The sequence below is a fragment of the Corynebacterium sp. HMSC29G08 genome (assembly GCF_001806875.1).
GTDB lineage: Bacteria > Actinomycetota > Actinomycetes > Mycobacteriales > Mycobacteriaceae > Corynebacterium.
The window spans coordinates 303-54,097 of record NZ_KV786267.1 but is presented as its reverse complement, the minus strand read 5'-3'; the positions used below and the strand labels follow the sequence as shown (position 1 = coordinate 54,097).

The 53,795-nt window shown below is 59.7% G+C and carries 59 protein-coding genes and 1 tRNA gene (1 of these 60 only partly in view); 35 read left to right on the top strand and 25 right to left on the bottom strand.

The window, feature by feature from the left end; all coding sequences use genetic code 11:
• Positions 1-1,119 carry the 5' portion of a glucose-6-phosphate isomerase gene (pgi, locus tag HMPREF3101_RS09400; protein ID WP_070464779.1) on the bottom strand. Its footprint begins 519 nt before the window's first position, so 1,119 of the gene's 1,638 nt are visible here — the first part of the coding sequence; it begins with the start codon at positions 1,117-1,119; its stop codon lies beyond the left edge, outside the window.
• A 39-nt stretch (positions 1,120-1,158) separates the two neighbouring features.
• Here pgi and HMPREF3101_RS09395 point away from each other — a divergent pair, with 39 nt between their 5' ends.
• Positions 1,159-1,491 carry an antibiotic biosynthesis monooxygenase family protein gene (locus HMPREF3101_RS09395; protein ID WP_070464815.1) on the top strand — a complete coding sequence of 111 codons (333 nt, stop codon included), beginning with the start codon at positions 1,159-1,161 and terminating at the stop codon, positions 1,489-1,491.
• 20 nt (positions 1,492-1,511) lie between these two features.
• Here the strand turns inward: HMPREF3101_RS09395 and HMPREF3101_RS09390 are convergent, their stop codons facing one another.
• Complete coding sequence (locus HMPREF3101_RS09390; RefSeq protein ID WP_070464776.1) at positions 1,512-1,805, bottom strand: chorismate mutase; 294 nt, start codon at positions 1,803-1,805, stop codon at positions 1,512-1,514.
• A gap of 70 nt (positions 1,806-1,875) precedes the next feature.
• On the opposite strand from HMPREF3101_RS09390, the gene pcrA reads away from it, so the two are divergent.
• On the top strand, positions 1,876-4,206 hold the full coding sequence (pcrA, locus tag HMPREF3101_RS09385; protein WP_070464773.1) for a DNA helicase PcrA: 2,331 nt from the start codon (positions 1,876-1,878) through the stop codon (positions 4,204-4,206).
• Positions 4,207-4,211: 5 nt separating this feature from the next.
• Here pcrA and HMPREF3101_RS09380 read toward each other — a convergent pair whose 3' ends face one another.
• Both HMPREF3101_RS09380 and HMPREF3101_RS09375 read right to left on the bottom strand, forming a co-directional pair.
• Positions 4,212-4,883 carry a M23 family metallopeptidase gene (locus HMPREF3101_RS09380; protein ID WP_246816721.1) on the bottom strand — a complete coding sequence of 224 codons (672 nt, stop codon included), beginning with the start codon at positions 4,881-4,883 and terminating at the stop codon, positions 4,212-4,214.
• A gap of 357 nt (positions 4,884-5,240) precedes the next feature.
• A complete protein-coding gene (locus HMPREF3101_RS09375) occupies positions 5,241-5,969 on the bottom strand; it encodes a M23 family metallopeptidase (RefSeq protein ID WP_070464767.1) in 729 nt (242 codons plus the stop codon).
• A gap of 280 nt (positions 5,970-6,249) precedes the next feature.
• On the opposite strand from HMPREF3101_RS09375, the gene HMPREF3101_RS09370 reads away from it, so the two are divergent.
• The 6 genes from HMPREF3101_RS09370 to HMPREF3101_RS09345 are packed head-to-tail and all read left to right on the top strand — an operon-like array spanning position 6,250 to position 11,996.
• Positions 6,250-7,443 carry a cell division protein PerM gene (locus tag HMPREF3101_RS09370; RefSeq protein ID WP_141737423.1) on the top strand — a complete coding sequence of 398 codons (1,194 nt, stop codon included), beginning with the start codon at positions 6,250-6,252 and terminating at the stop codon, positions 7,441-7,443.
• An 11-nt stretch (positions 7,444-7,454) separates the two neighbouring features.
• Positions 7,455-8,030 (top strand): phosphoribosylglycinamide formyltransferase, encoded by a 576-nt coding sequence (gene purN / locus HMPREF3101_RS09365; RefSeq protein ID WP_070464762.1) that lies wholly within the window; start codon positions 7,455-7,457, stop codon positions 8,028-8,030.
• Between the two features lie 2 nt (positions 8,031-8,032).
• Positions 8,033-9,565, top strand: a complete 1,533-nt coding sequence (purH, locus tag HMPREF3101_RS09360; RefSeq protein ID WP_070464760.1) for a bifunctional phosphoribosylaminoimidazolecarboxamide formyltransferase/IMP cyclohydrolase — start codon at positions 8,033-8,035, stop codon at positions 9,563-9,565.
• Between the two features lie 21 nt (positions 9,566-9,586).
• The gene (locus HMPREF3101_RS09355) at positions 9,587-10,465 is read left to right on the top strand and encodes a serine hydrolase (protein ID WP_141737422.1); all 879 of its coding nucleotides are present in this window, start codon (positions 9,587-9,589) and stop codon (positions 10,463-10,465) included.
• An 11-nt stretch (positions 10,466-10,476) separates the two neighbouring features.
• Complete coding sequence (locus HMPREF3101_RS09350; RefSeq protein ID WP_246816720.1) at positions 10,477-11,322, top strand: class A beta-lactamase-related serine hydrolase; 846 nt, start codon at positions 10,477-10,479, stop codon at positions 11,320-11,322.
• A 20-nt stretch (positions 11,323-11,342) separates the two neighbouring features.
• Positions 11,343-11,996, top strand: a complete 654-nt coding sequence (locus HMPREF3101_RS09345) for a hypothetical protein (protein WP_070464757.1) — start codon at positions 11,343-11,345, stop codon at positions 11,994-11,996.
• Positions 11,997-12,154: 158 nt separating this feature from the next.
• Here the strand turns inward: HMPREF3101_RS09345 and rpsR are convergent, their stop codons facing one another.
• The 5 genes from rpsR to mscL form a co-directional block, all read right to left on the bottom strand.
• Positions 12,155-12,403 carry a 30S ribosomal protein S18 gene (rpsR, locus tag HMPREF3101_RS09340; protein ID WP_052205042.1) on the bottom strand — a complete coding sequence of 83 codons (249 nt, stop codon included), beginning with the start codon at positions 12,401-12,403 and terminating at the stop codon, positions 12,155-12,157.
• A gap of 14 nt (positions 12,404-12,417) precedes the next feature.
• Positions 12,418-12,723 carry a 30S ribosomal protein S14 gene (rpsN, locus tag HMPREF3101_RS09335; RefSeq protein WP_052205041.1) on the bottom strand — a complete coding sequence of 102 codons (306 nt, stop codon included), beginning with the start codon at positions 12,721-12,723 and terminating at the stop codon, positions 12,418-12,420.
• Between the two features lie 3 nt (positions 12,724-12,726).
• The gene (rpmG, locus tag HMPREF3101_RS09330; RefSeq protein WP_052205040.1) at positions 12,727-12,891 is read right to left on the bottom strand and encodes a 50S ribosomal protein L33; all 165 of its coding nucleotides are present in this window, start codon (positions 12,889-12,891) and stop codon (positions 12,727-12,729) included.
• Positions 12,891-13,127 (bottom strand): 50S ribosomal protein L28, encoded by a 237-nt coding sequence (gene rpmB / locus HMPREF3101_RS09325; RefSeq protein WP_070464754.1) that lies wholly within the window; start codon positions 13,125-13,127, stop codon positions 12,891-12,893. The genes rpmG and rpmB overlap by 1 nt, the downstream gene beginning before the upstream one ends.
• A 181-nt stretch (positions 13,128-13,308) precedes the next feature.
• Positions 13,309-13,725, bottom strand: coding sequence for a large-conductance mechanosensitive channel protein MscL (gene mscL / locus HMPREF3101_RS09320; protein ID WP_070464751.1), 417 nt, complete (start codon positions 13,723-13,725; stop codon positions 13,309-13,311).
• A 253-nt stretch (positions 13,726-13,978) separates the two neighbouring features.
• Between mscL and HMPREF3101_RS09315 the strand changes: the two genes are divergently transcribed.
• The 7 genes from HMPREF3101_RS09315 (at position 13,979) to HMPREF3101_RS09285 (ending at position 18,833) form a co-directional block, all read left to right on the top strand.
• A complete protein-coding gene (locus HMPREF3101_RS09315; protein ID WP_052205037.1) occupies positions 13,979-14,251 on the top strand; it encodes a type B 50S ribosomal protein L31 in 273 nt (90 codons plus the stop codon).
• Positions 14,252-14,269: 18 nt separating this feature from the next.
• The gene (gene rpmF / locus HMPREF3101_RS09310; RefSeq protein ID WP_070464749.1) at positions 14,270-14,443 is read left to right on the top strand and encodes a 50S ribosomal protein L32; all 174 of its coding nucleotides are present in this window, start codon (positions 14,270-14,272) and stop codon (positions 14,441-14,443) included.
• Between the two features lie 128 nt (positions 14,444-14,571).
• Positions 14,572-15,270 carry a response regulator transcription factor gene (locus HMPREF3101_RS09305; protein WP_070464746.1) on the top strand — a complete coding sequence of 233 codons (699 nt, stop codon included), beginning with the start codon at positions 14,572-14,574 and terminating at the stop codon, positions 15,268-15,270.
• The gene (locus HMPREF3101_RS09300) at positions 15,267-16,730 is read left to right on the top strand and encodes a HAMP domain-containing sensor histidine kinase (protein WP_070464743.1); all 1,464 of its coding nucleotides are present in this window, start codon (positions 15,267-15,269) and stop codon (positions 16,728-16,730) included. Before HMPREF3101_RS09305 ends, HMPREF3101_RS09300 begins: the two co-directional genes overlap by 4 nt.
• A 105-nt stretch (positions 16,731-16,835) precedes the next feature.
• The gene (locus HMPREF3101_RS09295) at positions 16,836-18,023 is read left to right on the top strand and encodes a S1C family serine protease (protein WP_070464806.1); all 1,188 of its coding nucleotides are present in this window, start codon (positions 16,836-16,838) and stop codon (positions 18,021-18,023) included.
• A 53-nt stretch (positions 18,024-18,076) separates the two neighbouring features.
• On the top strand, positions 18,077-18,643 hold the full coding sequence (locus HMPREF3101_RS09290; RefSeq protein ID WP_070464740.1) for a MogA/MoaB family molybdenum cofactor biosynthesis protein: 567 nt from the start codon (positions 18,077-18,079) through the stop codon (positions 18,641-18,643).
• Positions 18,636-18,833: a hypothetical protein gene (locus HMPREF3101_RS09285; protein WP_070464737.1), complete on the top strand. Its 198-nt coding sequence runs from the start codon at positions 18,636-18,638 to the stop codon at positions 18,831-18,833. Before HMPREF3101_RS09290 ends, HMPREF3101_RS09285 begins: the two co-directional genes overlap by 8 nt.
• Before the next feature lie 17 nt (positions 18,834-18,850).
• Here HMPREF3101_RS09285 and HMPREF3101_RS09280 read toward each other — a convergent pair whose 3' ends face one another.
• Both HMPREF3101_RS09280 and HMPREF3101_RS09275 read right to left on the bottom strand, forming a co-directional pair.
• The gene (locus tag HMPREF3101_RS09280; RefSeq protein WP_070464803.1) at positions 18,851-19,444 is read right to left on the bottom strand and encodes an SAF domain-containing protein; all 594 of its coding nucleotides are present in this window, start codon (positions 19,442-19,444) and stop codon (positions 18,851-18,853) included.
• 43 nt (positions 19,445-19,487) lie between these two features.
• Complete coding sequence (locus tag HMPREF3101_RS09275; protein ID WP_070464734.1) at positions 19,488-20,036, bottom strand: 5-formyltetrahydrofolate cyclo-ligase; 549 nt, start codon at positions 20,034-20,036, stop codon at positions 19,488-19,490.
• Positions 20,037-20,102: 66 nt separating this feature from the next.
• Between HMPREF3101_RS09275 and HMPREF3101_RS09270 the strand changes: the two genes are divergently transcribed.
• The 5 genes from HMPREF3101_RS09270 to HMPREF3101_RS09250 all read left to right on the top strand — a co-directional run bounded on the left by HMPREF3101_RS09270 (position 20,103) and on the right by HMPREF3101_RS09250 (position 24,356).
• Entirely contained in the window at positions 20,103-21,083 is a 981-nt protein-coding gene (locus HMPREF3101_RS09270) for a UTP--glucose-1-phosphate uridylyltransferase (protein ID WP_070464732.1), read from the top strand.
• Positions 21,084-21,095: 12 nt separating this feature from the next.
• The gene (gene glp, locus HMPREF3101_RS09265; protein ID WP_070464729.1) at positions 21,096-22,388 is read left to right on the top strand and encodes a molybdotransferase-like divisome protein Glp; all 1,293 of its coding nucleotides are present in this window, start codon (positions 21,096-21,098) and stop codon (positions 22,386-22,388) included.
• Positions 22,388-23,041 carry a GNAT family N-acetyltransferase gene (locus tag HMPREF3101_RS09260; protein ID WP_070464726.1) on the top strand — a complete coding sequence of 218 codons (654 nt, stop codon included), beginning with the start codon at positions 22,388-22,390 and terminating at the stop codon, positions 23,039-23,041. Before glp ends, HMPREF3101_RS09260 begins: the two co-directional genes overlap by 1 nt.
• A gap of 117 nt (positions 23,042-23,158) precedes the next feature.
• Positions 23,159-24,187, top strand: coding sequence for a divisome protein SepX/GlpR (gene glpR / locus HMPREF3101_RS12170; RefSeq protein WP_070464720.1), 1,029 nt, complete (start codon positions 23,159-23,161; stop codon positions 24,185-24,187).
• Between the two features lie 96 nt (positions 24,188-24,283).
• Positions 24,284-24,356: transfer RNA gene (locus HMPREF3101_RS09250), tRNA-Ala, on the top strand.
• 18 nt (positions 24,357-24,374) lie between these two features.
• Here HMPREF3101_RS09250 and HMPREF3101_RS09245 read toward each other — a convergent pair.
• On the bottom strand, positions 24,375-24,971 hold the full coding sequence (locus tag HMPREF3101_RS09245; RefSeq protein ID WP_070464714.1) for a DNA-3-methyladenine glycosylase I: 597 nt from the start codon (positions 24,969-24,971) through the stop codon (positions 24,375-24,377).
• Positions 24,972-25,023: 52 nt separating this feature from the next.
• Between HMPREF3101_RS09245 and HMPREF3101_RS09240 the strand changes: the two genes are divergently transcribed.
• Both HMPREF3101_RS09240 and HMPREF3101_RS09235 read left to right on the top strand, forming a co-directional pair.
• Positions 25,024-25,434, top strand: a complete 411-nt coding sequence (locus tag HMPREF3101_RS09240) for a DoxX family protein (RefSeq protein WP_070464713.1) — start codon at positions 25,024-25,026, stop codon at positions 25,432-25,434.
• Positions 25,427-26,062 carry a zf-HC2 domain-containing protein gene (locus HMPREF3101_RS09235; RefSeq protein WP_070464710.1) on the top strand — a complete coding sequence of 212 codons (636 nt, stop codon included), beginning with the start codon at positions 25,427-25,429 and terminating at the stop codon, positions 26,060-26,062. The genes HMPREF3101_RS09240 and HMPREF3101_RS09235 overlap by 8 nt, the downstream gene beginning before the upstream one ends.
• Before the next feature lie 10 nt (positions 26,063-26,072).
• Here HMPREF3101_RS09235 and HMPREF3101_RS09230 read toward each other — a convergent pair whose 3' ends face one another.
• Positions 26,073-27,656 (bottom strand): dolichyl-phosphate-mannose--protein mannosyltransferase, encoded by a 1,584-nt coding sequence (locus tag HMPREF3101_RS09230; protein ID WP_246816719.1) that lies wholly within the window; start codon positions 27,654-27,656, stop codon positions 26,073-26,075.
• Positions 27,657-27,708: 52 nt separating this feature from the next.
• Between HMPREF3101_RS09230 and rsmI the strand changes: the two genes are divergently transcribed.
• The 3 genes from rsmI (at position 27,709) to metG (ending at position 32,265) form a co-directional block, all read left to right on the top strand.
• Positions 27,709-28,581, top strand: a complete 873-nt coding sequence (gene rsmI, locus HMPREF3101_RS09225) for a 16S rRNA (cytidine(1402)-2'-O)-methyltransferase (protein WP_070464706.1) — start codon at positions 27,709-27,711, stop codon at positions 28,579-28,581.
• Between the two features lie 61 nt (positions 28,582-28,642).
• Complete coding sequence (locus HMPREF3101_RS09220; RefSeq protein ID WP_070464703.1) at positions 28,643-30,397, top strand: BCCT family transporter; 1,755 nt, start codon at positions 28,643-28,645, stop codon at positions 30,395-30,397.
• 23 nt (positions 30,398-30,420) lie between these two features.
• Positions 30,421-32,265, top strand: a complete 1,845-nt coding sequence (metG, locus tag HMPREF3101_RS09215; protein WP_070464700.1) for a methionine--tRNA ligase — start codon at positions 30,421-30,423, stop codon at positions 32,263-32,265.
• 10 nt (positions 32,266-32,275) lie between these two features.
• Here the strand turns inward: metG and HMPREF3101_RS09210 are convergent, their stop codons facing one another.
• Positions 32,276-32,656 carry a DUF3806 domain-containing protein gene (locus HMPREF3101_RS09210; RefSeq protein ID WP_070464698.1) on the bottom strand — a complete coding sequence of 127 codons (381 nt, stop codon included), beginning with the start codon at positions 32,654-32,656 and terminating at the stop codon, positions 32,276-32,278.
• Between the two features lie 13 nt (positions 32,657-32,669).
• Here HMPREF3101_RS09210 and HMPREF3101_RS09205 point away from each other — a divergent pair, with 13 nt between their 5' ends.
• From HMPREF3101_RS09205 to ppk2, 7 genes are read left to right on the top strand one after another with little or no spacing between them, the layout of a single operon-like run.
• The gene (locus HMPREF3101_RS09205; protein ID WP_083280193.1) at positions 32,670-33,491 is read left to right on the top strand and encodes a TatD family hydrolase; all 822 of its coding nucleotides are present in this window, start codon (positions 32,670-32,672) and stop codon (positions 33,489-33,491) included.
• Positions 33,492-33,532: 41 nt separating this feature from the next.
• The gene (locus tag HMPREF3101_RS09200; protein WP_070464692.1) at positions 33,533-34,669 is read left to right on the top strand and encodes a resuscitation-promoting factor; all 1,137 of its coding nucleotides are present in this window, start codon (positions 33,533-33,535) and stop codon (positions 34,667-34,669) included.
• A 9-nt stretch (positions 34,670-34,678) separates the two neighbouring features.
• Complete coding sequence (gene rsmA, locus HMPREF3101_RS09195; RefSeq protein WP_070464687.1) at positions 34,679-35,542, top strand: 16S rRNA (adenine(1518)-N(6)/adenine(1519)-N(6))-dimethyltransferase RsmA; 864 nt, start codon at positions 34,679-34,681, stop codon at positions 35,540-35,542.
• Positions 35,535-36,536: a GHMP family kinase ATP-binding protein gene (locus tag HMPREF3101_RS09190; protein ID WP_083280192.1), complete on the top strand. Its 1,002-nt coding sequence runs from the start codon at positions 35,535-35,537 to the stop codon at positions 36,534-36,536. The genes rsmA and HMPREF3101_RS09190 overlap by 8 nt, the downstream gene beginning before the upstream one ends.
• Before the next feature lie 24 nt (positions 36,537-36,560).
• The gene (locus HMPREF3101_RS09185; protein WP_070464683.1) at positions 36,561-38,351 is read left to right on the top strand and encodes an ABC-F family ATP-binding cassette domain-containing protein; all 1,791 of its coding nucleotides are present in this window, start codon (positions 36,561-36,563) and stop codon (positions 38,349-38,351) included.
• Positions 38,352-38,372: 21 nt separating this feature from the next.
• Positions 38,373-38,951 carry a hypothetical protein gene (locus HMPREF3101_RS09180; RefSeq protein ID WP_070464796.1) on the top strand — a complete coding sequence of 193 codons (579 nt, stop codon included), beginning with the start codon at positions 38,373-38,375 and terminating at the stop codon, positions 38,949-38,951.
• Positions 38,952-38,973: 22 nt separating this feature from the next.
• Positions 38,974-39,846: a polyphosphate kinase 2 gene (gene ppk2 / locus HMPREF3101_RS09175; protein ID WP_070464681.1), complete on the top strand. Its 873-nt coding sequence runs from the start codon at positions 38,974-38,976 to the stop codon at positions 39,844-39,846.
• On the opposite strand, the gene HMPREF3101_RS09170 is transcribed toward ppk2, so the two are convergent.
• The 8 genes from HMPREF3101_RS09170 to HMPREF3101_RS09140 form a co-directional block, all read right to left on the bottom strand.
• The gene (locus tag HMPREF3101_RS09170) at positions 39,843-40,418 is read right to left on the bottom strand and encodes a DNA-3-methyladenine glycosylase (RefSeq protein ID WP_070464678.1); all 576 of its coding nucleotides are present in this window, start codon (positions 40,416-40,418) and stop codon (positions 39,843-39,845) included. The genes ppk2 and HMPREF3101_RS09170 overlap by 4 nt on opposite strands.
• A 52-nt stretch (positions 40,419-40,470) precedes the next feature.
• Positions 40,471-41,262: an HtaA domain-containing protein gene (locus tag HMPREF3101_RS09165; protein ID WP_070464675.1), complete on the bottom strand. Its 792-nt coding sequence runs from the start codon at positions 41,260-41,262 to the stop codon at positions 40,471-40,473.
• A 100-nt stretch (positions 41,263-41,362) separates the two neighbouring features.
• On the bottom strand, positions 41,363-41,638 hold the full coding sequence (locus HMPREF3101_RS12165; protein ID WP_168160181.1) for a hypothetical protein: 276 nt from the start codon (positions 41,636-41,638) through the stop codon (positions 41,363-41,365).
• Positions 41,638-42,435: an HtaA domain-containing protein gene (locus tag HMPREF3101_RS09160; RefSeq protein ID WP_070464671.1), complete on the bottom strand. Its 798-nt coding sequence runs from the start codon at positions 42,433-42,435 to the stop codon at positions 41,638-41,640. The genes HMPREF3101_RS12165 and HMPREF3101_RS09160 overlap by 1 nt, the downstream gene beginning before the upstream one ends.
• Before the next feature lie 111 nt (positions 42,436-42,546).
• The gene (locus tag HMPREF3101_RS09155; protein ID WP_070464668.1) at positions 42,547-43,320 is read right to left on the bottom strand and encodes a heme ABC transporter ATP-binding protein; all 774 of its coding nucleotides are present in this window, start codon (positions 43,318-43,320) and stop codon (positions 42,547-42,549) included.
• Positions 43,317-44,360, bottom strand: coding sequence for a FecCD family ABC transporter permease (locus HMPREF3101_RS09150; RefSeq protein WP_070464660.1), 1,044 nt, complete (start codon positions 44,358-44,360; stop codon positions 43,317-43,319). The genes HMPREF3101_RS09155 and HMPREF3101_RS09150 overlap by 4 nt, the downstream gene beginning before the upstream one ends.
• Positions 44,357-45,430 (bottom strand): heme/hemin ABC transporter substrate-binding protein, encoded by a 1,074-nt coding sequence (locus tag HMPREF3101_RS09145; protein WP_070464657.1) that lies wholly within the window; start codon positions 45,428-45,430, stop codon positions 44,357-44,359. Before HMPREF3101_RS09145 ends, HMPREF3101_RS09150 begins: the two co-directional genes overlap by 4 nt.
• A gap of 10 nt (positions 45,431-45,440) precedes the next feature.
• Positions 45,441-47,411, bottom strand: a complete 1,971-nt coding sequence (locus tag HMPREF3101_RS09140; RefSeq protein ID WP_070464654.1) for an HtaA domain-containing protein — start codon at positions 47,409-47,411, stop codon at positions 45,441-45,443.
• A 90-nt stretch (positions 47,412-47,501) separates the two neighbouring features.
• Here HMPREF3101_RS09140 and HMPREF3101_RS09135 point away from each other — a divergent pair, with 90 nt between their 5' ends.
• Positions 47,502-47,951 (top strand): hypothetical protein, encoded by a 450-nt coding sequence (locus tag HMPREF3101_RS09135; RefSeq protein ID WP_070464651.1) that lies wholly within the window; start codon positions 47,502-47,504, stop codon positions 47,949-47,951.
• Here HMPREF3101_RS09135 and HMPREF3101_RS09130 read toward each other — a convergent pair.
• On the bottom strand, positions 47,939-48,598 hold the full coding sequence (locus HMPREF3101_RS09130) for a biliverdin-producing heme oxygenase (RefSeq protein WP_070464648.1): 660 nt from the start codon (positions 48,596-48,598) through the stop codon (positions 47,939-47,941). The two genes, HMPREF3101_RS09135 and HMPREF3101_RS09130, sit on opposite strands and share 13 nt — an antisense overlap.
• A gap of 125 nt (positions 48,599-48,723) precedes the next feature.
• Here HMPREF3101_RS09130 and HMPREF3101_RS09125 point away from each other — a divergent pair, with 125 nt between their 5' ends.
• A complete protein-coding gene (locus HMPREF3101_RS09125; protein WP_246816718.1) occupies positions 48,724-49,728 on the top strand; it encodes a 3-hydroxyisobutyryl-CoA hydrolase in 1,005 nt (334 codons plus the stop codon).
• Between the two features lie 77 nt (positions 49,729-49,805).
• Positions 49,806-51,254 carry a glyceraldehyde-3-phosphate dehydrogenase gene (locus HMPREF3101_RS09120; protein ID WP_070464645.1) on the top strand — a complete coding sequence of 483 codons (1,449 nt, stop codon included), beginning with the start codon at positions 49,806-49,808 and terminating at the stop codon, positions 51,252-51,254.
• On the opposite strand, the gene HMPREF3101_RS09115 is transcribed toward HMPREF3101_RS09120, so the two are convergent.
• Both HMPREF3101_RS09115 and HMPREF3101_RS09110 read right to left on the bottom strand, forming a co-directional pair.
• Positions 51,251-52,375 (bottom strand): glycosyltransferase family 4 protein, encoded by a 1,125-nt coding sequence (locus HMPREF3101_RS09115; protein ID WP_070464642.1) that lies wholly within the window; start codon positions 52,373-52,375, stop codon positions 51,251-51,253. The two genes, HMPREF3101_RS09120 and HMPREF3101_RS09115, sit on opposite strands and share 4 nt — an antisense overlap.
• The gene (locus HMPREF3101_RS09110) at positions 52,375-53,571 is read right to left on the bottom strand and encodes an NAD-dependent epimerase/dehydratase family protein (protein WP_070464638.1); all 1,197 of its coding nucleotides are present in this window, start codon (positions 53,569-53,571) and stop codon (positions 52,375-52,377) included. The genes HMPREF3101_RS09115 and HMPREF3101_RS09110 overlap by 1 nt, the downstream gene beginning before the upstream one ends.
• Positions 53,572-53,795: the final 224 nt, after the last annotated feature.

The following is a 53,795-nucleotide window of genomic DNA, read 5'->3' as shown; positions in this document are numbered from 1 at the left end:
CTCGCCCGTGTCATAGGTAACGTGCGTGCCGTCCTTGGTTACGGACTTACCGTTGGACTCCATCGTCAGCTGCTGCAGATACGCCGGAAAGCGCGACAGATCCTCCGAGTACGGCAACACAGCATGTGTCTGCGCACCGTAGAAGTTGCGGTACCAAACGTTGAGCAGGCCCATGAGCACCGGCACGTTGCGCTCAAACGGGGTGGTGCGGAAGTGCTGGTCCATAGCGTGGAAGCCCTCAAGCATGCGCATGAAGTCCATCGGGCCAATAACCGCCATCAGGCTCAAGCCAATTGCGGAATCCATAGAGTAGCGTCCGCCGACCCAATCCCAGAACCCGAACATGTTCTTGGTGTCAATCCCAAACTCCGCAACCTTCTCAGCGTTGGTCGACACCGCCACGAAGTGCTTCGCAATTGCAGACGTATCGCCATCGAACTGCGCCAGCAGCCAACGCTTCGCAGCATGGGCGTTGGTCAGCGTCTCCTGCGTGGTAAACGTCTTGGACGCGATAATAAACAGCGTCTCCTCCGCGTTGCAGCGCTCCAACACCGCAGCAATGTCGGCGGGGTCCACGTTGGAAACAAACTCTGCACTAATGCCGGCCGTGGCGTAAGCACGCAGCGCCTTGGTTGCCATTGCTGGGCCCAGATCAGAGCCGCCGATGCCAATGTTGACAATCTTCTTAATCGTACGGCCGGTATGCCCAAGCCACGCGCCGGAGCGAAGCGCGGAAGCAAAATCACGCATTCGGCCCAACACGTCGTGCACATCAGCCGCGACATCTTGGCCATCAACCTTCAGATCCTGGTCGGCGGGCATACGCAGCGCGGTGTGCAGCACTGCGCGGTTCTCAGTGGAGTTGAGGTGGGCGCCGGTAAACATGGCGTCGATAAGCAGGGGAAGCTCCGCATCATGTGCCAAATTACGCAGCTGCTCCATAACCTGCGCATCAACCAAGTTCTTCGAAAGATCAACCCGCAGACCTGCAGCGTCAAACGTCAGCTCGCGAGCGCGATTCGGGTTCTCAGCGAACAGCTCACGCAACGTGAGGTTGGACTTTGCAGCGTGCAGGGATTCAAGGGCATTCCAGCTTGGGGTGGTGGTGATATCAGCCATACCTTCCAAGGTAGAGAATTCCCACGCATAATGGGTGCCATGAGCATTGTGAAAATTAACGCGATTTCTCTACCCGACAATGTGCCAGGTGCCGGCGAAGAGCTAGAGCGCCGTTTCGCCGCCCGCAAACACGCCATTGACACTCAGCCCGGGTTCGAAGGATTCCAGCTGCTTCGCCCAGTAAAAGGGGAGGACCGCTACTTTGTGGTCACCCGTTGGGCAGACGAAGAATCCTACAAGGCCTGGTGGGCGGGCCAAGGACGCGCATCGCACGGCGCAAGCAACAACGAGCAGGGCCAGGAGCGCAAGCCTGTGTCACAGAAGGCGGAGCTGTTGGAGTTCGAGGTAGTGCTCGACTCGCTAGAGCCTTAACCGAGCTCGTAACCGAGCCTTTAACCGAGCTTGCCGCGGCCCAGACGCAATAGGACCTGGGCCAACACGGGGCCTTCTTCACCCAGCTCATCGCGGAACTGGTTGATGATGGCAACCTCGCGGGTGTGCACAAGCTTCGTGCCACCCGAACCCATACGGGTTTTCCCGATCGCCTTGGAGATCTCGGAGCGACGCTTCACCGCGTCCAGAATTACTCGGTCTAGACGGTCGATTTCCTTGCGGTACTGCTGGATCTCCGCGTCTGACAACGGGTCATCTGTACCGGAAGGCATACGGATCTCAAGTTCGCTCATGCTGGCTCATTATACGGCTGTTCGAACGGTGCGAAAGCGGGTGTGGAATCGATGAGTAGGGTGTAAACCCATGACCAACCAGACCGATCTCACACTTGGCCTGAACCCGCAACAACAGGCAGCTGTCGTGCACCAAGGATCCCCGCTGCTCATCGTTGCTGGCGCAGGCTCCGGCAAGACCGCAGTGCTGACGCGGCGTATCGCTCACTTGTTGCAAAACCGGTCTGTAACACCGTGGCAGATTCTGGCCATCACGTTTACCAATAAGGCCGCGGCGGAGATGCGTGAGCGCGTTGCTGCACTCGTTGGTTCTGAAGCGGAGCGGATGTGGGTAGCCACCTTCCACTCCGTGTGCGTACGCATCCTGCGTCAGCAGGCACAGCTAGTCCCGGGGCTCAACACCAACTTCACCATCTATGACTCCGATGATTCGCGCCGCCTGCTTGGCATGATTGCCAAAGACTTCAACCTGGATTTGAAGAAGTTCACCCCACGCACGCTGGCTAACGCGATTTCAAATCTGAAAAATGAGCTGATTGACCCGGATACCGCACAGGCCAACGCTGCACAGACACGCAACCCGTTTGAGGCCACCGTGGCGCAGGTATACGTGGAATACCAGCGCCGCCTGCGCCAATCCAACGCGCTTGATTTTGATGACCTGATTGGTGAGGTGGTGCGGATCTTCAAACAGCACCCAGAGGTCACCGAGTACTACCGCCGCCGCTTCCGTCACGTCCTGGTGGATGAGTACCAGGACACCAACCATGCGCAGTACGTACTGGTCCACACGCTGGTGGGTGATGGGCCAGATGCGTCTGAGTTGGCCGTAGTGGGTGACTCGGACCAGTCCATTTACGCGTTCCGTGGTGCCACGATCCGCAACATTGAGGAGTTTGAGCGCGACTACCCAAACGCCACCACCATTGTGCTGGAGCAAAACTACCGCTCTACGCAGAACATTCTCAACGCTGCCAACGCGGTGATCGCCCAGAATCTAGATCGCAGGCCGAAGAAGCTGTGGACCTCGCAAGGGGACGGGGAGAAGATTGTCGGCTACGTGGCCGATAATGAGCACGACGAGGCACGCTTTATCGCCTCGGAAATTGACACGCTGACAGATGCGGGCGTGCGCTACTCCGATATAGCGATTATGTACCGCACCAACAACGCCTCCCGTGCGCTGGAAGATATCTTCATCCGCTCCGGCATCCCATACAAAGTGGTCGGCGGCACGAGGTTTTATGAGCGTCGTGAGATCCGCGACATCGTGGCGTACCTCAAAGTGCTGGAAAACCCGGATGACACGGTAAGCCTGCGCCGAATCGTGAACGTACCTAAGCGTGCCATCGGTGACAAAACCCAGGCTATGGTGGCGCTGCACGCGGAGAACAATAATGTCAGCTTCGGCGCGGCACTTCGGGACGCCGCAAACGGGGAAGTAGACATGCTGGCGTCTCGTTCCGTCAACGCCATCAGGGGTTTCGTGGAACTGATGGATGGCATTCGTAGCCGCATGCCAGAGATGCGCAATGACGTCACCGGCATGCCAGATCTCGGCCAGCTTGTGACCGCGGTGTTGGAGGACACTGGCTACAAGGCAGAGCTGGAAGCCTCCAACGATCCGCAGGATGCTGCGCGCCTAGACAACCTCAATGAGTTGGTTTCCGTGGCGCGCGAGTTCTCCTCCGAAGCAGCGAACCAAATGGCGTACATGTCCCAGGACGAGCTGGATGACGTCATGTCAGAGGGCGAGCCTGTGCCGGGCTCACTGCAGGCATTCTTGGAGAAGGTTTCGCTGGTAGCGGACGCGGATCAGATTCCAGAAAATGACCAAGGCGTGGTCACACTGATGACGCTGCACACGGCGAAAGGCCTGGAGTTCCCAGTGGTGTTTGTCACCGGCTGGGAAGACGGACAGTTCCCGCATCTGCGCTCTTTGGGGGATCCCGCAGAGCTGGCGGAGGAACGCCGCCTTGCCTACGTAGGCATTACGCGTGCCCGAGAGCGGCTCTACCTTACGCGCGCTATCCTGCGCTCCTCATGGGGGTCGCCGGTGACCAACCCGGCCAGCCGCTTCCTCGCAGAGGTCCCAGAGGACCTCATCGACTGGCGCCGGCTTGCACCGGAACCCGAATACCACTCCAGTAGCGCGTGGGGCAGCCCTGCCCCAGTGCCTTCGCGGACCAAGCGTGCGCGCCGCAGCCTTGCCGGTGAGGTGAAGGTGAACAAAAACCTGGACCTCGCGCCGGGGGATCGCGTGAATCACGCCAAGTATGGGCTTGGCAAGGTACTCACCGTTGAAGGCAGCGGTGTGCGCGAAACCGTCACGGTGGATTTTGGTTCCGCCGGCACTGTGCGCCTCATGCTCATCGGTGGAGTGCCAATGGAGAAGCTTTAGGCCTTCTAGATTGTGATGCCCTGCTGCTTGAACCAAACCACCGGATCGGTGGGGTTCACGCCGTCAGGCTTGATTTCAAAGTGCAGGTGTGGGCCGGTGGAATGGCCCTCATTGCCAATCTTGGCAATCTGCTCGCCTGCGCGTACTTGCTGTCCAACGCTGACGTTGTAATCGCGCATGTGCCCGTAGACGGACACCTCACCGCCCGCGTGCTTGATAACAACCCAGTTGCCAAAGCCCTGGGCGGGGCCTGCGTTGATAACCGTGCCGTCCATGACTGCGTAGATCGGGGTGCCAATGTTGTTGGCAATGTCAATACCGTTGTGCATATGCCCCCAACGCGGGCCGAAGCCGGAAGTAAACGTACCAACCGTCGGTGTGACCACGGTACGGCCGTCCGCAGTACGGCCAGTCTGGTAGCGAACAGCGTTGTCGCCACTAGGAGCAAAGGCTTCGCTCAGCTCCTTGCCAAGCGAGCGCGGGTCATACACCACGCTGTAGCCCGCGTAGCTAAACGTTGCACCGGTATCCACAACCGCGCCAACTGCACCAGCAACGGCGCGCAACGCCTGACCACCGTCGGTTACGGGAGCGCCGTTGACGTTGAACGTGACGGCATTTGCCGGAATCGCGGTCGCTGGATTCAAAACAAGCGCAGCAGCAACTGTTACAGTCACTACAGCGGAAACTGGGCGGCGGGAAAACTTCATGAAAGCGGTGCCTTTTCGTCTGGGAAGAGTAAACGGTTCAGGTTTTATGCTCTGACGGTGCAGAGTTGTCCGCCGTAGAATCTAGCCACCCAAAAATACTTTGGCAACGGGATGACATGCAGTTTCATCGAATGGCTGTTTTATTTTCAGGCTAAAATTGCAGGTCAAGAGTATGTGACTGGAGTTAAAAAAGAAATTTCTAGTGGCTGGTGTGACTGGTGTGATTTCGGGGGTGGTGCACGCCTTGTTAAACAACGCCAAAACCCGCCACCGGAAAGTCTCGAAGAGTTCGGTGGCGGGTTTGCCTGGAGGGTTTGTGCGGTACTAGATAATCACGCCACGCTCGGCCAACCACGGAATCGGGTCAGCTGGGTTCGTGCCGTCAGGGTGGATCTCAAAATGCAGGTGCGTACCGGTGGAGAAGCCGAGGTTGCCCATGCCGGCAATCTGCTGGCCTGCGGTGACGTGCTGTCCTACGGAAACGTCAATGCTCTGCATATGGCCGTACAGGGATACTGCGCCGTCCTCGTGCTGGATGCGTACCCACAGGCCAAAGCCCTGGGCCGGACCAGCGTCAATAACAACGCCGTCCTGGATGGCAACAATCGGGGTGCCATTGGCGTTGGCAATGTCGATGCCGTTGTGCATCGTGCCCCAGCGCGGGCCAAAACCCGAGGTAAACGCACCTTCTGCTGGGCGAACGGTTGCCGGCATGCGTGCAGCGCGGTCGGCTGCGGCAACTTCTTCAGAGTGCTCCACGGCCTTAGCCAGCTGCGCGGTGAGGTTCTCAACCGGCTTGAATTCTGCAATGGCCAGTACCTGTGGGGCGGCGTCCGCGAGCATCTCAGGTGCGTCGGCGAGCTTGTTCACGTCTGCGGCAAGCTTGATCTCAACGTCCTTGGAGGCAGACTTGCCGGAAAGAATATCGGCTGCGGCGGCGCCGGAGAGGCCGGCGGTAGAGACGGCACCAGTAGTGACGGCGACCATGGCCACACGGCCCTTGTTTGCCGTCTGCTTGCGGTGCTTGCCGCCCGCGCGAGTCGAGTTGAACATCCTGCCTCTTCTAAGATCCGTTAGTCTTGACCGATTTTTCTGCTGAGTTGTTGGTGTTCAGCAATGCAGTCGTGACCATCTCGTTATCTAGACGAGGTAACTGTAACGAATCGGTCTCGGCGGGGCAAGCCGTTTCTCAGAAAAAAGTAAGTCGTTTCACAAAACCGAAACGTTACATCGCTCCACCAGTCACACCAGTCCCACTTATCAACCGTTATAACGCGGTCTAACGAGTGTCTATGGCACTTCCACCCCCATAGAGGTGGCAAAGTAGGCGTTGATGAGTACCAACCATGCACCTCGGGCGTCGACGCGGCGTCGTCAGGTAAAAGCCCTCATACCGGGGGTCAAGCGCGAAAAACCGCAACCGAAGCAGCCAGAAACCTGGGGCGGACGCTTGCGCTACTACGCACCCTCAGTTGTGGGTCCGCTCGCTGTTTTGGCGCTGGCAGTTGTGGTCATGTGCTTGGCCGTCATCCTGATCGCGGGGCTGCGGTTGTCGTACCTGCCTGGCTCTATTGGCCAAGCATGGCTGAGCGTGAACGCAGCACCCATGCGCATTAGTGGGGTGGCGTTGGCTAACGCTCCGACCTTGCCCGCCATCGGCATTGCAGCGCTGATTGCGTCGCGGGTGCGCAGTGCAACGAAAGAGCGCGTCAGCGTGCTTGATCTGGCGGCGATTTTGACCTTGCTGGTCGGCACCTCCATTACGCTGAGCGCCATCGCACTCTTTATGGTTACGGACGCGTCCTACGTTTATGCGTTTGAGGCGCCCAACCCTGCCGCGGCTCTTTTTACCCCGCTGGGTGTGCATCTAGTCGGTTTTATTTTTGGCGTTTCCCCGGTGGTGTGGCGCGCGCTGGCACGCCGGGTCAATCTGCCTGAGCTGGTTGTAGAAGCAACACTTGCAGCTACCAGGCTGCTGCGAAACCTCCTGCTGGTATCCGGCGCCGTCTATCTGCTTCTGGTCGCACTACAGCACGCGCGAGTGGCGGAAGCACTTGCTTCCTATCCGCACCTTGGTTGGGTTGGAGGCCTCGCGCTGGTGCTGCTGAGCTTGGCGTATCTTCCGAATGCGGCTGTTGGCACGATGGCGGTGCTGCTCGGCGGCAGCTTTGACTACGCCGACGCCTCAGTCTCCCTGTTCAGCGCCACCAGTGCCGCGCTTCCACCGTTCCCGCTTTTCGCCGCCGTGCCCGCTACCGTGGCTACGTGGGCGCCAGTCTTGATGCTGATCCCGGCCGCAGTGCTCGTGCGCTTTGTGTTGACTCGGAGCTTTTCGCTTATCGACGCCACCGCGACCGCCACCATCGCCACCGCCCTGGCCCTGCTTCTGGTCTGGTACACGGGTGGCACTGTAGGCGCCTACGGTTGGGTCGGCGCGAACCCCTGGACCTGCGCACTTGCCGTATTTATCTGGACGGCGGTGGCAGGTTTTGCCACTTGGGTCATCGCGAGGTTTCGCGGGGACTAGACTTAGGCGGCGTGAGTGTCAACGTCGCTGTTTTGGTGTCCGGATCGGGCACACTTTTGCAGGCCATCTTGGATAACCAGGATGGCCATTACCGTGTCAGCCTTGTGGTAGCAGATAAGGAATGCCCTGCACTTGATCGTGCACGCCGGGCAGGTGTCCCCACCGAGGTGGTTGCAATGCAACCGGATCGCGCAGCCTGGAATGCTCGCTTAGCGGAGGTGGTCGGGTCCGTATCGCCGGACCTGGTTGTCTCCGCGGGCTTTATGCGTATTTTGGGCGAGGCGTTCCTGTCGCGCTTTGAGGGCAAGACGATTAACACGCACCCGTCGCTACTCCCAGCCTTCCCCGGCGCGGACGCGGTGGGTGATGCCATGGACTACGGCGTGAAAGTTACCGGCTGCACCGTCCACTACGTGGATGCCGGCATGGACACAGGTGAAATCATTGCGCAGCGCGCAGTTGAAATCCAAGACGGCGAAACTCAAGACGCACTTCACGAACGCATCAAGCAAGCAGAGCGCAACCAGATTGTGAACCTGCTACGCAAAGCCACACCGGCCAAGAACAATGGAAAGGTGACCTTCTAAAGATGGGTATCCAGATCAAGCGCGCACTGATCAGCGTGTATGACAAGACAGGGTTGGAAGACCTCGCACGCGCGCTGGGGGATGCAGGTGTTGAAATCGTCTCCACCGGCTCCACCGCAAAGCGTATTGCGGACGCCGGCGTGAATGTCACCGAGGTTGCGGACGTTACCGGCTTCCCTGAGGTACTCGACGGTCGTGTGAAGACGCTGCACCCGCGCGTCCACTCCGGCATCCTTGCTGATCTGCGTAAAGACGACCACGTAAAGCAGCTCGAAGATCTGGACATTGAGCCCTTCCAACTTGTAGTGGTCAACCTGTACCCGTTCGAGGAGACTGTGGCCTCCGGCGCTTCCTTTGATGAGTGCGTGGAGCAGATTGACATCGGTGGACCGTCCATGGTGCGTGCGGCGGCGAAAAACCACCCGTCTGTGGCTGTGGTGACTTCCCCGGCACGCTACGTTGATGTAGCAGAGGCAGTAAAAAATGGCGGTTTCGAGCTGGATGAGCGCCGCGAGCTTGCGCTGGAGGCGTTTACGCACACGGCAAAGTATGACGCGGCTGTGTCTACCTGGTTGGCGTCGCAACTCGGCTCGGGTTCTAGAGCTGGTGCCCAGACGACTGAGCTGCGCTACGGCGAGAACCCGCACCAGGAAGCGCGCCTGGAAAGCGAAGGCTGGGGTATTGCTGCCGCCAAGCAGCACGGCGGCAAGGCAATGAGCTACAACAACTACCAGGACGCTGACGCCGCATGGCGAGCTGCCTGGGATCATGAGCGTGCCTGCGTGGCCATTATCAAGCACGCCAACCCGTGCGGTGTAGCAGTGTCGGATGAGTCCATTGCGGATGCACACCGTAAGGCCCACGCCTGCGATCCGGTCTCTGCCTACGGCGGCGTGATTGCCTGTAACCGCGAGGTCACTTTGGAACTTGCAGAGCAGGTCGCACCGATCTTCACCGAGGTCATCGTCGCTCCGTCCTACGCGCCGGACGCGTTGGCGAAGCTGCAGGAGAAGAAGAATTTGCGCATCCTTGAGGTGGAGCCGAAGCAGCTCGGGGAGGAGATCAAGCAAATCGCCGGCGGCGTACTTATCCAGGATCGCGACCAGTTCCAGGCTGAAGGCGACGCCGTGGAGAACTGGACCCTGGCTGCCGGTGAAGCTGCGGACGAGCAGACTTTGGCAGATCTGGAGTTTGCATGGCGTGCGGTGCGTTGCGTGAAGTCCAATGCCATCCTGATCGCTAGCGAGGGCGCATCCGTTGGCATTGGCATGGGCCAGGTCAACCGCGTGGATTCCGCGAAGCTGGCAGTGGATCGCGCTAACACGTTGGACAGCGGCAAGAACCGCACCAACGGTTCAGTCGCTGCCTCGGATGCGTTCTTCCCGTTCGCGGATGGTTTCCAGATTCTGGCGGATTCCGGTGTGAAGGCGGTTGTGCAGCCGGGCGGCTCCATCCGTGATGAGGAAGTCATTGCAGCTGCCAAGGAAGCGGGCGTGACCATGTACCTGACTGGTACCCGCCACTTCGCCCACTAGTAGCTAAAAGAAACGGTTTCTATGTCATCTCGTCTCGCCGCCGCGATGCTGGCAGTTGGTATCGCATTTCCGGCGATCCCTGCGTTGTACGAGATCCCGGTGCTCGGCCCGGTTATCACCCAGGCATACAAGGGTCTACCTGCGAATATTCAGTCCCAGATCCCGGGCAACATTCGCGCCCAGCTTGCCCCGGGTTCCGCGGGGCAGAATGCCAGGGTAACGCCGGTGAGCACTGCCAGCGCGCAGGCTAAGCTGGATGCGCTGATTCGAGATGTGCAGGGCCGCCACCAGGGGCGCGTCGCGGTGTCTGTCGCTGGTGATGGCGTGCAGTTTAGCGCTGGTGACAACCGTCCGGAGCCAGCGTTTTCCACGATGAAGGTGCCGGCGGCAATCGGGGCGCTGCGCCACAGCCCTGCGTTCTACTTGGATGCGGAAATCGCGGTGACCAGCTCCGACAACCTCGCCGCACATCGAATGTTTGCAAAGGTGTCGGGAGCGGAGCTCAACGGCATCATCGCTGAGGCCGGCTCGCGCACGACCAACTCCGCGGGCTACCAGATGGGCACGTTGTGGACCACCAGTGACCAGGCGGCGTTCGCCTCCGGGCTGCGCTGCGTCGAGGGCCACGAGCCGGTGCTTGACATGATGGGCCGCGTTGTGGACTACCAGCGTTGGGGCCTGGGCCGCATTCCGCGGGCCAAGTTCAAGGGTGGGTGGAACCAGCACGAAAATGGTCATTTGGCCCGCCAGTTTGGCCTTTTCCCGGGACCGAATGGGGATGTTGCTGTGGCCATCACGGCATTGAGTCCGGCGGGCTACCAGGAAAGCTTCGCCATGCTCAATGAGTTGGCCGATGGCGTCGCACGCATCAGCGGCACGCTGCCTGTTTCTCGCTGCTAGGAGCTTGCTGCTTGCCGACGCCACGTTCAACCACCCCTGCCGCCCTCACGCTCTGTGCGTTCCTGGTGGGTTGCACGCCAGATCCGCCCACTGCACCGCCTGAGGTGCCGCCTGCGTCTTCCACGCCTGTATCTGTGGTTGAGTCACCCGGCGAGACGCCACCAGCTGAACCCCTGCTCATGCAGGAGCTCCAGCGAATCGCTGATGAGGCGGCCAACACCTACGGGGGAGCAGCCAGCGTGGCGATTTCCAACGGGGAGCACACGTTGAGTAGCGTCGAGGCCGCCCCGTACGTTGCGTGGTCTACAAGCAAAGTGCCCATAGCGGTCGCCGCATTGCGCCTTGACCCTGGCCTGGCCCCGATTGCGGAAGCAGCAATTACGATCTCCGACAACGTGGCCGCAGAATCGCTCTGGGCGGCAGTCACGCCCGCACAAGTAGAGGCTGTACTGGCAGAAGCCGGCACACCGATAGCGATGAACACGGTGGTAGCTCGGCCTGGGTTTACCGCTTTCGGGCAAACACCGTTTAGCACCGCCGAGCAAGCGCGGTTTGCCGCGGGCCTTCCCTGTGTAGCCGGTGCCAGCGATGTGCTTGCCATGATGGGCCGTATCAGCCCAGATCAGTCCTACGGCTTGGGCACGATGCCAGGCGCACAGTTCAAAGGCGGCTGGGGGCCTGACCCAGCGGGAAGCTACGTGATCCGCCAGCTTGGCCTTGTAGACGGCCGTGGTGTGGCACTCACCGTGGCGCCTGCGGACGGCCACTACGCTACCGGCCAACAGATGGCCAACCAGATCGCCGGACAGCTTGGGCAAGTTTTGCAGCAGATACCTAAGGCTGCCTGCACAAACTAGCAACAGTAAGATAACTTGACATGACGAATCCGTACGATAACCGCGGCAACGATTGGCAGGACACGAACCCTTCCACCCAGCAGTTTCCTCCGCAGTCGCCGGGTCCGTACCAGTACGGCGCACAAGATCAGTCCCAGTGGAACCACTACGCGCCGCACCAGACGCCGCCGCAGCAGCAGGACTGGAACTACTCCGCCCAGTGGGGCCAGGAACCTGAGCCCCAGAAGTCCAAGGCGCCGATCTACGTGCTCATCGGCGTAGTAGCTGCAGCAGCCATCGGCGCTGGCGCTTACTTTGTTGTACGTGGTACGAGTGCGGGCACGGGTGAGCCGCAGACGCAGACTGTGGTGGTGACGTCTACATCTCAGCGCCCAGCGTCGAGTGCTGCGCCGGTTCCGTCGTCGCGTCCGGCAAGGGCGACAACGACGACTTCGGAGAAGCCCCGGACGTTCGGTGCCGGCGAACCGCGCACGAGTCTGACTTCGCCGGAGTTTGCAAAGGCGGTGGGGGAGGACTTTGCTGCCTACTACACGGAGCATAAGAAACCTCCGACTCGTCTGAATACGTTCAGCCCTCGCACGGAGCGGTACTACGACATGAGCTGCCAGCCCACCTCCGGTGGATTTACGTGCTCTGGTGGCAACAACGCGGTCGTGTTCATTCCCGAGAACTAAAACCTCTAAACCCCGAATACACCACCCCGAGTAGGTCACGGAAACCCTACGTATTCGGGGTGGTGGATTCGGGGTTTAGAAGTCTGCGCCAAAACACAAAAACCCGCTCTCAACCTCCGAGGAGGGGGAGCGGGTGTTTGGCTGCTGTCAACCGATCCTTAGCGGCTGGTGAACGGCAGAAGAGCCATCTCGCGAGCGTTCTTCACTGCGGTAGCAACCTGACGCTGCTGCTGCGGGGTAAGACCGGTCACGCGACGGGAACGGATCTTGTGACGATCCGAGATGAACAGACGCAGGGTCTCGATGTCCTTGTAGTCCACGGTCTCAATGCCCTTGGCCTTGAGCGGGTTCTTCTTCGGGCGGCGGGACTGCTCCATGCGCGGCTTACGCGAATTGTTGCGCTTCATTTCTTGAGTCCTCCTTACCACGAAGACTTACGGACGCCAGGCAGCTCACCACGGTGAGCCATCTCGCGCATACGGACACGGGAAACACCGAACTTGCGGAGGTAGCCGCGCGGGCGGCCATCGTGCGAGTCGCGGTTACGCACGCGAGCCGGGGAGGCATCGCGCGGCTGACGGTTGAGCTCAAACTGAGCCTCGAGACGGTCCTCATCGGACGTCTCCGGGTTCTTGATGATCGCCTTCAGCTCGTTACGACGTTCTGCGTAGCGGGCGACGATCTCCTTGCGCTTTTCGTTCTTCGCAATCTTGGACTTTTTAGCCATGGATTATCGCTCCTCGCGGAATTCGACGTGCTTACGCACAACCGGGTCGTACTTCTTCAGCGTGATGCGATCCGGGTTGTTGCGCTTGTTCTTACGGGTTACGTAGGTAAACCCGGTGCCCGCCGTGGACTTGAGCTTGATGATTGGGCGGAGGTCATTGCGTGCCATTAGATCTTCTCACCTCGTGCGCGGATAGCTGCGACGACGGACTCGATCCCGTCACGGTCAATAACTTTCAGACCCTTCGTGGAAACGGTAAGGGTAATGGTGCGGCCCTCAGACGGAAGGTAGAACTTCCGCTTCTGCACGTTGGGGTTCCAACGGCGCGAGTGGCGGCGGTGCGAGTGCGAGACGGTCTTGCCGAACGACGGCTTACGTCCCGTGACCTGGCAATGTGCCGACATGGGTAACTTCCTTTACTTCTGCCGCCCACGCAAATGATTGCCAGTGAGGAAAGCACCTTATCGATCGGAGTGAGGGTCCGCGACAGGTGCAAGTGCAATCGGTTGACGCAGGCGTAAACGTGTACTTCGACAACAGCGAAAAACAACCATACAGGTTTACGCCGCGATCGCCTAATCGCTTTTAGCGGTTAGCGCCCGGGGTGCCCTGCTGGGCGGCCAGGAGATCGCGGATCTCACTAAGCAGCTCGGTCTCGGTCGGGGTCGGCTCCTCCGGGTCAACGCCCTTGCGGCGCTTCTGGACTTCGTCCAGCTTATTCATCGGCGCAACGATGATGAAGTAGACAACTGCGGCGATGAGCAGGAAGTTGATGGCTGCGGTAATCAGGGCGCCGAAGTCAAGGAAGGTAGCGTCGTTGCCGCTAATGATGTGGAAGCCGAGGCCGGAGAAGTCCGCACCGCCAAGAGAGGCGATCAGCGGGTTGATGATGTTGTCCGAGAAGGCGGTCACAATTGCGGTGAACGCGGCGCCAATGACCACGCCAACGGCAAGCTCAATGACATTGCCGCGCATGATGAATTCTTTGAATCCCTTGAGCATGGGTATTCCTTTCGAGATAGGGTAGGTGTGCCTTATTCGGGCACAAGGCAAAATGAATATATACCACCTCATCCTGAGAGTGTCGAAAGTGGTGGCAACGCGTAATTAGGAAACGCGGTGTGCAGGCTGTAAGATACAGCGGGTTGCTCGGCTGTGGCCGGGCGAAGTTGACCAATTTCGCACCCAACTCAGGCACGATCGCCTAAGAATGGCGAACCGACCTGAAGTTCAATCCTGAGGGAGACGAATCCACATGAGGAAAGATATTCACCCGGATTACCACCCGGTGATCTTCCAGGACGCAAGCACGGGGCACAAGTTCCTGACGCGTTCCACCGTAACCTCCGACCGCACTGAGGCTTGGGAAGACGGCAACGAGTACCCGCTCGTGGTTGTTGACGTGACCTCTGAGTCGCACCCGTTCTGGACCGGCGCTCAGCGTCTCATGGACACCGCTGGCCGCGTTGAGAAGTTCAACCAGCGCTTCGGTGGCATGGCTCGCCGTAAGAAGAAGTCCGCAGAGTAAGGCGAAGGAGGAGAAACAATGGCAACCCCGAAGTTCCGTATGTCGCGTGCGAACACCCGCATGCGTCGCTCGCAGTGGAAGGCTGACAACGCCGAACTGCAGACCGTGAAGGTTAACGGCCAGGAGGTGCGTATCCCGCGCCGTCTGGTGAAGGCTGCTCAGGCAGGCCTGATCGACGTCGAGCAGTTCTAAAGACTGCTCGCGCTACAAAGCCGGATCCCCGCAAGTTGGGGTCCGGCTTATGCTTTTTGTCCCCCTCATCTGTGTCCTAAATTAACTAATCAACGACAGGTTGACCATATTGGGCTAATATTCTGCTTATGAAAATTTTGGTTGTGGACGACGAGCAGGCCGTTCGCGAATCTCTGAAGCGTTCTCTGCGGTTTAACGGCTATGACGTAGAGCAGGCTGAAGATGGAGAAAAGGCCCTTGAGGCTATTGCAATGCATCGCCCAGACGTGGTCATCCTGGATGTGATGATGCCCAAGCTTGACGGTCTTGGCGTGTGCCGCATTCTGCGTGAGCGAGGAGATTACACTCCGGTGCTGATGCTTACCGCGCGAGATGACGTTGCGGATCGCGTCAGCGGTCTCGACGCGGGCGCAGATGATTACCTACCGAAGCCGTTTGCGCTGGAGGAGCTGATGGCGCGACTTCGCTCTCTGCTTCGCCGTACCCGTGAGAAGCCGTCTTCTGAGGACAGCATTGAGCAAGCAACGATGCAGTTCGATGACCTGACGTTGAATACGGAAACGCGCGAGGTGTTCCGCGGCGAGCGTCCGATCACACTAACCCGCACCGAGTTTGCGTTGTTGTTGCTGCTGATGAAGAACGCACGCCGTGTGCTCAGCCGCCAGCAGATTTTGGAAGAGGTGTGGGGCTATGACTTCCCAACCTCTGGCAATGCACTTGAGGTCTACATTGGCTACCTGCGTAAGAAGACGGAGGTTGAGGGTGAGCCCCGCCTGATTCACACCGTGCGTGGTGTTGGCTATGTGATGCGGGAGAATCCCGCGTGATTCTTCGGCAGTCAGCCGAGCACTACTCCAGGCATCTTGCGGTTGATGGTGAGGCTGACGCAAAGATTCACACGCACACGTTGTACGGACGTGGTCTAGCGCTGCGTCAACAGCTGGCGCTTCTTACCAGTTCGTTGGTGGTGCTTGCTGTTCTCGTTGCGGGCGGTGTGGCGTTTTGGGCTGCTCGCTCAGCGCAGTTGGATATTTTGGATAGTGAACTGAGCGCGCGTGCGTACCTGCTGCTCGAGGACACGAAGCGTTTAACCACCGATGATCCCAATGAGATGCGGGATTTGGTCTGGGATTTCAAGCAGCATAATCCTTTTATTCGTGCTGCGGTTTCACCTGCTGAATCTGAGGCGTTTTTCGGCGATCCCGTGCCTGTTGGTGGCGAGTATGTCACGCTTTCAAGCGGTGACTACCTGTCGACTCGGCTTTTGGATAATGAGCGCGTGATTGTTCGCCAGAGCCCAGACGGGCCGGGGGTTGCATTGGCTCAGGTGGTTGACCCGTATGGCCGTATCGCGGGTAGCTTCGGAGCCGCGTTGCTGATGATTACGGGGTTGGGAGGGCTGTTAACGTGGGCTGTTGGAAGCCTTGTGGTTGCGGCTGGTCTGCGTCCCCTGCAGCGCCTGAAGAAGGCGGTGGATGAAGTTACTCGCACCGAAGAGCTGCGCCTTCTGCCGGTGGGCGGCAATGATGAGATGGCACAGGTCAGTGACTCCTTCAACAAAATGATGGAAACGCTGCAGGATTCGCGTACCCGCCAAGCGCAGCTGGTGGCCGATGCGGGCCATGAGCTGAAAACACCACTGACGTCTATGCGCACCAACATTGAGTTGTTGATGATGCTGTACTCCATGGGGCAGGAGAATCAGATTTCTCCGGAGGATCGCGCTGATCTTGAACGTGACGTGTTGGCGCAGATGGAAGAGATGTCTTCTTTGATTGCGGACTTGGTGGACCTTGCTCGTGAGGATGCGCCTGGGGCCGTGACGGAAGAGTTCCGCTTGGATGAGGTGTTGCATGAAGCGCTTGAGCGTGCGCGCCGCCGTAGAACGGATGTGACGTTCAAGTTCCGTGCGGAGCCCTGGTTGATGAACGGTGACCGTGCTGCCATGAGTCGTGCGATCATCAACATCTTTGACAATGCGGTGAAGTGGTCGCCAGAAAACGGTGTTGTGCGTATCTCCCTGCGTACCGCTACTACGAAGGCGGTCATGATTGTGGACGATTCCGGTCCCGGCATCCCAGAATCTGAGCGCGAGAAAGTCTTCGAGCGGTTCTACCGGGCAACTGAGACGCGCTCAACGCCTGGCTCTGGCCTGGGGCTGGCTATTACCAAGCAAGCGCTCCAGCGTCACAAGTGTGACGTGTTTGTGGAAAGTTCGGACGATGAAGGTGCCCGCTTCCGGGTTGTGTTCCCTGGCTCAGTGCCACAGCCTGACGACGCAGCCTGACGCCACAGCCTGACGACGCAGCGTGACATCCAGTAAACATTCAGAAAACTTTATGCTGGATTTCTCTAGTGGATGAGGGACATCACAGAGGGAGCGGGCATCATCATGGGAATGACAAATCAATACTCACCCGGCTTTCCCCCGCAGCCGCAGGGCATCCCCCCGCAGCAGCACTGGCAGCAGCCACAGCAACCGCAACTAAATAGTCAGCGCCGAGCTGGAGTGTGGCCCGCGGTAGCGGCGGCGGTTGTGACGTCTTTGGTGGTAGGCGGTACGACAGGATACGTAGCGGGGAGTGCGAACTCCTCAAACCAGTCTGAGTTGCGCCAGGCGCTGGAGCAGCCGGCGCAGCAAGAGGTTAAGGAAGCGCCCGACGGTTCGGTGGAGAAGGTCGCGGCAGCAGTCCTGCCTGCGGTGGTGTCCATCGAGGTGGAGAGCATGCGCGGCATGGCCGAGGGCTCTGGTTCTATCATCAGCTCCGACGGGTACGTACTGACCAACCACCACGTGATTGGGGCGGCTGCTAACTCCGGTGGTCGTCTGACGGTGACGCTGAATGACGGATCGCGTCACAATGCCACGTTCGTTGCATCCGATGTCAACACTGATGTCGGCGTGATCAAGATTGAAGGCGTGACCGATCTGCCCACTTTGGAGTTTGGTAACTCAGATAGCCTCCGGGTAGGGCAGCAGGTGGTAGCGGTTGGCTCCCCGTTGGGCTTGTCTGCAACGGTGACCACAGGCATTGTCTCTGCTCTGAATCGTCCGGTTCGGGCTGGGCAGGGCGGGGGACAGAGTTCTCTTATGGACGGCATCCAGACTGACGCCGCAATCAATCCCGGCAACTCGGGTGGTCCGCTTGTGGATATGCAAGGTCGTTTGGTGGGGATGAATTCCGTTATCGCTTCGCTTTCTTCCGGTGGTACAGGTTCGGAAAAGGGTGGCTCGATTGGGCTTGGATTTGCCATCCCGTCCAACTTTGCGCAGCGTGTGGCGCGCCAGTTGATTGATACGGGGGAGGCGACACAGCCGATGCTTGGAGTGCAGGTCAGTGTGTACGAAAGCGGAACCCATGGCGCGCGCATTGCCAGGGTTGAGCCAGGCAGCCCTGCTGAGCAGGCCGGGCTGCAAGAAGGTGAAGTGATTACCAGGCTGAATGATCGCCTGATTGATTCGGCGGATGCGTTGATCGCCGCAACTCGTTCCCACGATTTTGGTGAAACTGTCACGCTTGAAGTGCGTGGGGAAAATGATGACATGAGAACGGTAGAAGCAACGCTGAGTTCCGAGTAATGTTTGACGGGTATGTAACCTGTTCAACAAAGCCGCACATTGGAGGAAAACCCATGTCAGCTGCCCCAGAAGCGCTCGATTTTATGGAGCCAGACGAGGATTTCCTCCGTGTCGCAGAGTTAGTAACTACGGCACCGACAACCCCGTGCGCTCTTGTGGTGCTGGTGGGGGACCGCCGCTTTGAGGGCCCGAACGATGATACGCATGCGCTGGTGACAGAACTGCTGACTGAGATCGGCTTCCAAGTGGATGCTGTGGTGCACGCCAAGTCCAAGAAGTCTGAAATCCGCAAGGCCATTGAAACCGGTGTTGTCGGTGGTGTGGATCTGGTGCTGACAATCGGGGGTACTGGTGTTGGCGCGCGTGACAAGACGCCGGAGGCCACCCGCTCCGTGATTGACAAGATGGTGCCGGGTGTGGCGCAGGCCTTGCGATCCTCAGGGCAGGCCTGTGGCGCGGTTGATGCCTGCACCTCGCGCGGTATCTGCGGCGTGTCTGGATCTACCGTGGTTGTGAACTTGGCGCCAAGCCGTCAGGCAATCCGAGACGGGCTGGCCACCATTGGTCCCTTGGTTAGCCACTTGATTGCAGAGCTTGATGAGCACAGTGTCGATGCGTAGCCACAACCCACGCCAGCGCCGTCGTGTAAAGCGTGTTGCTGACGTGGACTACGACCGCACGGCGGATTCTCCGACTACCGCAGGCACCTCAGATGAGGAGCGCGTGGTCGACTTGGAGGGCGACGGTGTTGAGCAGCTCACCGGCCGTGAGTTTTATGAAAATGAGCGGCCGCCGCACCACGGCGAGTAGCCACGCGTGTTAAACCCCTAGCGTTTCAGCACCACTGTCAAAGGTTGCGCCAGAGAGGCCGCAGCCACAGCGGCCGCTTGGGACTGGCGTAGCAGCACGAGCACCGTTCCGTTGTCGCCTACGGTGACAATCCTTCCGCCGCTAGCGATGATTGCGGGGCCTTCGGCTACCACGTCCACGTGCGCGCCGTGTGTAAGCATCGGCATAATGTCGGTCTCTGCCAGCGCTAAAGGAACCATGGTGAAGGGTTCTCCGGGTGGTTCGCCCTCCACAAGCTGCGTTACTAAGTCAGGGCCGACCAAACGCATGGTTGTGACCACTTCTCCCGCGGCGGCGCCGGCAGCCACGATCTGGCCTATGGCTACAGCAGGATCGGTGATTGCGCCTTCTGGCACCACCTCTGGCGGTAGCCGTTTCACCACCACGTCCTCTTCTGTGAGTACCGCCCCGGCGGCCACGGGCTGGCGGAAGGTGGTGGTGAGGGGGTCGTTGGCGTGGGCGTCGATAAGCAAACTAGCCCCCGCAACCACCAAAAGCCCTACTGCCAGCAACCTGCGCAGCATCATGGCGCGGCGATAGCCCGGATGCGCAATCGCGCGAAATCGTGTCATAGCGTCCATACATATTGGACGCGGAAACGGTGCCCCCGGTTCCCTAGCGCACGAAAAAACCGCTGGGGGTAATCACGGCATCCACGGCAACATCGTGGCTTTCATGTGGTACGTGCTGCACAAACTCATCATCAAACACCACTGCTGCCACCGGGACGTCAAGGCCAGTTAACGCCCGGTCGTAGTAGCCCGCACCTTTGCCCAGGCGCATGTACTGCTGATCCACCGCCAACGCCGGTGCCACAATGAGCTCGCAGGAGCGCAACACATTCGAGTTGAAACGTGCGCCAGTTGGTTCCGTGATGCCTAACGCGCCGGAGCCGATCGAGCCGTCGTACTGCGCCCAGGCCAGCACCCCATCAGGAAGTGAAATGGGCAGCCACACCGCTGCTGCGTCGGCGGCAAGCTGGGCTGCAAAATCGCGCGGGCCCGGCTCGGAGGGCAGCGGGTTGTACGCGGCAATCGGGCGGCCGAGCGTCCCGAAGTGGCTCATGCATGCACGTGTGTGCGCAAGGATCGCCTGGTCCAGCTCGGCCTTTGCAGGAGCATGTGCGTGACGACGCTTCCGCGCTCCCACATGTACCTGTCTCATCTGTTGTTTCGTGCTGCTCGGGTCGCTCACGGGGACTGTCCTTTATTCGCTGTAAGGTTGTGGTTTATGCAGAAGTCTAATGAGCAGGGTTCCGAAGGCGCACCTTACGGCGTGCGCACCGTTGTTGTTCCGGCGGCGGGTATGGGGACTCGTTTTTTGCCGGCGACGAAGACGGTGCCGAAGGAGCTGTTGCCGGTGGTGGACACTCCGGGCATTGAGTTGATCGCTGCGGAAGCTGCTGCGTGTGGGGCGAAGCGTTTGGCTATTGTGGTTGCTCCGCAAAAGCAGGAGATTATGGCGCACTTTGGGGAGTTCGCTACGTTGCGTGAGCGTCTTGTTAGCCGCGGCAAGCTGGATCAGGCGGAAAAGGTCAGCCGGGCGTTTGGGTTGATTGATGCGGTTGCGGTGACCCAGGATGAGCCGCTTGGGTTGGGGCATGCGGTGGGGTGTGCTGAGGCTGCGTTGGATGCTGAAGAAGACGTGGTTGCAGTGATGCTGCCGGATGATTTGGTGTTGCCGTCTGGCGTGATGGACAAGATGGTTGCGGTGCGTGAGCGTTTCGGGGGAAGTGTGTTGTGTGCGTTTAATGTCACCGAAGATGAGGTGTTTAATTACGGCGTGTTTGATGTGGAAGACGCTGATGGGGATGTTGATGGGGTGGTGGTGAAGAAGGTGCGTGGCATGGTGGAAAAGCCCTCGAAGGAGGAAGCACCTTCGACGCTTGTTGCTACGGGGCGGTATTTGTTGGATCGTGCTGTGTTTGATGCGTTACGTCGGATCAAACCCGGCAAGGGTGGGGAGTTGCAGTTAACGGATGCGATTGAGTTGATGATTACTGAGGGCCATCCGGTGCATGTTGTGGTGCATGAGGGCAAGCGCCATGATTTGGGTAATCCGGGTGGGTATATTCCGGCGAATGTTGATTTTGGGCTGAGGGATCCGAAGTATGGGCCGGCGTTGTATACGGCGATTAAGCAGATCATCGCTGAATACGAGGCAGAGCAAGAAGCAGAACACTCTGAGTTCTCTGGGGTCTCTGAGGTTTAATCCATGCAATCCATGCGCAGCGTTGAAGAACAGCTGGAGATAGTGCTTGATGCGGCGGTGGCTCCAGAGCCGATTCGCCTGGGATTAAGCGAAGCGCTGGGTATGATGTGCGCGGAGGAAATCACCGCAACACACCCGCTGCCGGGCTTTAACCAGGCAGCGGTGGATGGGTACGCGGTGCGAAGCGTTGACGTTGGCGGTGCAGGTGCGATCTCGGCGTCACGCGTTGCTGCAAAAGATGACGAAGACGCAGACGCAGTCCCGCATGAACCGGTGCGTGCAATGCCCGTGGTGGGTGAGGTTCATGCGGGTTCGCAGAAGCCGCTGCGTCTCCAGCCGAAGCAGGCGGTGCGTGTGGCAACGGGTGCGCCGCTTCCCACACTTGCAGATGCGGTGTTGCCGCTTGCTTGGTCTGATCGTGGCACGAAGCGTGTGACTGCGAACAGGCCTGTGGCCAGCGGTGATTTCGTGCGCCGTACGGGTTCGGACATCCAGCCTGGCGACATTGCAGTGCGCCAGGGTGCCGTCTTGGGCCCTGCACAGCTGGGCCTGTTGGTCGCGGCGGGCCGCCAGAAGGTGCTGGTCTACCCACGCCCGCGCGTGACTGTGATGAGTTACGGACTGGAGCTTGTGGATGTGGACCGTGAGCCGGGCTTGGGCCAAGTCTATGACGTTGCTTCCTACGTTGTTGCCGCCGCTGCCGAGGAGGCCGGCGCCGATGTGACTCGTGTTGGCATTATCAACGCGGAGCCGCGCCGCCTGCGCGAGGTGATCGCGGGACATGTGGCGCGCAGTGAGCTCGTGGTGATCACGGGTGCAATCGGCGGTTCGGGTGCGGATGCGGTGCTTAACATCCTGCGCGACCTTGGTGAGATTGATACCACCCGAGTTGCCATGCACCCAGGCTCGGTCCAAGGCTTTGGGCTGCTGGGGCAGGAGCGTGTCCCGGCGTTCCTGCTGCCTTCCAACCCGGTCTCGGCGCTGATTGTTGCAGAGGTCATGCTGCGTCCGGCGATTCGTCGTTCCTTGGGTAAGAAAGCAACGCAGCGTCGCGCGGTGCGTGCGCGTACATTGCGCCCGATTGAGTCCTTTGGTGGTCGCCGTGGCTACATCCGTGCGCGCCTGATGCGTGACCCCGAAACCGGGGATTACCTAGTTGAGCCTCTCGCCGGCGCTGGCGGGGGTGCGGCCCACCTGCTTGCCGGGTTTGCGGAGGCCAATGCGATGATCCTCATCCCTGAAGGCATCACTCGCGTGCGTCCGGGCGAGATCGTTGATGTGGAGTTTTTACAGCAGCGCTCCTAATGTTTGATTTTCTCCGCGCCCCCACCCCGGGTTGGCCTGAGCGTACCCCGGGGCTTTTGCTTGCCGACGCCACGCCGATCCACCTCAGGCCCCTTTCTCGCCACGACGGCGACGACTGGATGCAAACCCGACTCCTTGATCAGGCGTGGTTGCAGCCTGTTGAACCGACCACGCACGGCACATGGGAAGAGGCCCACTCTTATGTTGCGTGGCGAAACTCCTGGCTCAACCTGAAACGCCTCGCCGCTGAGGGCTCGGCTGTGCCGTTGGTGATTGACGTTGACGGTCAGTTTGCTGGCCAAGTCACCCTTGGCAACATCCAACATGGCGCCGTATCTGAATGCTGGATTGGCTACTGGGTGCATTCGCTATTTATGGGGAAAGGTGTTGCTACGGCGGCCTGTGCTCTTGGGGTTGACCATGCGTTTGGTCGTATTGGGCTGAACCGTGTGACGGCGACGTATTTGCCGTCGAACCCGGTGTCCGGACGTGTGTTGCATGCGTGCGGATTCCGCGAGGAAGGCTATCTGTACCGCAATCTGCATATAGACGGTAAGTGGCGCGACCACCATTTCGTCGCACTGAACGTAGATGACTATCCCACCACGGCAACTGCTCGTCTTGTGGAACGAGGCAAGGTCTTCTGGCCGTAGTTCGGGGTGGAATAAAAAATCGTCGCAATGACAACCGGCGTGCCGGACGGAGGCTGGCCTTACACGCCGATAGCGTTAGGGCAGATTTCAAACTGTGACGAAAGGTGACACGTCCTGATGGGCAGCCTGAGCCTGATCATTTTGTTGATCATTGTTGTGTGGGTGATTGTGCTCGCGCCGATGCTGTTTGGCAACAACAAGCCGATTCGCCGCTCGGGCGAGGGCTTTGACGAGACGCGCGTGCTCCATGAGGGTGGCACGGCTGCACTGAGTGTGCGCCGCCGTCCGAAACTCACCGCTGCTGACGTGCACCGCTACGCCGACGACGAGGTAGAAGACTATGAGGTCGTCGAGGCTGTCGATTCCGACGACACTGTAGAACCCGAAGACGCAGTGGAGACTGTAGAAGACACAGTGGAGACTGTTGAGACTGCGGAGGTTGTTGAAGCTGCCGAGGCAGAACCGGTAGTCACCGATCACGCAGAAGACGCTGAAGACCCTGAAGACGCTGAAGACGCAGAAATAGCCGAAGACGCAGAGGCTGACGAACAGGCAGTGGACGCTGACACGTACCTGGCGCCGGAGGACTTCGGCTACGAAGCAGAGCCTGAATCAGAGGCTGAGGCGGAAGCAGCAGAAGCAGAAGATCCGACCGAAGAAGAAGCAACAGAAGAAGCAACTGAGGATGACCTTGCGTTTGTTGAGGCGCGTCGTGGTCGTGGTGGTTATGACCCGCGTCGGGACGCACGCACCCGCGCGGACCGTTACCAGCGCCGCCAGCGCACGTTCCTCGGCCTGATTGTTGCCTCGGTGATTTCCCTGACTGCAGCCGTTGTGGCAGGTGGCTGGGCGTGGGTACTGCCGACAATCACCATCGGCCTGACCCTTTGGTTCATGGTAGCGCTTCGCCGCGTGGTGAAACAGGAGCGTGCGTTGCGAGCTCGCCGTATGCGCCAGCTGCGCCGCGCCCGCCTCGGCGTGGACGTGGCACAGCGCCCTGGTTCGCGTGAGGGGGAGCGCATGCGCGCCGGTGCCGTCATCCTCAACATTGATGATGAAAGCCCAGACTTCGAGCATCTGCCGCGCTACCGCCGCACAGCACCGGACTACGACTTTGAGTACGACGACTACGGGCGCGCAAGCTAACAACCGGCGCGCAAGCTAAAGAATTCCGACAAAACTCCCCGTCACCACGCGATTTAGCATCCGAGGTGGCGGGGAGTAACGTCTGTAAGCAGTCAAGGGGCATTAGCTCAGTTGGTAGAGCGTTGCGTTCGCAATGCAAAGGTCAGGGGTTCGATTCCCCTATGCTCCACAAAATCTAAAGGTGAGGCTACACCCATACGCCGGACGCTCCGCGGCGCCATGTGCCCACCAGGTTGGTGTCCACGATGCCTACGGACTCCATCAGAGCGTACATAGTCACCGGCCCCACGAAACTGAAGCCTCGAGCCTTCAAATCTTTCGCTAGTTGTACTGACTCTGGCGAGGTTGTAGGCACCTCATCCATGGACTTCGGTTCCGGGGTAGTGGCGGGCTGGTAGGACCAGATGAACTCCGCTAAGTCTGTGCCTTCCTCCCGAAGTGCCAGTGTGGCGTGGGCATTGCTAACGCAGGATTGGAGTTTGCGGCGGTTGCGGATCAACGCGGCGTCGCCAAGCAAAGGCTCTATGTCGAGCGTGGCAACGGCCTCTGGGACGAAGCCATGAAATGCCTCGCGAAGCGCCTCACGCTTCGACAGGATCAGCCGCCAGGACAGGCCAACCTGGAAAGCTTCCAAGCAGAGGCGTTCAAACATACCTTGCTCATCACGCACAGGCATGCCCCATTCGGTGTCGTAGTATTCGCGCAGCAGCGGGTCACTCGACGCCCAAGGTGGGCGGGTCAAACCGTCGGTACCAATAACTGGGTGCAATGTTTGTTGAGTCATAACTATTAGACTGCGTTCGTGGTCGACCGGTTCCATGAGTAGTCTTATTGCCATGAACCGGCCAGCCGTGCGCGATTTCGCACTCCTTCTCCTGCGCATCGTGCTTGGCGTTGTGTTTATCGCCCGAGGCTACCAGCGCTGGTTTGGTACCGGCATGGATGTAGCAGCGAAAGAACTCGCACGCACTGGTGTGCCGCAGCCGAAACTCTCCGCCTACATTGCGGGCACGGTAGAGCTCATCGGCGGTGCGTTCCTCATCATCGGGCTTTTGACCACCATCGTTGCTGGCGGCATGGCCATTATGGTTGTGATCGCCGCCTACTTCGTGCACCTGCCGCAAGGCTTCTTCGCACAAGATGGGGGAGTGGAATACCCGATGGTGCTTGCCGCGGCACTGTTTATGATCGTGGTATTTGGAACCGGACGCGCGAGCTTGGATGGGGTGCTTACCCGAGATGATTAGCCACCAAGAGATCCAGTCTGCACTGTCAGCGCGTCTGGACGGGGAAGATGCTGCGCTGGAAAACGAAGTGATCGACGCTCACCTTGCGCAGTGCCTGCAATGTCAGCAGTTTTGGGACGAAGCGCTCCGGCTTCGCAGCCAGATGCAGCTGAGGGACGTTGGGCGCACATCGGCTCCGCCGAACCTGAATGACGTTATTTTGGCCGGGGTCAATGATCCGTGGCGCAAGTTGGAACAGCGCCGAATGGTCACGCTGGCTATCGGACGTGTTGCGCTTGTGGCGATGGCCATAGTGTGGCTTGCCTGGGCGGTGCAGGCTGTAGTGGCTGCGACGACGGACCCGATGGTGACATCCTTTGCCGCCGTGCGCCTTGGCGTGGCAACGGCGTTGGGCCTGTGCGCTTGGCGTCCCTCCCAGGTACCTGGAGTGCTGTTGGTGGTGGGCACTATGTTCACCTTCACGGTGGGCTTTGCTGTGCGCGACGCCATTATGGGCACCGGGGAATTCGGTTTCGACGGCATTGTTATTCCGCTTGTCAGCGCGCTTGCACTGGTGTGGACGTGGGTGGCCGACCGCGGTATCGAAGTGCGCCGCGCTTGGTCCTATCTCAGCGCCAACCCGTACTAGCCGCCAAAACCTACTTCCAGCTAGGCAGCCACATGATGGACTGGTAGTAGCCTTCCGGCACCATGAAGCCGTAAAACAGCGGGGACCAGTACACAAACGCTGCCGCAACAAGCGCCATGTAACCCACCACGGCCAGCTGGCCGGTACGCATTGGCTGGCCTGCAAGCTTGAGCACCCACGGCTTGTTCACTATCTCCCCGCGCTGGGAAATATTTCCCAACACCAAGGCGATAAGCACAGCGGTAAATGGCACAAGGGCGGTGGCGTAGAAGAAGTACATCTGGCGGTCAAACGCGGCCAGCCACGGCACAAAGCCAGCCATCCAGGCAATCACCGGAACCATCACGCGCAGGTCCCGGCGTGTGACCCACACCCACAGTGCCCACAGCAGCACCGGCACCGTCAGCCACCAGATCACTGGGGTGCCAAACAGGTAGATCATCTCGCGGCAGGTGCCGCCATCACCGCACTCAATATCGGTGGTGGAGTAATAGAGAATTGGGCGCGCGCCAACCAGCCACGCCCACGGCTTGGAATCCCAAGGGTGCGAATGCCCCGAGGAAGAGGTGAGTGAGCCGTGGAAGTTCAGCACGGAGAAGTGGTAGTAGAGCCAGCCCGCCACAGAATCAGGCAGGCTTTCAAGCCACGCCCACTCACTGTTTGCAATGGTGCCGTCTGCCACAGAGTGGCGGTAGACGGAGGTTTCAGAGGCGAACCATGCGCGCCAGGACCAGATGTAGAGCAGTGCGGGCAGCAACACGATGGACGCCAGCGCCGGGAGCACGTCCTTGAGCAGTGCGCCTGCCAGCGGCTTTTCCACCCCGTAACGCTTGCGCAGCCACAGATCCCAAAAGGAACCCAAAAGGCCGAAAAACGCAATGTAATACAGGCCGGACCATTTTACGGACAATGCCAGACCCAGCAGCACGCCGGTTGCAAAACGCCACCAGCGGTACCCAACCCGTGGGCCAAGCGGACCAGCAGCGGCAACCTCACCAGATAGCCACGCGTTATGCCAACGCTGATGAATTTGGCGCATATCTCCCGCTAGGGTCCAGGAGGCGGCCACGATGAACAGGACTTGGAAAATGTCCAACATGCCGAATTTAGCGGAGACGAGCAATACACCGTCGAAAAGCGCAATAGCTCCAGCGAGCGTGCCAATGGCGGTGGACTGGCTCACGCGGCGCGCAAGCAAAAAGGTCAGCACAACCACGCCCGCACCAAACAGTGCGGTGAGTAAACGCCAACCCAGCGGCGTGTAGCCAAACAGGGACTCGCCTATGGCCAGCAGCTGCTTGCCCAGCGGCGGGTGCACGACCAGGCCGTAGCCGGGGTTGGACTCAATGCCGCCGAGTACCGGGTTGAAGGAGCTTCGTACCATGTCCCAGCCCTGCGGTACATAGTGTTTCTCATCAAACACCGGCGTGCCCGAGCCCGTAGGCACGGTCAGGCCCAAAAAGCGCGTAAACAGCGCAAGCATGCCGATCACGCTGGCGGCGATCGTGTCGCGGCGCGTCCACGGAACGGTCACCGGCGCGCCGGGTGCAGGACGGTTGCGGCGATACGGGCGTACGGGCGAAGTGATAGTCACGGGAAGGATATTAGCTGCTGAGCACACGCCCACCGAAGTAGAGTGATGGGTTATGGCTGCTCACCCCACTACTGAAGACACATCTGCTCAAACTTTGCCCCCGCACGGTGTTGTACTTGCGGCAACCCCGCTGGGCAATATTGGAGATGCTTCCGATCGCCTGCGCGTAGCCCTCGCCCAGGCCGATGTGATCGCGGCTGAAGACACGCGCCGGGCAAAGAACCTGGCTGCCGCTCTCGATGTACATCCGCGCGGGCGTTTTGTGTCCAACTTTGACCACAATGAGCAGGCTCGCCGGGAGGAGCTTCTTGCCGCGGCGCGTACTGGCACCGTGCTGGTGGTTACGGATGCCGGTATGCCTATTGTTTCTGACCCTGGTCTTGCACTGGTGGCTGCCGCGCACGATGCGGAGGTGCCGGTGACGTGTATCCCAGGCCCCTCAGCGGCAACCACGGCGCTTGCGCTGTCAGGCCTGAATGTTGGGCATTTTATTTTCGACGGCTTCGCGCCCCGCAAACCCGGCGCCCGCGAAACCTGGCTGCAGTCATTGGTGGGGGAGCGTCGCGCGGTGTGCTTCTTCGAATCCCCGCATCGCATCGCGGCAACGCTTGAAGACTGCGCGCGTGTTTTGGGCACGGAGCGTCGCGCCGCGGTGTGCCGTGAGCTGACGAAGACGTACGAGGAAGTCAAGCGTGCGTCGCTGGGGGAGCTTGCGCAGTGGGCCTCACAGGGCGTTCGCGGGGAAATCACAGTGGTGATTGAGGGAGGCAGAGCCGCCGCGCCTGAGCCGGAAGATTTGGTTGGCGAAGTTCTGCGCCGCGTCGATGCCGGCGAGCGCATGAAAGATGCAGCTAGAGACGTTGCTAAGGCACACGGGATCAAGGGCAGTTTGCTTTACGACGCCACGCTCAACTCCCGAACCTGAGAAATCTCATGTACTGTCGTGGGGTTCAATGATTATCTCAATTGTGTAGTAAGGAGCACGCATGTCGCAGCCTGACGCCAATCCGACAGAGACGTCAGCTACAGGTGAACTAGCAAGCATGATCATCGCGGACCAACGCGGTGAACTTCCTGAAGCGAAAACCCCCGAGGACCATGTGGAGATGGAGTCGGAGAAAACCGGCGCCCCCATTTCTTGGCCCATTGTGATTCCCGTGGCGCTGATTGTCGCCGCGGTAGTCGGCTGGGCGCTGACGGCAAGTGAAGCTTTCACGGAGTTTGCGAACAATGCGTTTGCGTGGGTGTTGGACAACTTCGGTTGGGCCTTCATTTTCTTCGGCACCGCGTTTGTGGTGTTTATTTTTGTGATTGCATTTTCCAAGTTCGGTTCGATTCGTTTGGGTGCTAGTGATGAGCAACCAGAGTTTCGTACCTCTTCCTGGATTGCCATGATGTTCGCAGCCGGTATGGGTATCGGTCTGATGTTCTTCGGCGCATCCGAGCCCCTGTCCATGTACATCAATGGAGTGCCAGGGCACGAGCCCCACGAAGTGGGCACGGCTATGTCACAGACAATGTTCCACTGGACATTGCACCCGTGGGCGCTGTATGCCGTGGTGGGCTTGGCTATTGCTTACTCCACGTTCCGTTTGGGACGTAAGCAGCTGTTGTCTTCGACATTTGTGCCGTTGATTGGTCAGGACCGTGCAAACGGCTGGCTGGGCAAGCTCATTGACGGCTTTGCCATTTTTGCCACTATCTTCGGTACCGCCTGCTCTTTGGGCTTGGGTGCGGTGCAGATCTCTTCCGGTTTGGAAGCTTCCGGCTTTGTGGAAAGCCCGTCTAGCAAGCTGATCGTGGGCATCGTTACCGTATTGACGTTGGCGTTTTTGCTTTCCGCCATGTCCGGTGTGGGCAAAGGCATTCAGTGGCTGTCTAACTTCAACATGGTTGTTGCTGCGCTGCTGGCTATCTTTGTGTTCGTTTTCGGCCCGACCGTGGCCATCTTGAACCTGGTGCCTACCTCTATCGGTATGTACCTGCAGCAGTTCTTCGAGATGGCAGCCCGCACTGCGGAGAGCGCTGACGGCAGCGCCGGCGAGTTCCTCTCTGGGTGGACCATTTTCTACTGGGCATGGTGGGCATCCTGGGCACCCTTCGTTGGTACCTTCCTGGCACGTATCTCCCGTGGCCGTACCATCCGCGAGTTCTGCCTTGGGGTGCTTTTAGTCCCGTCCGGCCTTTCCACTCTGTGGTTCTGCATCTTCGGTGGCACCGCCATCAAATTTGAGCAGCTGGGTAACTCCATTGCTGGCGATAGCAATGAGCAGCAGCTGTTCAACCTGCTGCATACCCTGCCGGGTGGCTTCTTCATGGGTATCTTCGCCGTGGTTCTTCTGGGTACGTTCTTCATTACTTCCGCTGACTCGGCGTCTACCGTGATGGCGTCCCTGTCCCAAGACGGGCAGACCACTCCGAAGCCATTGCTGTCTGCACTGTGGGGCATTGCAACCGCAACTGTTGGTTTGACCATGCTGACCCGTGGTGGCGCAGATACGCTCAACGCGCTGCAGAGTGTGACCATTGTTGCAGCGTCGCCATTTTTGGTCATCCTGGTTGCCCTGATGTTTGCCATTGTTAAAGACGTGTCTAATGACACGATTTACGTGGCTAAGAAGGAGCAGGAGCGCTTCCAACGTAAGTTGGCAATTGAGCGCCGCGCGCTTTTGGACCAGCAGGAGTTTGAGGAACGGCGTAAGCAAGTCAAACAAATGCTTACCCCGCGCAACCGTAAGTAGCGCGTTCATTATGCTGTGAAGTCATGAGTGCTGAGCAGACCAATCAGAATGTTCTTGTGTGCGTGGCATGGCCGTACGCGAACGGACCACGCCACATCGGCCACGTAGCTGGCTTCGGTGTCCCATCGGACGTATTCGCTCGCTACCAGCGAATGACCGGCAAGAACGTGCTGATGGTCTCCGGCACAGATGAGCACGGCACTCCGCTTCTGGTGCAGGCGGACAAAGAAGGCGTGACTGTCAAGGAGCTCGCGGACCGCTACAACCGCCAGATTGTGGAAGACCTGGCGGGTTTGGGTCTGAGCTATGACCTGTTCACCCGCACCACCACCCGCAACCACTACGCCGTAGTCCAGGAGCTGTTCAAGGGCCTGTACGAAAACGGCTACATGGTGAAAGAAACCACCCAGGGCGCGATCTCGCCGTCGACGGGCCGTACGCTTCCGGACCGCTACATTGAGGGCACCTGCCCGATCTGTGGCGCGACCGATGCACGCGGTGATCAGTGCGATACCTGCGGTAACCAGCTGGACCCGGCCGATCTGATCAGCCCGGTTTCCAAGATCAACGGTGAAACGCCGGAGTTTGTAGAAACCGAGCACTTCCTGCTGGATCTGCCGGCGCTGCACGATGAGCTGGAGGCGTGGCTTTCCAAGCGCGAGGACTGGCGTCCGAACGTGTTGAAGTTCTCCCTGAACTTGCTGGAAGATATGCGCCCGCGTGCCATGACGCGCGACATTGACTGGGGTATCCCAGTGCCGGTAGAGGGCTGGGAGGATAACCCCTCGAAGAAGCTCTACGTTTGGTTCGACGCGGTAGTTGGCTACCTGTCCGCTTCGATCGAGTGGGCACAGCGCTCTGGCAACCCGGAGGCGTGGAAAACCTTCTGGCAGGATCCCACCACAGAGGGCTACTACTTCATGGGTAAGGACAACATCACCTTCCACTCTCAGATCTGGCCTGCAGAGTTGCTCGGCTATGCCGGTAAGGGTGCAAAGGGCGGCAAGGTGCACGAGCTGGGCTCGCTGAACCTGCCGACGGAGGTTGTCTCCTCTGAGTTTTTGACCATGTCTGGTTCTAAGTTCTCTTCCTCCAAGGGTGTCGTGATTTACGTCAAGGACTTCCTGAAGGAGTTCGGCCCCGATCCGCTGCGTTATTTCATTGCCGTTGCTGGTCCGGAGAACAATGACACGGATTTCACCTGGGACGAGTTTGTTCGCCGCGTGAACAATGAGCTGGCGAACGGCTGGGGTAACCTGGTCAATCGCACGGTGTCCATGGCGTATAAGAACTTTGGCCAGGTGCCGGTGCCGGGTCCCCTGGAGGACAGTGACAACCGGATTCTCAAGCTGGCAGAGGATACGTTTGCTTCCGCTGGTGCGGACCTTGCCCGCGCGCACTTCAAGGCCGCGATTACCAAGATTATGCACGTGGTGGGGGAGGCCAACGCGTACGTGGCGGAGCAGGAGCCGTGGAAGCTGGCCAAGGATGACACGCAGCGTGAGCGCTTAGCCACGGTGCTGTGGACCGCACTGCAGGTGGTGTCTGACTGCAACGCCATGCTCACCCCGTTTTTGCCGCACATCGCGCAGCGCGTCCACGAGACGCTGGGGCGCACCGGCATCTGGGCTGCAACGCCGAAGGTGGAAGACGTGGTGGATGACGCAGACTACACGCTTGTGGGCGTTGATCTGCCGGAGAAGGGCCAGACATACCCGGTCATCACCGGTGATTACACCCAGCAGCAGGCAACCTGGGGACGCGTTGCGGTAACGCCGGGTACTGAGCTTGCGAAGCCGCAGCCGCTGATTGCAAAGCTTGACCCGGAGCTGGGGGAGACTGGTCCGGAGTGGGCGCCTGTGCAGTAGCTAGCCCAAGCTAGCCCAAGAACTGTTCCAAAAACGTGGTAAGTTTCCCGGTTTCTTCGTCTTCAAACCGCTGGTCCACCACAACCATCGGCGCGGTGTACTTTTCGTCTTTGTGGACGACGAGGTCGGTGCCGTAGGCGTCGACAAGCAGGGCCCAAGAGTAGCCCTCCCGCACGAGCGCCTGGCCGAGTGCGGTGCCGTAGATACGGGCGGTTTCGCCGCGGGGGAAGCTGCGCTGCACGTCGGCGGGCAGCGCGAGGAAGTCTGCGAGCTCAGTCTCAAACGCGCTCACCACATCTTGGGGTGTTCCGCCAATGCCGCGGCCGATGGCTTCTGCCAAGTCGCGGTCGATCTGGGTTTGGGTGGCGCTGTCAATGTGTTCAAATGCCATAGGGTTGGATTCTATGAGCAAAAAGCCCAGACCCACTCCCGAGCCCGCGAAGAAGATCCCCGGTCTTATAGACGCCCACACTCACCTCACCAGCTGCCCCCACCCAGCCGAAGACCTCATGGACCGCGCCCATGCCGCTGGCGTGGAGCGTATCTGCACGGTTGGGGACGGTTTGGCGGAAGCCGAGGCCGCCTTGGAGATAGCCAAGCACCATGAGGGGGTCGTTGCTGCGTGCGCGGTGCACCCGACGCGTGCCCACGAGGTGGATGACGCTGCCCGCGCACGCCTTCGGGAGCTGGTGGCGGACCCGAAGTGTGTGGCGGTAGGCGAGACCGGCATTGACACCTATTGGATTACGCATGACCCGGATCGCACGGCTCCGCTGGATGTGCAAGAGGAAGTGTTTCGCTGGCACATTGATCTGGCGGTGGAATCCGGCAAGGCGCTGATGATTCACAATCGCGAGGGGGACGCGGAGATTATGCGCATTCTTGCGGATGCCCCGCAGCCGAAACACGTCATCTTGCACTGCTTCTCCTCGCCGGTAGAGGTGGCGCGGGAGGCCCTGGATCGCGGCTATGTGCTGAGCTTTGCCGGAAACGTGACCTTTAAACGCAATGATTTCCTGCGCGAGGCGGCGGCAATGGTGCCTGCGGGCCAGTACCTCATTGAGACGGATGCGCCGTATATGACGCCGGAGCCGTTTCGGGGTGCGCGTAATGAGCCGTCATTGATCGGCCACACGGCACTGGCACTTGCAGACGTTCGTGGGGTGGATGTTACCCAAGTGACCAAAGAGGTAGGGGAGACGTTTTCGCAGGTCTACAGGGTCTAAAAACTTGATTGCGGCCGAACCGTTATCGTATTGTTACCAACATGTCTGCCGCAAAGAAGACTCTGAACCCACCCATTGAGTACCAATCCGCTGGCCGCCGCGTGCTTACCGGCGCGCTTGCTGGTGCCGTCATCGTTGGTGGTGCGGGCACCGCGCTGGCAGCGCAGAAGGACATCACCGTAGAAGTCAACGGCGAGGCGCAGAAGGTGCGTACCTTCGCCGGTGACGTGGACGGTGTGCTGCAGGCCGCTGGCGTTGAGGTCGGGGCTCAAGACCTGGTCTACCCAACCCAGGGCGAGAAGGTCGCACGCGGCGAAACTATTACCGTGCGTACCGCAAAGCAGGTCGCTGTGGTGGTTGATGGTGTGGCAACCGAGCTTCGCTCCACCGCAGCAACTGTCGGCGACCTGATCGCAGAGGCCGGTGTGGACCACGCGTCAGCCACCGACATCCACCGCGACACCCCGGTCACTCCGGGCCTGTCTATTGATGTGACCACGCCGAAGATGGTCTCTATTACGGACGCTGGCGAGCAGTCGTTTACCACCGTGGCAGCCAAGACTGTGTCCGCACTGCTGTCCGCACGTGGTATCACCCTTGACTCGAACGACCGCATCAACGTTGCCTTGGACGCTGCGGTGACCCCGGATATGGACATTGTGATTGACCGCGTGAACCTCGTGCGTTCCTCCGAGGTTATCCCGGTTGAGGCGGAGCCGAACTACATCGATGACCCGGAGATGGATGAGGGAACCGAGCAGGTACTTGAGCCCGGCGAGCCCGGTGAGGCTGTGCGTTACCACCACACCGTTATGGTCAACGGCGAGGTAGAGAGCGAAACTGTCGCTGGCGAAGAGGACCTGCGTGCGCCGAAGCCGGCCACCATCCTGCGCGGCACTAAGCCCGCTCCGAGTGTCCCGGCAGTGGCAGCGGGTTCCGTGTGGGACGCGCTTGCACAGTGTGAGTCTGGCGGCAACTGGGCCATCAACACCGGCAACGGTTTCCACGGCGGCTTGCAGTTCACCCCGTCTACCTGGGCTGCCTACGGCGGCACTGAATATGCCCCGCTGGCGCACATGGCAACGCGGGAGCAGCAGATCGCCGTCGCCCAACGCACGCAGGCATCTCAGGGTTGGGGTGCATGGCCTGCCTGCACCGCCTCGCTTGGCATCCGCTAATCTCGCCGTATGGCAGATTCCCACCTGCTGGGCCCCGTTGAGATCCGGGAGCTTGCGGCTGAACTAGACGTCACCCCAACGAAAAAGCTTGGGCAAAACTTCGTGCACAACCCAAACACGGTGCGCCGCATTGTTGCTGCCGCGGAGCTTTCGCTTGACGACGTTGTGGTGGAAGTCGGCCCCGGCCTCGGATCACTGACCTTGGGTCTGGTTGACACCGTCGAAGACGTCATTGCATTAGAGATCGACCCGCGCCTGGCTGGCCGTCTTGCGCAGACGGTTCAAGAGCGCGCGCCCGAATACGCCGATCGCCTGACGGTGATTAATAAGGATGCGTTGAAGGTGGTGCGCGGGGACGTAGACAAGCAACCAACTGCCCTGGTAGCCAACTTGCCGTACAACGTGTCCGTGCCGGTGCTTCTGCACCTGCTGGCGGAGTTTCCCACGATTCGCCGCGTGCTGGTGATGGTGCAAAAGGAAGTGGCCGACCGCCTGGCCGCTAAACCGGGCTCGAAGATCTACGGCGTACCCAGCGTCAAGGCCTCGTTTTATGGCAACGTCCGCCGCGCCGGGACCATTGGCAAGCACGTGTTTTGGCCAGCGCCCAACATTGAGTCGGGGCTTGTGCGTATCGACGTACACGGGAACCACTCCCCAGCACTCCGCGAGCAACTCTTCCCGCTTGTGGACGCGGCGTTTGCCCAACGCCGCAAAACCCTGCGCTCCACGCTGTCTGGCATGTACGGCTCGCCGGCTGCCGCGGAGGAGGCGCTGCGCGCCGTGGGTATTGACCCAGGTCTTCGCGGTGAGGCGTTGTCTGTTGAAGACTTCTTGAAGCTTGGGGAAGCACGAATGGGAGATAGCGGTGAGTGAGTCAAAAACCTTCGCCGCATCGGCGCCCGCGAAGGTGAATCTGCACCTTGGCGTGGATAAAACAACCCATGGCGGATACCACGATTTGGTGACGGTGTTTCAGGCCGTTGACCGGCGCGAGATCGTGCGACTAGTGGTGGAGCCGAACGCCGAGCGCACGCGCACGGAGTCAGTGGTGTCGAGTATTCACACGCGCTGGCTGTTTGACGGGGAGTTGCCCGAGGACATTGACACCCGCCACAACCTCGCCTGGAAAGCGGTGGATGCAGCGGTGGGTAGTTTCCGTTCGGACTGTGACCACACCGCAGGCGTGACCCACCCGGCGCTGCCAAAGGTGCGCATTGAGGTGGATAAGTCCGTGTTCATCGCCGGCGGCATGGCGGGTGGCTCGGCTGATGCTGCCGCGGCTTTGCTGGCTGCGAACCACTACATTGAGCACTTCTTCGGTGAGCCGGTCGGTATTGATCGCCAGACGAGCTCGCTTGCTGTGGGGCTTGGCTCGGATGTGCCGTTTGCGGTGCAAGGCGGCAACGCAGTTGGCCGTGGGCGAGGAGACCTACTGCGGCCTATCCCTTCTGACCTGCAGTTCTGGTGGGTCTTTGTGAACCCAGATACCACCCTGAGCACCGCGGCGTGCTTTGCCAAGCTGGACCAACTGCGCGCAGATGACCCGGAACTCACACCGAACCTGGATCCCTCCAAGGTGACGGACGCGCTGTTGCTTGGAAGCGCCGAGGCTCTAGCAGCGGCGCTGCACAACGACATGGAGCTTCCCGCCCGCTTGCTGCGCCCGCAGATCGGTGAGGTGTTGGACTTTGGCAACGATCATGCGCTTCGAGCGATCGTGTCTGGCTCCGGACCAACGGTGGCCATGCTGTGCAAAGACGAGGCGCATGCGGTGCGCGTGCGCACGAAAGTGCGCGAGGTATTCCCTGAGTATCAGTCCTTTAGCGCCAACGGGCCTGCTCGTGGTGCCTTCATGCTGGGTAAGTAGCGGTGCGTCGTAGACTCGTGCGTGATGGCTAACCTGATCAATCTGGAAAACGTCTCCAAAACGTGGGGGCTGAAAACGCTTCTTAACGGTGTGTCGCTCGGAGTGCAGACCGGCGACCGTATCGGCATCGTCGGCGTCAACGGCGGCGGTAAGACCACGCTGCTTGAGGTGCTCACCGGTATTGAGCCGCCGGATGAGGGGCGCGTGTCCCACAACTCCAGCCTGCGCATGGCTGTTGTCACGCAGCGCTTTGATCTTGACCCCGACTTAACCGTGGGGCAGGCAGTGGTGGAACCGCTGGGACTGCAGACGTTTGAGTGGGCCTCCAACGCCCGGGTCCGCGAGGTGCTGCAGGGCACCGGCGTTGCTGAGCTGGGATTGGATACCGCAGTGGGCAACCTCTCCGGTGGTGAGCGCAGGCGCGTGAACCTTGCCGCCGCACTGGTCCAAGACTTGGATCTGGTGGTGCTGGATGAGCCGACGAACCACCTGGACGTTGAGGGCGTGCAGTGGCTGGCTGATCACCTGCTTACGCGCAAGGTGGCAGTGGTGGTTGTGACCCATGACCGCTGGTTTCTCGACACCGTGGCCACCCTGACCTGGGAGGTTCACGACGGCACGGTGGACGTCTACGAGGGCGGCTACAACGACTGGACATTCGCCCGCGCGGAGCGCGCACGCCAGGCGGATGCGATTGAGCAGCGCCGCCAAAACCTTGCGCGCAAGGAGCTTGCGTGGCTGCGACGTGGCGCACCGGCGCGTACCTCTAAGCCGCGCTACCGCATTGAGGCAGCCGAGGCCCTGATTGCGAACGTGCCGCCGCCACGCGACAAGGTGGAACTTATGGCGTTTTCCAAACAGCGCCAAGGCCGCGTGGTCATTGAGCTGGAGGACGCGCGCATTGACGCTCCTGACGGCCGCATGCTTGTAGACCACCTGACGTGGCGCCTCGCGCCGGGCGAACGTATCGGCCTGGTCGGGGTGAACGGTTCCGGCAAGACGACGTTGTTGCGCACCCTTGCGGGCGAGTACCCGCTGGCCGCAGGTAAGCGCATTGAAGGCCAAACCACACGCATTGGCTGGCTGCGTCAGGAGCTTGATGACCTGGACCCTACCCGCCGCGTTATTGATGCGGTGGAGGACGTTGCCACCTACATTGAGCTGGGCAAAGGCCAGATGTCTGCCTCGCAGCTTGCAGAGCGCCTCGGGTTCTCCCCGAAGCGCCAGCGCACACCTGTGGGGGACCTCTCCGGTGGTGAACGCCGCCGACTGCAGCTCACGCGTGTGCTGATGAGTGAGCCGAACGTGCTGCTTCTAGACGAGCCAACGAACGACCTGGACATCGACACCCTCCAGGAGCTCGAAGACCTGTTGGATAACTGGGCCGGCACGCTTGTGGTCATTTCCCACGACCGTTACCTCATCGAGCGCATTGCGGATAGCACGTATGCCCTCTTTGGCGACGGCAAGTTGACCAACCTCCCCGGCGGCATCACGCAATACCTTGAGCGTCGGGCTGCTGAGGAGGGTTCGGTTGGGGTGTTGGATTTGGGGGAGAAGCGTGGCGTCGAAAAGCAAAAGGCCCTGTCCTCCCAGGAAGAGCGTGAGCTTCGCAAGAAGATGAAGGCCTTGGAGCGCAAGATCGCGCAGGCGGAGGAAGATGTGGCGAAGCTAGAGGCGGAGATCACTGACCTGTCCGCGGCGGGAGAGTTCGATGCGATCGCGGACAAGACGAAGGCGCTTGGTGCGATGAAGGACGAGCGCGAGGAGTTAGAAATGGAGTGGTTGGAGCTCGGCGAGCAGCTCGAAGGCTGAAGTTGTGGCACAATGTGGCGCATGAGGAAATTCGGACATAGCTCACGTCTTGTTGCTCTGGTATGCGCGAGCACCCTTGCGGCCGGTGCGTTGGTTCCAGCAACCGCATCTGCGCAGGTGCAGATCCCAACCTCCAGCGAGCTGTCCTCACGTGCCAACATCCAGCTGCCGGATATTCAGGTACCGCAGCAGATTGTAGATAGCGCCGCGCGCGTAGGCATCCACGTACCGGGGCGCATTGAGCTCACCCCGAAGCCTGCGCTAAGCGCTGCGGAGCAAGAGCTGACCGTCGCTACCGAAAAGCAGCTGGTGAGAGAAGGCCACCGAAAGGATGCGGAAGCCCAGGTGATCGCAGCGCAGTGGGCGGCACAAGCTGCTCGTGGTGAGGCGACATTCGTGGGCAACGTTGGCCGCGGTACCACCGCAACCGATCGCGGCACCGGCCAGATCTACCGCCTGAACCCGGCGCAGGCAGCGGATCGCATTGCGTTTTTAAACCGTGACATCAACGTCAACCCGGTCAAGGATCCGAAGCGTTTCGGTGTCGCTACCGCGCGTAATGGCGAGACGATTTACCTGGCTGAATTCTTCCTTAACTAAACAATCGGTTACCTTTGGAGGTATGAGTGACCAGACGTCGAAGAAGCCTCCGAAACTATCTAAGAAAGCCTACGAGAAGGAGCTGCTTCGTCTGCAGGCTGAGCTTGTAGACATGCAGCAGTGGGTTGTTGAAACCGGCGCACGCCTGGTCATCATTATGGAAGGCCGCGACGCCGCTGGTAAAGGCTCTGCAATTAAGCGCATCACGCAGTACCTGAACCCGCGCACCTGCCGCATCGAAGCACTGCCAAAGCCTACTGAGCGTGAGCAGGGGCAATGGTACTTCCAGCGCTACGTGGAAAAACTCCCGGCGGCTGGTGAGATTGTCATCTTTGACCGCTCCTGGTACAACCGTGCCGGCGTTGAGCGTGTCATGGGCTTCTGCACCTCGCAGGAGTACCGCCGTTTCCTGCACCAGGCGCCGATCTTTGAGCGTCTTTTGGTGGAAGATGGCATCATGCTGCGCAAGTACTGGTTCTCGGTGTCGGACGAGGAGCAGTACAACCGCTTCGTTTCCCGCCGCGAGGATCCGTTGCGGCAGTGGAAGCTGTCCCCGATGGACCTGGAGTCCATTACCAAGTGGGAGGAATACTCCCGCGCCAAGGATGAGATGTTCGTGCACACCGATATCCCGTCCGCACCGTGGTACACGGTGGAAAGCGAGGATAAGAAGCGTTCCCGCATCAATGTGATCTCGCACCTGCTGTCCACTGTGCCGTATGAGCGGATCAAGCCGGACCTGCCGGAGATTCCGGAGCGTCCTGAGATTACTGACTACAGCCGCCCGCCGCGTGAAGAGTTCCGCTACGTCCCAGACACCGCCGCCAAGCTAGAGGAGCGTCGCGTTAAAGGCTCGGAAGGAAAGAAGAAGAACAAGAAGAAGCACAAGAACTAGTGCTTTTTGGGATAGCCCCGGGGTGTTGACACCGTTTTGTTGCCGGGGATCCAAAACCTCAGCGGTGCGTCCACGTTTTTGGAAATCCCAATTCGTGGACCTGTCACCCATTCGGGTGCTTCCTCGCGCATGTGGAGTGATACTGGTGTGCCATTATCTGGCAGCGTAAGGCCCAGTGCTTGGCCGAGGTTTCCCGGCCCGCGCGCGAGGTTCTCCCAGGGTATTTGTGCCCGGTCTGCGCGTTGTCGGCGCTGTCGTGCCAGAGCCTCGCCGGCGATCACCTCCCCGCCGCGCATCAAACACCCTTGGCCGTTGCCTTCCGGCGCGCACACGATGTTGCCGTTGTGGTGTAGGCCGTAGGAAAAGTACACGTAAAGGTGTCCTGGCGGCCCGAACATTGTAGCATTGCGCTTGGTCATGCCGTTGAAGGTGTGCGCGGCGGGATCCCCGGCACCGAGGTATGCCTCCACCTCTGTGAGCCGGATACTGACTCCGTGCATGGTGATCACGCACCCAAGTAGCTTTGGTGCAATGACGTCTGCGGGTTGGGAAAAATCGATGGAAACACTCATTGCTACCAATATTGCCGCTTTGTCGCGCTGTGGCTACCTGGGTGAGGCTGGGTTAGAGAAATTTGGCCAGCATGTCCTGTACTGCCGCGCGAACTGTCGGTTGAGTGGCAAACGCCGCGCCGCCGAGCACAGCGAGAACGCCGATCACAATGCCGGCAATTGCGCCTGGTGACAGGTGGCCCTGAGATGACTTGGGGGTCTCCTGTTCTTTGAACAGGACGTTGAGATCAACTCCCGAGTCCTTCAATACCGTGCCCTTGGGGTAGTGGGCCAAAGATTTGGCCAAGCCCGTATCGGATGTGGTTTCACGGTCAAGCTCCTTGACGGCTGCGGGAGCCTTGATCTCGTTTTCCAGAGTGAAGGTGACTAAGGGTTCATCGTCGCCCTCCTCGGAAACCGGTTTGTAAGTGTGGTTAGCCACGCCGCTGAGCTTGTAGTCACCGAAAAGTGTCGCATTCTTGCCGTCGACTTTGAGCTTCAAATCCCAGTACTTGACGTCTACTGCCCAGCCCTCGACGCCACCGACGTTCTTATATCCCTGCACATGTGCAGAGCCATCAAGGTCGAACGTCCATGTGCCATCGGCGTGAGTCGCGGCAGTGATAGGGAACGTGAACTTCAAGTTTTCGCTGTCCCACGATGCGCCTTCTTCTGCAGTGGCCTGGCCCTTGCCGCGAATCACAGCTTGTTTGAGGAATGGCTTGGAGATAGACCACGCGAAGCTTCCTGACTCAAGCGTGGAAGCAGTGGAAGCAGTGGAAGCCTTAGCCGGGGAAGCTGCAAACACGAGGCCTGTGCCAACCGCAAGTGCGGTGCAAAGAGCAACGAAACGGGGAGAAAACATAGGGGAACTCCTTCTGGTGGCGGATAGGAAGAGCCCGCCTCGGCAGACGGATAAGGGACCGCATTTCTGTGTCGTCCGAGGCGGGAAGCTTGTAAGGGGCTTAGCGTTTGAGCAGGTTGGCTGGCGGCTGTGTGAGCTGGAGGATATCTGCCACGCCTTTTGTCAATGCTGCAAGGGTGAGTACTAAGCCGATCGTAGAAATCACAAACGCGACCATGTGGGTTGCGGTCGCTGCCGGTGATCCTTTCTCCGTTGATGACATGGTGACCATGGAACTCGTCTCAGGGGCAGGTTTTTTCTCGGCCGTGGCCGAGGCCGGAACACCAAGCGCAAGTACAACGGAGGCAGCGGCGCTAGCTGCTAGTAGGCGTCGCATTAACGCGGAAGGAACTGTCCGAGCATAGCTTGGACCTGGGGCAGGGTAGTGGCAAACGCCAATCCGCCGAGCACTGCCAGGACAGCTACCACGATGCCGCCGATAGCGGCCGGGGAGGCCGAGCTATCCGGGTTAGCGGGGTTCGGGTTAGCGGGCTTTTCAGCCTTCTTGAAATCAAGGGAGACGCCGACCTTGCTGTCCTTGAGCGGCTTGCCGGCCGTGTAGCTCGTGCCAAAGATGTCTACTCCGGACTCGGTCATTGCGGTTGGGGTGAAGGTGATCTCCTTCTTGCCGCCAGCAGCGGGCACGAGCGACTCCTTGACATCGAACTCAATGATCGGCTTGTCGTCGCCGGTGGAGGTAGAAGGCTCGCTGCCTGGCATGGCGCCCTTGCGCACGTAGTCGGCCTGGAGGTGGCCCTTGTTGCCGTTGATCACGATCTTGAAGTCGGACATCTGAATGTCCATGGCACCCTTATGACCCACGATCTGGAAAGCACCATCCAAGTCGATGGTGCCCTCACCCTTCTCATTGAGGGCAGAGTCTGCGACGTTGACTGGGAACTTGAAGTCAACGACCTTGCCGTCTGCCTCTACCGTCTCTGCTCCCTTAGTGGCGGTGATGGTGCCCGCAGTGAACGGTGACTGGACGTAGCGCAGGAAGGATTCCTTGATGTTCCAGGTTGCGTTGCCGGTCAGCAGCTCCGGGGTCTCGGTGGCGGAAGCGGCGGGGGCGAAAAGTGCGGTGGATGCGACAGTGGCGGCGGTGACAAGTGCCAGGGTGGAGGTACGGGACATCCCAATTCCTTTCAAAGGTTCAGAACGAAGATAACCGGTTAGGTTGCGCTTACTATAACAAGGTTAGCCTAACCTTAGCAATATGTGGGGGCACTTGGGGGATTGTTGGGTCTAGCTGGCAGGCGCGCCCTGCGGTGCTTCGGCAGGGCTGACAAACACGCGCCCGTCCATACGCGAGACTGAGATTGGCCAGTCGTAGACACCGCTGAGCACGTCGTCTGCGTAGACCTCCTCTACAGACCCCGTAGCGGCTACCTCGCCTGACTTCAGGCACACCACCCGGTCGCAGTAGCGCGCTGCAAGCTGCAGGTCGTGCAGCACCACAATGACGGCGACGCCTTGGGCTGCAAGCCCTCGGACAATGCCCATGGTCTGTTCCTGGAAGCGAACATCCATGGCGGCAGTCGGCTCATCAAGAAACACCACCGGGGTTTGCTGTGCGAGTACTCGGGCGAAGGCGGCGCGTGCTCGCTCACCACCGGAAAGCGTCAGCACCTCACGGTCCTGCAGGTGAGTCATGCCAGTGGTTGCAAGCGCGGCATCCACAATCGCTGCGTCCTCGGGGTTAGTACCCCAGGGGTGGCGTCCCATCGTAACGATGTCTCTTACGAGGAATGAAAACGCCACCCTAACGTCTTGCAGCATCACTGCTCGGGTACGAGCCAACTCTTGGGCCGAGCTTGTGGCGACGTTGTTGCCAGCCACCTCCACACGTCCCGAGGCCACGGCAATATCTCCAGAGAGCGCTGCCAGTAACGTGGACTTGCCTGCGCCGTTCGGGCCGATAAGCCCTGTGACTTCGCCTGACCGTGCTTCCATGGTGACGTCGTGAAGAATCATGCGGCCCTGTTTCATCACGGTCACGCCGCGTGCGTGGACACTCATAGATCATGGTTCTTTCGCAACATCTGCCGAAGCAGGAAGAAGAAGGTGGGCCCGCCAATAAGCGCGGTGAAGATGCCAATCGGCAGATCCGCGAAGGGAACGGCTGTGCGGGCGAAGATGTCTCCTGCGCCAATGAGGAGTGCCCCGCCGAGAGCGGAAGCCGGTAGCAGCACAGTATTTGAAGGGCCGACAGCAGTGCGCACGATGTGCGGAACCACAAGACCGACAAACCCGATCAATCCTGCAAAGGACACCGCAGCAGCGGTGAGTAGGGTGGACAGCACGATCGCCGCCATCCGTAGCCGCGAGACGTTGATGCCAACGTGGCTAGCAGCTTGGTCGCCAAGCGCAAGGATATCTAGCTTGCGTCCCAACAGCATTGACAGTGCCAGGGAGACCACAACCACGGCCACAACCGTGCCGGTTTGTGCCCAGCTCGCCCCGGCCAGGGAGCCCATCTGCCAGAAGATGATCTGCTCGCGAGCGGTAGTCGGTGCCATGAACGTCAGCAGCGCAATTGTGGCTCCACAGATCGCATTTGCCGCAATACCGACCAGGATCAGATTCAACACGCGAACGCTCCCTCCAGAGCGAGAGAGTCGGTAGACAACCGCGGTAGCCAAGGTTCCGGAGAGAAACGCGAACAGTGGCACTGTCATCGTGCCGAACGTACTGGCGCCGAACACGATTGCTGCCGCCGCACCGACGCCTGCGCCGGTACTCACACCAATCACGCTCGGCTCTGCAAGAGGGTTGGCAAAGACAGCCTGCATGAGTGCCCCGCCCACGCCTAAAGCAGCGCCGACAAATAGGCCAAGCACTAAGCGAGGCAGACGAATCTGCCACACTACAGATGCATCCAGGGTGGTGGCAGACATCGGGCCCGCTGTGATGATCGGCCACAGCTCACTTGGCGCGAGCTCAAACTGGCCGACCATGATGGAAGCGACGGTGGTGACTGCCAAAAGTGCTGCTGTGACAATGAAGAGGATGACGCGTCCGCGGCGCCGTGCCTTAAAGGTCGAGAGTTTGGAACTCACTCACCCTCCCCGTACAGGGCATGGGCAGCGCGCAGCAGCATTTCACCGGTTTGGGGGCCAAAGGCAAGCGAGTCGCCGTCTGGAAGCGAAAGTACTCGCTTGTTTTTGCCTGCGGCTGTTTGCGCGACCCCTGGGCGTTGGAGGAGGCCTTCGATATCGCCGGTGGATTCGAGTCCGCCGTTCATCATGACAAACACTTCCGGGTTAACTTCTGCAAGCGCCTCCGGGCTGGCGGGGGAGGCGGCACCAATACCGTGCTCCGTGTTTACGTCCACGCCGCCAAGTGCCTCAATCAGGTCTTGGGTGCCGTCTGCGCCGCCAAGCAGGTAAAATACTCCGCCGGTGCCGCGTGCGTACAAGAAGGACATGCGAAGCGGCACGTCGGGCTTCACGGCTGCGATAGCGGACAGCGCCTCGTCCACTTCGCGTTGGCTACGCTTTGCCAAAAGGCGGCCAGCCTCGGGTTCGCCAACCACCGTTGCGACGTTGATGATGTCCTGGCCCATCGACGCCATCGAGCGGGTCGGTTCCATCACCACTGTGGTTACCCCTGCTGCACGAATCTGGTCGATGGCCTCGCTCGGGCCCACGGAATGATCCACGATGACCAGGGTTGGTCGCAGGTTCAGAATTGCTTCAACATTGAGAGAGTGCCCATTTTCGGTCACCACGGGCAGATGGCTTAACGACGCCTCCGCCGAACTCACCGTCCGCCCCACAATATTGTCTCCGAGCCCAACTCCACGAAGCGTCTTCGTGTACGTGCCGTAAATATCAAGTGCCAGGATGCGGGAGGTGTCTGTGACGGTGACGTCGTAGCCGTCTGCGTCCGTTAGCTCCACGGGTAGTGCGTTTTGGCGGGGAGCGTCTACCGGTTCCACTTCGGAGATCTCGCTGACTAAAGCAACGCCTTGGGTTTGGTGTGGGTCGCCAGCAGCCTCAAGAGAGTCCACGAGCTGCTGCGTTTCCATCTGCATTGGGTTGTCCCACGCAGCGCAGCCGCTCAGAGGCATTGCGACAGCCAGTGCAGCAGCCAGGATGGGTCCTGCAAGTTTTTTGGTGAAGTTCATGATGGTGCTCCTATGCGGTGATGGCGAACCTGGTGAGTGCTCCGCCCGCCCCGATCATGGAGGCGGCGAGCAGGAGGAACTTGGCCAGCGCGGCATCGTCCCAGCCGCTACCAGCGTCGGCACCGGAAACGTTTTTGATTTGGAATTGCCCGCCTTGCGGCTGCTCGGCTGAAACAACGGTTTCGGCACCTTGGACATCATCAAGCACACTGGTCCCGGAGGCAGTTTTGGCTGTAGTGCCGACTGATGTGTTCGCTGCACTACCACCTGTGCCACCGCTACTGCGGAGCTTTTCAGCACTGTTGGATGAGCCGCCCTTGCCTGTGGCGGCGGCGGAACTGCTGCCACCCTGGCCATCGGCACAGTTGGCGGAGCCGCCAAGTTGCGCTGTGAAACTGATCGGGTCTAGCGGATCCCCCGGTGGATAGAACTGCCCGAAGGCTTCCGCACCAGCATCAGTCAGCGTTGTTGTCGCGGTCCCGGACGCTGCTGTTTCGGAAATGTTCAGATCAGTGAAGTTAAGGTTGGCAATGGCAACGCGCCCGAAGTCATTCGGCGTGCCGTCGGTGCTGTTTGAAGCCGCGTTGAGAACAAGTTGCCCGGTATTGCCGCTGAACTGGATCTCTAGGTTGGAAAAACGCGTGTCAAGTACGCCATTGTGGCCGGTGAAGCGAATGCTGCCGGGCAGCAGGATGGTGCCTGTGCGTGTCGACGGATCCACCGCCCCCGCATTTCCGTTGAAAGTGAAAGACGTGCCGTTATCTCCAACACCCGTGAGTTTCCAAGCGCCTTTCGCAATGTTGCCCCGGATGTAGGTGCGGAACGACTGCCGCACACCCCAGGTTGCCTCGGCGCTGGTGACTCCCTTCGACGCGGACGCGCTACACGCATCACCAGCCGCAGACCCTGCTTGACCTGCTTGCTGTGCTTGTTTAGTTTGACCTGTTTGACCTGCCTGTCCTGCCTGACCTGCTTGCTGTGTCTGTAGTACTTGCTGTGCTTGTTTAGCTTGACCTGTTTGACCTGTTTGACCTGCTTGACCTGCTTGCTGTGCTTGTTTAGCTTGACCTGCTTGCCCTGCCTGGCCTGCTTGCTGTGCTTGTGGCGCTTGTGCTGCTGGGTTGACGCGGTTGTATAGATTCTCGCCGTTCTTGAGAACATTTTCGGTGTTGACTAGAAGGCCGTTGACCTCAATGAGTGTGTCGTTGATGTCACCGAGCAGGCTCGCGGGGCCAGAGGTTGCTTTTGAGCGGGTAGCGCCTGTTCCACCCGCAGGGGATTTCCCGGTTTGCCCGCCCGAGGGGGAGCCCAGGGAGTATTGGGGGGTGGGGGCGGGGCCGCTGGCGTCATGAAGTGAAAGCCCAATGCTGATTGGGTCGAGTTGCTCACCGGCCTCGTAGAAACCGCCGAAGATTTCGGCGCCGCTCGCGGTCAGAGATACCGATCCTGCGATGGTGGTTTGCGCTGCGGCGAAGTCTGGGGCTTGGTTCAGTGCGATGGCGGCCAGTACTTCTTGACGGCCCTCCCGGAAATCGCCAGTGCTATCCATCCCTTCGTACTTGCGGGAGGCGTAATCTACGCGCAGTTCCGCCTGCGTGCCGTTGACAACAATGATGGGGTTGCGCAGCGTCATATCTAGGGCGCCGTTGTGTCCGTAGAAGTGCACTTCGCCAGAGAAGTTGATCTGCCCGGAAGCCGATGAACTGATCGCTGCGGATTCGAGTGGGAAGGTGAATCCGGACCCGCTGCGCGTCGCGCCGCCACCAGTGGAAATCGAACCTTTAGCTACGCCTGTTTCAACGTATTTCCGAAACGATTCGCGTATGCCCCAATCCATCGTGCCTGCAGTGGCGGCTCGGTGTGTCGCGGCGGTCTGGGCGTGGGCGGGTGGGGCGGTGAGGAAGGCAGGGCCGCAGGCGAGTGCGGAAAAGGTGAGGAAGCTAGCGGCAACTACGGCGGTGCCGGTGTGTCGGAAGTTCATAGGACCTCGGCAGGTTTCACTCAAGAATTATAGTGGATAGGCTAACCTTAGCCAACTAAGGCTAACTTTACTAAACAAAGGGGTATCTCTATGACAGCAACGAACGGGCCTGTGACCGACTTCATTCCGCTTGTGCCAGATGATTCCCCACTAGAGGACAGCCATTACTCTCAGCCGCGCTTTGCAAGCTGGGAAAAGGCGCTGCTTGCGCTCATAACTGGCGTCATTGCATTTGGCGGGGCAACCGGCAATGTGTGGGTGGCATTTCCGGCCGCCGTAGTTATGGTGGCTGTCCTGTATGGGCTTGCAGCGCTGCCGGACAGAAACTACGTCGGGGAAGAGGCGAATAGGCGCGCCGGGCTGGTGCTAGGTGTTGTGTGGGCTGCCATAACGCTGCTGGCGGCCCTGGCATTGTTCTTGGTGCCAGCAAGCTACACGCTCACCGGTGGGATTGTGACGGCACTTGTGTCTGCGGGTTGTCTTTGGGGGGCGATCGCGTATGTGGATCGCCCGAAAAGCCCCGCCAGTTACGCCAGCTGACGCGCTGCGGCGAGGTCCTGGAACACCGCCTGATTTAGGTCAAAGGCGCGCTTTGCAGCGTTGATGAGGCGCGCACGCTCTTCTTCTCCAAGCTGCATTGCGTCAAGCGCTGCCTTGTACTGTGCGCGGTAAGGCGGGATCTTGCCAATAGCGGAGAAGTCATAGAAGTTCAGTGCCTCTTCTTGTAGCTCGTATGCTTCGCGGAACACGCGCGCGAGCACCTGGCCGCCAGCAATGTCGCCGAGGTAGCGAACGTAGTGATGTGCAACTACCTCGGGGCCGTCGTCAGGGCCGAGCGCCTCTAGCTCAGCGACGTAGCGAGCAGTCGCTGGGAGCGGTTCGATCTCGCGCCAGGACGTGCCGAGCATGGAGGTGAGGTCCTGTGTGATTGCCTCGACTCGCTCAAGGCGCTGGTCCGCAATGAGGGTTACAGCAGGGTGGGCGGAGGCCCGGCGTACAGCGGCTTCAAGTGCTGAATAGATGTGGAAGTACTGCACGGTCAGTTCGGCTACCGCGTTACTGTCCAGCTTGCCGCCACTGAGGCTGGCCATGAAGTGGGAGTTCTCCGCGTTGGTGTGGGCCTGTGCGGTCTGGTCCTTTAGCGCGATAGAAAGCTGCTCGCCGGTGGTGGGCAACGAGGTTGTCAATCTTCTACTCCTTGGAAGGATGGATAATTTCCCTTAACAATAAAGGCAAGCCTTGCCTAAGTTCAATTAGACGAAAGGTTGATTTCTTTCCACATGAAGCCGTGTGATGTGCAACACTATTGGACATGAATGCAATGCACACCTCAGAGCGGAATGATGAGTCCAAGGTTCTTGTTGAAGTCCGCGGTACAACTGGCGTACTCACCCTGAACCGTCCGAAAGCGTTGAACTCGCTGGACTATGACATGATCAAAATCTTCGATACCACGCTGCGCAGCTGGGCTACCGATGATGCCATTGAGCAAGTTGTAGTCCTGTCTAACTCGAAGCACTTCTGCTCCGGCGGCGATGTGAAGGCCGCTCGCGAGCAGATCCTGCAGGGCAATCATCAACTAATCGATGAGTTCTTCGCCGTTGAGTACAAAATGAACCAATTCATTGCGGAGTACCCGAAGCCCTACACGGCGCTGATTAGCGGTGTGAACATGGGCGGCGGCATGGGTATTTCCGCCCACGGCTCACAGTTCATCGTTGCGGAAGGCGCGTTTGCCTCCATGCCGGAGATGAACATCGGTTACATCACGGACGTCGGCATGAGCTGGACACTGCAAAATCTGCCGGGCCGTTCGTCCAAAAACCTGGGCAAATTCCTCGGCCTGACCGGCTACCGTCTCACCCCGGATGACATGTGTGAGCTTGGCCTTGCCACACACAAGGTTGCTTCGCTCGATGGGGTACTTACACCCGAGGGCAGTCTGCTTATCGACGCCACGTCGACCAACCCCAGCCCGCTTTCCCAATGGTTCGACGATATCGAGCGCACGTTTGATGGCTCCTGGGCGGAGATTGATGCGCGACTGAGCAACGCAGACCCAGAGTTCGCTTCCTTGGTGCGAGAGCTGACCAAGCAGGCTTCGCCTTCTGCGCTGGTTGCAGCGGCGGAGCTGTTTGAAGCCAACGCGAAACTCGGCCTGGAAGATGCACTGGAAAACGAGCGTGTTTTAGGAGACTTGATGCGCCGTGAGCCCGACTTTGCGGAAGGGGTGCGTGCGGTGCTCGTTGATAAGGATCAAAGCCCAAGGTTCGTCCCGCAGCCTGACCCGGATAAGTACCGCAAGGTGCTGCGCTAGCTGTGTAAAAACCGGTAGAATAGAACCGGTTTTTGCCAACACTCATTCACTTCTAACACTCACCGCAAGGAGCGTCCGTGACCGAGACCGTCAACCACCGTGATGATTGGAACCACAAGATTGAGCTGGCGCAGCAGATGCTGCCGCTGATCAGCCGTCTGCACCGCGAGCACAACGCTGTGACTTCCATCTATGGCCGTCTGCTGGTGGGGGTGACGGACATTGACGTGATCAAGGCCCACCGCTACGCGCGCCGTATTGAAGAAAAAGAGCTTCCGCTGGATGAGACCCTGCCGATCCTCCAAGAGCTGGTGGAGATGGATCTGGGCACCGCATCCATCGACCTGGGTCGCCTCGCACGCCTGTACCGCGAGTCCAACGGCCAAGACATGCGCGCGTTCTTGGAGGAGCAGCTGGCTGATGTAGTCGGTACCTCCTCTGAGCTTGAGGCACGTGACGTTGTGCTTTACGGCTTTGGCCGCATCGGCCGCCTGCTGGCGCGTATCTTGATTGCCCGTGAAGCAACCTACGGCGGCGTGCGTCTGCGCGCTGTGGTGGTGCGCAGCAAGGGCGAGGCAGACATTGTGAAGCGTGCTTCGCTGCTGCGCCGTGACTCTGTTCACGGCCCGTTCAACGGCACCATCACTGTGGACCGTGATAACGACATCATTTGGGCCAACGGCACCCCGATCCAGATGATTTACGCCAACAACCCGTCTGAGATTGACTACACGCAGTACGGCATCAACAACGCCATCGTGGTGGACAACACCGGCGTGTGGCGTGACCGCGACGGTCTGTCCCAACACTTGGAGGCCAAGGGGGTTGACCGTGTGCTGCTGACTGCTCCGGGCAAGGGTGACATCCCGAACATTGTGTACGGCATCAACCAGGACATGATTGGGGACGAGCGTGTGCTCTCCGCCGCATCCTGCACCACCAACGGCATCACCCCGGTGCTGAAGGTGATCAATGACCGTTACGGCGTCAACCACGGCCACGTGGAAACCGTCCACGCGTACACCAATGACCAGAACCTTGCGGACAACTTCCACAAGGGTGATCGCCGTGGCCGCGCTGCTGGCCTGAACATGGTGCTCACCGAAACCGGTGCAGCGAAGGCCGTATCCAAGGCACTGCCGGAGTTCGAAGGCAAGCTGACCGGTAACGCAATCCGCGTTCCTACGCCGGATGTTTCCATGGCTGTAATCAACCTGGAGCTGGAGACCGAGGTGGAAAAGGACGAGGTGAACAACTTCCTGCGCCGCGTTTCCACTGACTCGGAGCTTCGCCAGCAGATCGACTACATCCACTCCCCGGAGGTTGTCTCTACCGACCTGTTGGGCACCTCGCATGCTGGTGTAGTTGACGGCCTCGCCACGATCGCGTCCGGCAAGCACCTCGTGCTTTACGTTTGGTACGACAATGAGTACGGCTACTCCCACCAGGTCATCCGCGTGGTGGAAGACATCGCTGGCGTGCGCCCGAAGATCTACCCGCCGCGCGTAGCTCCGGCTGAGCTTTAAGCAAGCGCTTTGTGGTAGACCTCTACCACAGCCTCAGTGGAGCTCCGCCAGTTCCATTTGAGGGCTTCCGTCCTGACGGCGGAGGACATGGTGGAGTGCAGGTGGGCGTCGATAAGCAAAAGCTCAAGCTTGTCCGCCCACGCGGAATCGGGAAGTGCGGGGTCCACCAGGAAGCCTGTCTCCCCGTCGGCCACTACGAACGGCAGGCCGCCCGCATTCGCCGCAACCACCGGTACACCCGAGGCAAACGCCTCAAGGGCGGCAAATCCCAAGGTTTCGGTGGTGGAGGGGAACAACAACACATCGCCGGACGCGTAGGCCGCGTGCAGGTCAGCACCCGAAAGATAGCCGGTCAGCGTAATCCAATCGTGTTTGAACGTGCGTTGCACTTCCTTGTATTGCGGGCCCTGACCAACCACGGCTAGCCGTGCGTTTGGAATCCGTTCACGCAGCTTCTCCATGATTGGCAGGCAGCGCTCGACCGACTTTTCGGCAGACACGCGGCCGACGAAGATGGCGAGGGGGTCGTCCGGGTTGCCGTTGCTAAGCATGCCGCGCATCTCACGGCTGGCTTTCTCCGGCGCGAAGCTTGCCGTATCCACTGCCTTTGGCCACAGCTCGACGTTTTCAATGCCATAGTGCGCGGCTTTTTCCATCATCGGACCCGAAGTGACCAAGTTGTACTTAGCCTTGCCATGGAAGGTACGAAGCCCCCACTCAGCGATCGGTTTCACCCAAGGAATGCCCAGCTTGAGGCAGTATTCCGGCACATCAGTGTGGAACGAGGCCACCATTGGTACGCCTTGTGCCTGCGCGATATAGCTCGCCCAGCCAGCAGTCCAAATCGGGTTGACCAAGTGCACCACGTCGGGCTGAAACTGCGCCAAACGGCGCGGCACCTGCGGGGTAAGCACGCCGAATTTCACTTCCGGGTACACCGGCAGGCTCAGCGACGGCACACGCACCACCTCAAAGCCCGCATACTCATCCGGTGCGTCACCGGTAGCGAAGATCAGCACCTCGTGGCCGAGCTGCGCCAGCTGTTCGAGGTGGCGGGTCACGCGGGTGACCACACCATCAATCTTGGGGAGAAAAACCTCAGTGATTACCGCGATGCGCACTAGCGCTCGCCCTCAGGCACGCCCTCGTGCTGTGCTTTTGTCCACAAGGAACGAGCCGGGATCTTGGTGCGGTCCACGCGGTCGGCGTACTTGCGGGCTACATCCTCAACCTCTGTAAGCAGGCCCTCTGCAAGGAAGGTGGGCTCAAGGCCGAGGCCGATGAACGTGTCGTTCGCAACAAACAGATCGTTTTCCGCGGCCTCGTTGCGCGGGTTCGGCACCATCTGCACCTCAGCACCCGAGATCTTGCCGATCAGCTGGGCAAGGTCGCGCACGCGGTGGGTCTCCGTCATCTGGTTGAAGATCTTCACGCGCTCACCCTTCGCCGGCGGGTTTTCCACCGCAAGCTGGATGCACTTCGCCATGTCACGGATGTGGATGAATGCACGAGTCTGACCGCCGGTGCCGTGGACGGTCAGCGGGTAACCAACCGCGGCCTGCATGAGGAAACGGTTGAGCACGGTGCCGTAATCACCGTCGTAATCAAAGCGGTTAATCAGGCGTTCATCGCGCTCCGTTTGCGGCGTATGCGTGCCCCAGATGATGCCCTGGTGCAAATCCGTGATCCGCAGCTGGTCATTCTTTGCGTAGTACGCAAACAGGTTCTGATCCAGCACCTTGGTCATGTGATAAACGGAGCCCGGGTTAGTGGGGTAGAGGATCTCCTGCTTGACAATGCCGTTCTCACCGGCATCGACCTGAACATCCAAGTAGCCTTCCGGGATCTTCATGCCGGCGGTGCCGTAGCCGTACACTCCCATGGTGCCCAGGTGGACGATGTGGACATCCAAGCCGGATTCAACCACGGCTACCAGCAGGTTGTGGGTGGCGTTGACGTTGTTGTCCACCGTGTAGCGCTTAGTGCGGTTGTTCTTCATGGAATACGGCGCAGCACGCTGCTCGGCGAAGTGGATGACAACGTCCGGCTTGTATTCCTGGATGAAGGTAAGCAGGCCCTCGAAGTCCTGTGCAACATCGATGTTTTCGAAGCCAATCTCCTTGCCGGAGACTTCCTTCCACGCAGTCAGACGGTCTTCGATGCTTGCGATAGGCGTAAGCGACTCCGCACCCAACTCCTTGTCAATGGCGCGGCGGGACAGATTGTCCACGATCACCACGTCATGACCAATATCCGAAAGGTGCAGCGATGCCGGCCAGCCGCAAAAACCATCTCCGCCGAGTACTGCAATCTTCACCTGTTCACTCCAGTCATTTTGTCCGAGAACACTTCCCACCTACGTTACCTGCGCAAGTAGTGCTCCGCCTTACGAGATGGGCGATGCGTTGTTTTTGCTGGTCAGGGGTGTGTAGGGGGCGGGGTTTATACTGATTGCAACCGCTAGTATGTCTGCCGAATATATGGGCGGATGGTGGTGTAATAAATCCTGTTTATCCTCTTGCATATGGAACAGGTGGTCGG

What these genes read in the sequence shown, in the direction of transcription:
- rpmG (WP_052205040.1), bottom strand. Translation starts at nt 12,891, where the DNA reads ATGGCACGCAATGACCTCCGCCCAATCATCAAGCTCAAGTCCACGGCG.
- HMPREF3101_RS09395 (WP_070464815.1), top strand. Translation starts at nt 1,159, where the DNA reads ATGAGCATTGTGAAAATTAACGCGATTTCTCTACCCGACAATGTGCCA.
- rsmI (WP_070464706.1), top strand. Translation starts at nt 27,709, where the DNA reads ATGGCTGCTCACCCCACTACTGAAGACACATCTGCTCAAACTTTGCCC.
- HMPREF3101_RS09185 (WP_070464683.1), top strand. Translation starts at nt 36,561, where the DNA reads ATGGCTAACCTGATCAATCTGGAAAACGTCTCCAAAACGTGGGGGCTG.
- HMPREF3101_RS09295 (WP_070464806.1), top strand. Translation starts at nt 16,836, where the DNA reads ATGGGAATGACAAATCAATACTCACCCGGCTTTCCCCCGCAGCCGCAG.
- HMPREF3101_RS09205 (WP_083280193.1), top strand. Translation starts at nt 32,670, where the DNA reads ATGAGCAAAAAGCCCAGACCCACTCCCGAGCCCGCGAAGAAGATCCCC.
- HMPREF3101_RS09370 (WP_141737423.1), top strand. Translation starts at nt 6,250, where the DNA reads ATGAGTACCAACCATGCACCTCGGGCGTCGACGCGGCGTCGTCAGGTA.
- HMPREF3101_RS09260 (WP_070464726.1), top strand. Translation starts at nt 22,388, where the DNA reads ATGTTTGATTTTCTCCGCGCCCCCACCCCGGGTTGGCCTGAGCGTACC.
- HMPREF3101_RS09240 (WP_070464713.1), top strand. Translation starts at nt 25,024, where the DNA reads ATGAACCGGCCAGCCGTGCGCGATTTCGCACTCCTTCTCCTGCGCATC.
- mscL (WP_070464751.1), bottom strand. Translation starts at nt 13,725, where the DNA reads ATGCTCAAGGGATTCAAAGAATTCATCATGCGCGGCAATGTCATTGAG.
- HMPREF3101_RS09285 (WP_070464737.1), top strand. Translation starts at nt 18,636, where the DNA reads ATGCGTAGCCACAACCCACGCCAGCGCCGTCGTGTAAAGCGTGTTGCT.
- HMPREF3101_RS09345 (WP_070464757.1), top strand. Translation starts at nt 11,343, where the DNA reads ATGACGAATCCGTACGATAACCGCGGCAACGATTGGCAGGACACGAAC.
- rpsR (WP_052205042.1), bottom strand. Translation starts at nt 12,403, where the DNA reads ATGAAGCGCAACAATTCGCGTAAGCCGCGCATGGAGCAGTCCCGCCGC.
- purH (WP_070464760.1), top strand. Translation starts at nt 8,033, where the DNA reads ATGGGTATCCAGATCAAGCGCGCACTGATCAGCGTGTATGACAAGACA.
- rpsN (WP_052205041.1), bottom strand. Translation starts at nt 12,723, where the DNA reads ATGGCTAAAAAGTCCAAGATTGCGAAGAACGAAAAGCGCAAGGAGATC.
- HMPREF3101_RS09315 (WP_052205037.1), top strand. Translation starts at nt 13,979, where the DNA reads ATGAGGAAAGATATTCACCCGGATTACCACCCGGTGATCTTCCAGGAC.
- HMPREF3101_RS09160 (WP_070464671.1), bottom strand. Translation starts at nt 42,435, where the DNA reads ATGTCCCGTACCTCCACCCTGGCACTTGTCACCGCCGCCACTGTCGCA.
- HMPREF3101_RS09275 (WP_070464734.1), bottom strand. Translation starts at nt 20,036, where the DNA reads ATGAGACAGGTACATGTGGGAGCGCGGAAGCGTCGTCACGCACATGCT.
- HMPREF3101_RS09125 (WP_246816718.1), top strand. Translation starts at nt 48,724, where the DNA reads ATGAATGCAATGCACACCTCAGAGCGGAATGATGAGTCCAAGGTTCTT.
- HMPREF3101_RS09375 (WP_070464767.1), bottom strand. Translation starts at nt 5,969, where the DNA reads ATGTTCAACTCGACTCGCGCGGGCGGCAAGCACCGCAAGCAGACGGCA.
- HMPREF3101_RS09210 (WP_070464698.1), bottom strand. Translation starts at nt 32,656, where the DNA reads ATGGCATTTGAACACATTGACAGCGCCACCCAAACCCAGATCGACCGC.
- HMPREF3101_RS09235 (WP_070464710.1), top strand. Translation starts at nt 25,427, where the DNA reads ATGATTAGCCACCAAGAGATCCAGTCTGCACTGTCAGCGCGTCTGGAC.
- rpmB (WP_070464754.1), bottom strand. Translation starts at nt 13,127, where the DNA reads ATGTCGGCACATTGCCAGGTCACGGGACGTAAGCCGTCGTTCGGCAAG.
- ppk2 (WP_070464681.1), top strand. Translation starts at nt 38,974, where the DNA reads ATGAGTGACCAGACGTCGAAGAAGCCTCCGAAACTATCTAAGAAAGCC.
- HMPREF3101_RS09270 (WP_070464732.1), top strand. Translation starts at nt 20,103, where the DNA reads ATGCAGAAGTCTAATGAGCAGGGTTCCGAAGGCGCACCTTACGGCGTG.
- HMPREF3101_RS09305 (WP_070464746.1), top strand. Translation starts at nt 14,572, where the DNA reads ATGAAAATTTTGGTTGTGGACGACGAGCAGGCCGTTCGCGAATCTCTG.
- HMPREF3101_RS09140 (WP_070464654.1), bottom strand. Translation starts at nt 47,411, where the DNA reads ATGAACTTCCGACACACCGGCACCGCCGTAGTTGCCGCTAGCTTCCTC.
- HMPREF3101_RS09245 (WP_070464714.1), bottom strand. Translation starts at nt 24,971, where the DNA reads ATGACTCAACAAACATTGCACCCAGTTATTGGTACCGACGGTTTGACC.
- rpmF (WP_070464749.1), top strand. Translation starts at nt 14,270, where the DNA reads ATGGCAACCCCGAAGTTCCGTATGTCGCGTGCGAACACCCGCATGCGT.
- HMPREF3101_RS12165 (WP_168160181.1), bottom strand. Translation starts at nt 41,638, where the DNA reads ATGCGACGCCTACTAGCAGCTAGCGCCGCTGCCTCCGTTGTACTTGCG.
- metG (WP_070464700.1), top strand. Translation starts at nt 30,421, where the DNA reads ATGAGTGCTGAGCAGACCAATCAGAATGTTCTTGTGTGCGTGGCATGG.
- HMPREF3101_RS09280 (WP_070464803.1), bottom strand. Translation starts at nt 19,444, where the DNA reads ATGACACGATTTCGCGCGATTGCGCATCCGGGCTATCGCCGCGCCATG.
- glp (WP_070464729.1), top strand. Translation starts at nt 21,096, where the DNA reads ATGCGCAGCGTTGAAGAACAGCTGGAGATAGTGCTTGATGCGGCGGTG.
- HMPREF3101_RS09390 (WP_070464776.1), bottom strand. Translation starts at nt 1,805, where the DNA reads ATGAGCGAACTTGAGATCCGTATGCCTTCCGGTACAGATGACCCGTTG.
- HMPREF3101_RS09135 (WP_070464651.1), top strand. Translation starts at nt 47,502, where the DNA reads ATGACAGCAACGAACGGGCCTGTGACCGACTTCATTCCGCTTGTGCCA.
- HMPREF3101_RS09165 (WP_070464675.1), bottom strand. Translation starts at nt 41,262, where the DNA reads ATGTTTTCTCCCCGTTTCGTTGCTCTTTGCACCGCACTTGCGGTTGGC.
- HMPREF3101_RS09355 (WP_141737422.1), top strand. Translation starts at nt 9,587, where the DNA reads ATGTCATCTCGTCTCGCCGCCGCGATGCTGGCAGTTGGTATCGCATTT.
- HMPREF3101_RS09145 (WP_070464657.1), bottom strand. Translation starts at nt 45,430, where the DNA reads ATGAACTTCACCAAAAAACTTGCAGGACCCATCCTGGCTGCTGCACTG.
- HMPREF3101_RS09155 (WP_070464668.1), bottom strand. Translation starts at nt 43,320, where the DNA reads ATGAGTGTCCACGCACGCGGCGTGACCGTGATGAAACAGGGCCGCATG.
- HMPREF3101_RS09170 (WP_070464678.1), bottom strand. Translation starts at nt 40,418, where the DNA reads ATGAGTGTTTCCATCGATTTTTCCCAACCCGCAGACGTCATTGCACCA.
- pcrA (WP_070464773.1), top strand. Translation starts at nt 1,876, where the DNA reads ATGACCAACCAGACCGATCTCACACTTGGCCTGAACCCGCAACAACAG.
- HMPREF3101_RS09180 (WP_070464796.1), top strand. Translation starts at nt 38,373, where the DNA reads ATGAGGAAATTCGGACATAGCTCACGTCTTGTTGCTCTGGTATGCGCG.
- HMPREF3101_RS09220 (WP_070464703.1), top strand. Translation starts at nt 28,643, where the DNA reads ATGTCGCAGCCTGACGCCAATCCGACAGAGACGTCAGCTACAGGTGAA.
- HMPREF3101_RS09290 (WP_070464740.1), top strand. Translation starts at nt 18,077, where the DNA reads ATGTCAGCTGCCCCAGAAGCGCTCGATTTTATGGAGCCAGACGAGGAT.
- rsmA (WP_070464687.1), top strand. Translation starts at nt 34,679, where the DNA reads ATGGCAGATTCCCACCTGCTGGGCCCCGTTGAGATCCGGGAGCTTGCG.
- HMPREF3101_RS09200 (WP_070464692.1), top strand. Translation starts at nt 33,533, where the DNA reads ATGTCTGCCGCAAAGAAGACTCTGAACCCACCCATTGAGTACCAATCC.
- glpR (WP_070464720.1), top strand. Translation starts at nt 23,159, where the DNA reads ATGGGCAGCCTGAGCCTGATCATTTTGTTGATCATTGTTGTGTGGGTG.